Genomic DNA, 56181 nt, shown 5'->3' on the forward strand with positions numbered 1-56181 from the left:
CCCCGGCGCAGAACGACCCGGCCGCACGGGAATCGGCCCGCGTCTGACCGTCCCGTGTACCGGAGGGCCGCCCGTGCCGAGCACGGGCGGCCCTCCGGGCCGTTCGTCGGCGACGTCACCCACCAGGGTCGCCGCACCCGCCATGGTCACGGCATCCGACAGGAAACCCTCTCGGTGATCACCCATTGGCAGCGGTTCGCCGAGGACCATCCCCGTGCCGTGAACGCGATGGTCATCCTGGCGGTCTTCGCGCTCTCCGTGGTAGGCAGCGAATGGAGCAGTTCGAAGCCCTCCGACGAGCGGGTCGAGTGGTGGTCGGCCGTCCTCCTGGAAGGCGTCGCCTGTACCACCCTGTGGTGGCGGCGCAGTCACCCCCGTACGGTCGTCGCGGTGACCACCGCCTGCGTCAACATCGGCACCGTGGCGGGCCGTCCGATCACACCGCTGCTGCTCGGACCGGTGATGATCGCGCTGTACTGGCCGGCCATCCGTACCAGCCGGACGACCGCGCGCATCGGCCTCTTCGGTGTCTCGGCGCTGATGGTGTCCACGGCCGTCCTCGCCGACACCACGTCCTCGGCGCTCCGTGAACTCAATACCACCGTCGGCCTGTTGCACCATGCCAACACCCCCTACCACCCCCTGACACCGCAGCAAAGGATTCCCCCTACCTGGTCCGGTGGCTCCTGGGCCCGCTGGTCGCGGGCGGACCGGCAGCCGTCCCGCTCTGGTCGGTGAGCGTCACACCAGACGCCTGATCTCTCCGCGCACCCGGTAGAAGCCACCCACCGAGGAGTGCAGCGCGTCCACCACGTAGCGGGCGCCGGGCTGGCGTATCGCACGCGGGAACTGGACGTTCCAACTCGGCTCATAGCCCTCGGAGACCACGTGCACGCGCACTCGGCCTCCTTCCTGAGTGCACTCCACGACGACCCCGCTCCCCGGCGCGGGGACGGCGCTGACCGTGGCGACGGAGGCGGCGGTGGTCAGCGGTGCGTACGTCGGCAGGGCGGCCGCCAGTTTGATGTCCGCGGCGACCGGGACGGTGCCCGACTGGGCGGCGTTGATCGCGGCCTCGCTCGCGTCGATGCAGGCGAGCGAACCGTCCGTGGAGACGATGTACAGCCTTTCGTCGTGGTACTGCATGGACAGCGCCGAACCGCCGCCCGTGCCAAGCTTCCACAGCCGGGAGCCGTCGGCGGTGAAGCAGTAGACGGAGGAAGCGGAGTCGCCCGCGAAGACGTACCGCCCGCCGGGGGACGTGGCGCACGAGTACACCGCGGCGTCGCACGAGTAGGAGGCCTCGATCCGCCCGTCGGACTTGGCGAGCCGCTGAACGACCCGCCGCCCCGTCCCGGCGTAGACGGCGTTCTCCTCCTGCCATCCGAAGAGCACATTGCCGTTGGTCGCGGTGTGCCAGAGCTGGCTGATGCCGTCCGCCGCGTACGCCGTCACACCGCGGCTGTGCCCGTGGTACACGGCGTGGTCGTCGGCCCGAACCATCCACGCGTTGTCCCCGGACGAGTTGCGCGACCACTGGAGCTCGTCCTCGTGGTCGATGACCGTCAGACCGCCGTTGCGGTCGGAGACGTTCAGCACGCCCGCGTGAATGTCCAGCCAGAAGATGTCCACCTCGGCCGCTATCTCGTAGGCCGCGAACGGCACCTTCGAGGAGAGGTCGTACACCCGGCCGTCGTCACAGCCCGCGTAGATCCAGAAGTCGTCCGCCACCAGGCACTTCACACCGTCCGGCAGCGAGTAGTGCGCCAACACCTCACCGTCGTGGCTCAGGTTGTAGACGCTGCCGTGCTGGTTGCCCACCCAGCAGCGGTCCTCGTCGACATGGATGCCGAACGCCGAGGCGCCCGTACGGAACCGCCACAGCACCGGCGCCGTCGCCCGCGCCGTGGACGGGGCGGACGTCACCTGACGGCGCGTCACGGGCCGGGCCGCGCGCCGCCCCTGGACGGCGGGCGCGTACCCCTTGCGCACCTTCTCCGCTATCTTCTTCGCCGCCGCCGCGTTCGCCTTCTCGACGGTCGGAAACGCGGAGGTCTGACGCTGCCCGTCCACACCGATCCGTCCGTACCGCACGGAGACGGTGGTCCCCTCGACGGTCACCTCGTAGAACTTGTGGGCACCGCCGCTCTCCTGGGACAGCTCCAGATACGTCGTGTTCCCCGACTGTCGTGCCTGCGCAGCGGACACAGCACACCCCTCCCCAAAGGCCCGGTCGGCCGCTTCGGCCGTCTTCCAGTGACTCCAAACTAATGGCCACCACTGACAACGACGGTCCGGGCCAGGGTCCTTGCGCAGGCAAGGACGGATTCATGCCGCGCCGTACAGATCAAATGAGGCAGCGCTGACCATGAATCTGACCTTCGACAACGAGTGGCGCGCGACGGTGACGGACGATCCGCTGCGCATCACCCCCCGCTTCACAAGCGACTCTGTGGACGTGGGGCGGTACGTGGACGCGAAGGAACGTGAGCGGTTCCGCACGGACACCTTCGGCAGCCAGGAATGGCGGTGGGACAACCCGGACGTCCTCCGCTTCGAACCGGCCGACCGGAAGCTGGTCCGCCCGGCTGGGCTTCGCGCCCACGAGGTCCGGGACTTCCGGCTGGAGATGTGCGCGGTGCTGTAAACCGCACCCCTGGGGATGCCGTGCTGACCGGCCTGCGCGATCTCGACGTCCTCGACGAGCCGTTGGAGGCCCGCGTCGGCATCGCGCCCGATGTGGCGCTCCTCGTCCAGCACGGCACAGTCGCCGGGTGGAGCCTCACTGATCCCGCGCGCTACCTCACCATCGGATTCGCCGCCCCCGATGCCGACCCGCCGTCCGACGCCACCCGACGGCTGCTCACCGAGTGTCTGGATCTGGTCACCCAGCCGGTGATCCTCGACGTGGAGGACCGCGAGCCGACCGCCCTCGCCCGACTCCGTGCGGTGGACGAGGCCCTGCGCAACCAACGTGAGGTTCGACACCGGGCCGACGCCCTGCTCTCGCTCATCGCGAATCTGGTCGAGGACTACGGGAACCGGTGACGGTCAGCCGACGACCTCGAACGCGGCCTCGGCCCGCATGAGCCGTAGTGGCCGCAGCCTGCGCTGGCGTATCCGGGGTCAACGGGTCCGGTATTGACGTAGCGCTTGGGGGTTGGTGGAGGCCATGGGGGGCGCCGCTGGGGGGGCTTCGTGAGCGTCCTGGGTCAGTCGGCCCGGCTGTCCGTGCGGGGCAGGGTGGCCAGGACCGAGGCGTACATGCGTGCCTTGATGGTGCCGAGAGTGTCGCCGGCCTTGCTCAGCTGTGCCTCGGCGATCGTCATGGCCGTGGAGCGCACGGCGTCCTCGGCGACCGCTTGGTCGACGATGCCCACGGCGGCGGCATCCGACCCGCCGTAGCGGCGAGCAGTGACCATGGCCTCGTGCGCGGTCTGCGGCGCCAGGCGGGACCGGATCAGGGCGCACATGCCGGGAGTGAAGGGGATCTTGATGTCGGCCTCGGGCAGACACCAGAAGCCGCGGTCCGCGCGCATGACACGGAAGTCGTGCGCGAGGGAGAGCATCGCACCGGCGGCGAAGGTGTGCCCCTGCAGGGCGGCCACGGTGATCACCGGCAGAGACAGCACGCGGGCGAAGAGCTTGTGGACAGAGGTGGTGTAGCTCTCGTGCTGGTCGGGGTGGGCGCTCAGCCACTCCAGGTCCAGGCCGTTGGAGTAGAACTTGCCCGTCGCGGCGGTCACCAGGGCCCGTGGCCCTTCTGCCTTGTCCACCTCGTCCAGAGCGGTGTCGACGGCGGCGAGCCAGTCGGGGTGGAAGCGATTCTCGCCGTCTCCGAGATCGAGTACGAAGACGTTCTCCTGACGGTGGAGGGTAGGCATGCGCTGCTCCTGGGGGTAGTGCCGACCCCACGGCGAAGTCGGACTCGATGACTCCACCCTGCGCGCTTCCCGCGCGGGACGGAATTACCGAATCGCTTCCACCGGTATGACCGCAGCAGTCAAACCCATGCCCTCGGTCACCTGCTTGATTGTGCCAGGGTGCACGGGAGCTCTGGTTCGGCGGTATACGGGAGCTCTGGTTCGGCGGTATGGGGAGAGGTCGGCTTCGCCGACGGGCTGCAACACCCTCAGCCCGGACGCCGGCCTGATCCGGGGGTTTGCTCCGGCGTCAGAGTGAGGACCGCATCGACGAACGGCCACCGGCTGATCTTCGAGGTGTCGAAGCCCGAAGGAGATCAGCACGATGACCGCTCCAGACAAGGGTTGCCCCCTCCGGGGACTATCGTTCGCGCGAGTGGGACACCCGCGCGGGAGCGATTGAACTGGCCATCCCAAGCTGCGGCAGGGCGGTTACTTCCGTGGCAGCCTTCCTCGACGGCCGCAACGGCCTCGTCGCACGCCTGGCCAGGCAACTACTGGCCCGCTGTCGAGAGCTCACCACGATCGTCCGGGATCTGGAAGCCGAGGTCACCACCCTCATCAACCGACTGGTCCCGGCACTCTTGAGCCCCTCATTGAGGACGCTCCAGAGGTAGGCGAGGAGAGGCACAGGCAGGGCAGGTGCCGCCGCGGGCGTCGCGGCTTTCGGTGTGCGGTCATGGGTGCGAGGCGTCGGTGCCCACGGCAACGGCACCTCGCCGCCTCATCGTGCGGGGAGGTGCCGTCGGCTCTTCCTGCCGGCCCTGTCGGTCAGCTGGGTCTCGTGCCATCGCGGCGCTGGTGGCGCGTGACACCGGCCGCTTCGGGGCGCCGTGCTCGTCACGCGGCTTCCGCTTCCGGCCTGCCGGGGATCGCTCCCTCGGCGCGCAGCAGAACGATGTCGGCGGGAGCGAACCCCAGCTCGGCGAGGATCTCGCCGTTGTGCTCGCCCAGCTCCGGGGCCCGCTTGGCCGGGACCTTCGGCACCCCTCGGAGGCTGACCGGGTTGCTGACGGTGTACTCCAGCCCGCTGACCCCTTCCAGCGGTACGACAATGTCGTTCGCGCGCAGCTGCGGGTCCCGCGCGGCCTCTTCCGGTGTCTGGATGAGGCTGTAGGTGACGCGTTCCCGGGCCAGGGCGTCCTCCCAGTCGGCAAAGGGCCGGGAGCGGAACTCCGCGTCGAGCAGCTCGCTGAGCGCGGTGGCGTTCTTTGCGGCGCTCTCTCCGTCCATGAAACGGGGATCCTCGATCAGCTCGGGGCGTCCGATGGCCCGCGACAGTGCCGGCCAGTGCACGGCCGAGGTCGCCAGCATGATCCACCGGCCGTCCGCGGTCCGGTAGGGGTTGGTCAGCGCGTTCACCGGCGCGTTGCGGTCGTGCAGCTCGAACGGCGTGCCGCCGGCGAGGGCGCCGGCCACCAGTGTCCCCGTGGCCCAGACGCCCGCGGCGAGCAGCGACGTTCCGACATTGGCCCCTTGTCCCGTCCGCTCGCGGTGGTAGAGGGCGGTGACGATCGCCGCGTAGATGGCGACCGCCGTCGTGTAGTCGCCGCTGCCCCAGACCGGCACCGTCGGCGGGGCTCCCGCGTCCCGGGTGGAGGCCAGCAGTCCGCTGCGTGACCAGAAGGCGGTCAGGTCGAAGCCCGGCTGCCGGGCGTCGGGGCCGGCATCACCGAAGCCGGTGAGGTCCGCGTAGACGACCCGCGGGTTCCAGCCCGAGACCTCCTCGTAGCCGAGGTGCAGCTTCTCGCGCGTGCCGTGCGGGAAGTTGGTGATCACCACGTCGGCCCACTCGACGAGCCGCTTGAGGACCTCGGTGGTGGCCGGGGACTTCAGGTCGAGCACCATGCCCCGCTTGTTGCGGTTGGCGAGGTGCCAACCGTAGTTGGCCTCGGCCCGAGGGCTGGGCGGCACGAAGCTCAGCCGCCGCTGGGGGTCGCCCGTCCCCGGCGGCTCGATCTTGATGACGTCCGCTCCGAAGTCGGAGAGCATGGTTGCCGCGGCGGGCGCCGCGATGAAGGTCGACGCGTCGAGGACCTTCAGGCCGGTGAAGACGGATTCGGTGGTCATATGCGTCACCCCACGAAGGCGCTGTGGCCGGTGATGGACTTGCCGACGATGAGGGTCTGCATCTGGTGGGTTCCCTCGTAGGAGTAGAGGGCCTCGGCGTCGGAGAAGAATCGGGCGATGTCGTAGTCGAGGAGGATGCCGTTGCCGCCGAAGATCTCGCGGCTCCAGGCGACGACCTCCCGCATGCGGGCCGCGACGAACTCCTTGGCCAGCGCTGAGTGTTCATCGCGGAAGATGCCCTGGTCCTGCAGCCGGGCGAGCTGCACCAGCATGCCCCAGGAAGAGGTGATGTTGCCCAGGCCCTTCACCAGCAGGTCCTGCACCAGCTGGTACTTGGCGATCGGACGGCCGAAGGCGATGCGCTCCTTGGCGTAGTCCAGTGCGAGTTCGTAGGCGCCGATCATGACACCCAGGGCCTGCCAGGCCACCCCGCTGCGCGTCTGGCGCAGGACCTCGGCGACATCCCGGAAGCCCTTCATGTTCTGCAGCCGGTTCGCCTCCGGCACGCGGACATCGGTCAGGGTGATCTCGGCGTTCTGGACGATCCGCAGCGCGATCTTGCCCTCGATCTTCACCGGCTCGAAGCCCTGGGTGCCCTTCTCGACGACGAAGGCCTTGACCTTGTTGTTCTCCACGTCCCGCGCGAAGACCACCACGTAGTCGGCGAAGGTGGCGTTGCCGATCCACTTCTTGGCGCCGTTGAGGACCCAGGTGTCGCCCTCACGCCTTGCGGTGGTGCGCATGCCGCCGGAAACATCGGAGCCGCCGTCAGGTTCGGTCAGGGCGAACGCGCCGATCTTCTCCATCGTGGCCATGGCGGGCAGGAACCTGTCGCGCTGCTCCTGGTCGCCGCCGTAGTAGATGGAGTAGAAGCCCAACCCGTTGTGCACACCGAAGAAGGTGGCGCACGAGGCGTCGACGCGGCCCAGCTCCATGGCGAGTGTCCCGCTGAGCAGGTGGCTGACGGCCGGCTGGTGCTCGCCGTAGCCCTCGTAGGCCAGGGCGACCAGTCCGCTGCCGCGGAACTTCTCGATCAGTTCCTGAGGCAACTCGGCCTTGCTCCAAGCGTCGTTGACCAGCGGCTTGACCTCCTCACGCATGAACATGCGGGCCTTGAGAAGTATCTTGCGCTCCTCGTCCGGCAGTAGCGACTCGTACAGGTAGAAGTCGGCGGTGAGCTGGTCGTCCAGCTGAGCAACGGGGGCGGCGGCGGTGGTCATCTCAGTTCTCCTTCTCGTTCCGGTTCTTGTGCTGGTTCTGGTTCTGGTTCTCGTTCTGGCGGATGTCTTCCAGAGCGGACAGGACGGCGAGTTGCCGGCGGTCGCGGGCTTCGGCGAGGTCGGTGTACGGCGTGGAGGCGTATGCCTTCTCCACGGCTTGGACGACTCGCTCCTGGTCCTCGGGGTCCCGCGAGGGCTGACCGAGGGTCATCTGCTGCATGGACTTGCCGATGTGCTCGGTGATGTGGCGGTAGCCGCCGGGCCCGCCGCCCAGGTGCCCGCCGAGGAACGGACCGACCGTCGCCCAGCGGATGCCGAGCGAGTGGGTCACGACGGTGTCCAGGTCCTCGGGGGTCACCACGCCCTGCTGGACGAGGTGGACGGCCTCGCGGTTGAGCGCGCTCTGGAGGCGGTTGCCCACGAAGCCGGGCATCTCCCGGCGTTCGACGACGGGGGTGCGGCCGACGGCGGTGTAGAAGTCGACGGCCGCCTGCACGGCCTCCTCGCCGGTGCGTTCGCCGGGTACGACCTCGACGAGCGGCAGCAAGTGGGGCGGATTGAAGGGGTGTCCGATGAGGACACGGTCGGCGCCCTCGAGGTCCGTCGTGAAAGCGGTCGCCGGGATCGCCGACGACGAGCTCAGCAGCAGTGCGTGTCCGGGGGTCTCCCGGACCAGTTGGGCGAACAGCTCCTTCTTGAACTCGACGCGCTCGGGCCCGTTCTCCTGGACGATGTCCGCGTCCCGGACGGCTTCGGTGACGTCGGCCGCGAGGTGGACGCGGTCGGCGAGGCCTTCGGTGTCCAGGCCCTGGGTGGCCAGGTGCGGACCGAACGCGGCGAGCGCCTCGGCAACCGCCTCCGGCAGGTCAGGGCGGGGATCGCTGACACGGACGGTCAGACCGTGTGCGGCGAACAGCGCCGTCCAGGAAAGTCCGATGGTGCCCGCGCCGATCACCGCGGCGGTACGGAACGGGTGGGTCATCGCGCGTCTCCCTCGAGGTAGTCGAAGACCGGCTTGACCGGGGCGAGGGTCAGGTCGGTGAGGATGTGGCTGGCGGAGACGATCTCCAGGACGGGCAGGTCGGCCAGCGGAGCGAGGACGTGCTGGAACAACTGCAGCCTGGCCGGGCCGGCGTAGGCGGACTTGACGACCACGTCGGTGATCTCGGTGCGGACCAGCTCCAGGACGCGCGGGGCGCCGTCGTAGCCGGGGACGGCCTTGAGCATGAAGGTCGGCACCGTGATCTGCTCTTCGGCGTCGTGCGTGTCGAACGCGTGGTGCTTGTAGCCCATGGTCGCGGTGGCGACCCGCAGCGTGCCGTAGTCGAGGGTGCCGACCAGCACGTCGTTGTCGACGTACAGCCTCGGTGTGCCGAGAACCTTCGGGTAGGCGCTCACCTCGCGTCCGGCCGCGGTCGCCGGGAAGTTGTCGAGGTACATCGCGTGCAGGTACTCGCCCTGCTCGCCGTCGAAGCCGACCTGGATCGCCTGGCCGCCCTCGGTGTAGGGGCCGAACCCGGTGACGTCGTTCATCTTCATGATCTCGAACCGGACCAGGGGCTCCTCGATCCGCAGCGGCTCGGGAACGACGGCCCGCAGCGCCTCAGGGTCGGTGCGGTAGACGATATTGAGGTACTCGCGGTCGGTGAACCTGGCGGTGGAGCGAGGAAACGCCGGGCGGGTCAGCGGGGTGGTGGCCTGACGGCGTACGTCTTCGATCCTCATGTCACTTCCCCGTCCACTGCGGGGCACGGCGCTCGGCGAAGGCGGTCATGCCCTCGCGTGCGTCGGCCGAGGCCATCAGCGTCCCCATCGCCTTGCGTTGTACGTCGAACGCGTCCGACTCCGGCACGCCTTCGGCGGCCTTCACCACGCTCTTCACCGTGGCCAGCGCGAGCGGGGCGTTGGCAGCGAGCTTCTCGGCGAACTCGAGGGCGACGGCCACTGCCTCGCCCGGCGGGGTGACCCGGTTCGCCAGGCCCAGCTCTCCGGCACGGCCACCGCTCACCGGCTCACCGGTCAGCAGGAACTCCATCGCCAGGTGGTACGGGATGCGCTTGGGCAGACGGATCACGCCACCACCGCCGGCGATCAGACCGCGCTTGACCTCCGGCAGGCCGAACCGCGCGTCCTCGGCGGCGACGATCAGGTCGCAGGCCAGGGCCAGTTCGAACCCGCCTCCCATGGCGGGGCCCTCCACTGCGGCGATCAGCGGCTTCGTCAGTTCGGCTTCGGTCAGGCCGCCGAACCCGCGGCCCGGGATCGCGGGCGACTCGCCGATCAGGGCGGCCTTGAGGTCCATACCGGCGCTGAAGGTGCCACGCGCTCCGGTCAGGACACCGGACCGAAGCGCGGGGTCGGCCTCCAGTTGGTCCAGTGCCGCGGCGAGTCCCGCCGCGACCGCGGCGTTCACCGCGTTACGCGCCTGGGGGCGGTCGATCGTGATCAGCAAAGTAGAGCCCACCTGCTGGACACGCACTTCCTTGGTACTCATGACTGTGTTTCTCCTGATGCTTCGTTAGGGCTCAGCGGATTCAGCAGGTTGCTGCCAGCTCGGCGAGGACCTCCGCGGTGTCCTGGCCCGGCACGGGAGCCAGGCGGCGGATCGAGGCGGGGGTGGCGGAGAAACTCACCGGGATCCCGGTGGTGCGGACCGGACCCTCGGTCCGGTGCACGACGGTCTCGATCAGGTGGCCCTCGCGGACGTAGGGATCCTCGTGCGCGTGGTCCAGCTCCAGTACCGGTCCCATCGCGATGCTGTGCTTCGCGCATGTCTCGGCCCACGCGGCCGTCGTCAGGGCCGGGGCGCACTCGTCGACCAGGACTGAGAGGTCGTCGACGTCGACCGGGTCGACGACGGCCCCGTTGACCCGTGGGTCCGCGACAAGATCGGGACGGCCTGCGGCAGCGAAAAGGTCGCGGTAGTTCTGCGGCTTGGACGGAATCAGGGCGGCCACGCCGTCCTTGGTGCGTCGCGGTGTGTGGTGCTCCGCCAGCGACCGCAGGTAGCCGGTGGGTCCCGACGCCGGCTCGAACGTGTGCCCTGCGAGATGCTCGACCAGGTTGAAGGCGATCATCGTGTCGGTCATCGGGATCTCGATCCGCTGACCGTGGCCGGTTCTGTCCCGGTGCACCAGGGCGGCGAGCACGCTGTAGGCGATGGTCAGGCCGCAGACCTTGTCGGCGAGGATGGTCGGCAGGTAGAGCGGTTCGCCCAGCATGCGGTTGACGATGTCCACCAGCCCGGAGGCGGCCTGCACGGTCTCGTCGTAGGCGGCGATGTCGGCCCGGTCCGAGTCGCTGCGGAAACCCGCTGCCTGCGCGTAGACGAGGCCGGGGTTGGCGGCGGCGAGGTCTTCGTAGGTCAGGCCCAGTCGGGCGAGCGCGCGGGGTCGCATGTTGGTGATCAGCACATCGGCGGTGTGGATGAGCTTCACGGCCTGGGCGTGCTCGCTGTCGTCCTTCAGGTCGAGGGTCACGCTGCGCTTGTTGCGGTTGACGTTGAGGTGCAGCGGGGTCATGCCCGGGGTGTTGCGGTACTCACCCACCCGAAGGGAGTCCGTGGGGGATTCGATCTTGATGACATCGGCGCCCAGATCTCCGAGGATTCGGGCGGCGTACGGACCCATCACCACGGTCGCGAGGTCGATGACCCGCACGCCGGCGAGCGGCCCGGAGGTCTCTGTGTCCGCCATTTCGCGTCCTTTCATGCCTTGGTTGGCTATGACAACGAACGCTAGCCGCGAATAACGGATCACGGAATTATCGAGTTGCTAATATCGGTGTGACCACAGCGGTCACACCGATTTGGGTGGCCACTGGGGTGCGATTCGGGGAGTCCTGGCGGAGATCGCCTCAACCGTGAGAGGCGCAGATCCCCGGCGTTCGAGGGTTATTCCTGAGCGACGAGGGCGGAAACGGTGCCTCACGTGCGCAGGCCACTCGGTTCAGACGTGAAGCGGGGCGCCGAAGACCTCGCGGGCTGTTTCGACAAGTTCGTCGAGGTCGCCGCCGCGGGCCCGATCACGGCGCCAGATCAGGACGGTCTCCAGACGTGGCTCGAAATCTGTCAACGGCAGGACCTTCGTGTTCGCCTTCGCGTAGCCGTGCATAGGGCTTTCCGCGTCGATTATCGTGAAATAGAAGGCAATCCCGCTGGAAACAATTTCAGCAACTCCGCCGTACCCGGTATCGGTCAAGGTGATGCGTTTTTTGATACCCACCTCGGCCATTTCCCGGTCGAGCTGATCGAAATAGGCGAGGCCGATCTCCTTGGGCGGGACGACGAAACGAAGGTCGGCCAGTTCGGTCAGCGCCACGGAGTCCCGCCCGGCGAACCGATCGGCCGGTACCAACGCTCCCAGCCGCTCCGACAGGACGGAGAGCTGTTCCAGTGCCGGATCAGTGATCGGCAGATGCACCAGCGCGAACGGGAGTCTGCCCTCGTGCACACCGACGACCAGGGCCTTGGAGCTGCCGGGCCAGCGCAGGAGCTCGCACGTCTGGCTGACGCGCTCGGCGAGCGTGTCGACGAGCGACCTGAGTACGGGGTGCACCCCGGGCGGAATGCCCACGAACATGGTGCTGCGCTCGCTCCGGGTCACCTCGCGCAGCCGCCACGGAATGGAGTTGATCTCATCCAGTACGTTCCGGGCGATCGGCAGCAGCGCCTCCCCCGCGGGCGTGAGCGAGACGCGATGCGTGTCCCGCTCGAACAGCCGCTGGTCGAGCTCCCGCTCGAGGTCCCTGATCCGCTGACTCAGTGGCGAGGTGGCCATGTGCAGTCGGCGGGCCGCCGCGGAGAAGTTCAGCTCCTCGGCAACCGCCACGAAATATCGCAAATGCAACATCTCCACCCAGTCACGTTACCCCCTATCGCCAGTCCGTTTCCGGGAGTGGCACTTCGAGGCGGCGGTCCGTGCGGTGCGCGCTGTTTCCGGGCGCCGACTGCCGAACGGCTCAAGCCGTGAGGACCGGAAGAGGCAGGCGCCGTCGGCAACGACGGCAAAATCGACCTCTACACCCACATCAACAGCACCAGCGGAACCGCCGGACGCAACGCTGTATATGCGAGCGCACTGGAAAACAGGTCGTCCCGATCCGCCGCACCGCATGGGAACCGTAAGAGCTGCAGAGCTGCAGGTCAGAGGCCCTTTGCTGCAGGTTCAAGGATGGCCACGCACTCCACATGATGCGTCATCGGGAAGAGATCGAACGCCCGCAGCGTCCGCACCTTGTACCCACCGTCACGGAAGTACCCGAGGTCGCGGGCGAGCGCCGCCGGGTCGCAGGCGACGTACGCGATGCGGCGGGCGCCCAGGGAGGAGAGGTGTTCGACCGTCTTCTTGCCGGCGCCGGCGCGAGGCGGGTCGAGGACGATGAGGTCGACCTCGGTGATGCCGGTGCGCGGGAGGACCGACTCGACCTTGCCCTGTTCGATGCGGACCCGGTCGAAGGCGGTGAGGTTGTGCCGGGCGTCCTCGACCGCGCGCTTGCCCGACTCGATGCCGAGGACCGCGCCCTTGTCGCCGAGGCGGTCCGCGAGGGCGCCCGCGAAGAGGCCGACGCCGCAGTACAGGTCGAGCGCCATCTCGCCCTTGCGCGGCATCAGGCCCTGCATGACGGCCTTGACCAGGGTGTCGGCCGCCATCGGGTGGACCTGCCAGAAGCCGCCGCTGCCGACGCGGTAGGTACGGCCGTCGGCCCGCTCACGCACGAACGCGCGGCCGTGGACGCGGTGGATGCCGCCGTCGTGCTCCTCGACGCGCATCACGGAGACGGGCTTGTCGAGTTCCACGAGGGGCAGGCGGGCGCCGGGGCGGGGCTCAAGGATGACCATGCGGTCTTGGGAGCCGGTCGCGGCGATCGCGTCGACCGAGGCCATGCCGGACCAGTCGCGCTCCTCGATGCCGAGTTCGCTCACACCCGGCGCCGCGATCATGCAGTGCTCGATCGGCTCGACCTCGTGCGAGCGGTGCCGGCGCAGTCCGGCGTTGCCGTCCGCGTCCACGGCGTACTGGACGCGCGTACGCCAGGCCGGGACCTCGCCGGCGGGCAGCTTGTCGCCCTCGGCGGGCATCACCGTGCCGTCCCAGCCCGCCTCCTCGGGCGTGAGGCCCGCGAGCCGCTGCAGCTGCTCGGCGATGACCTCTCCCTTGAGGCGGCGCTGCGCGCCCGGCTTGGCGTGCTGCCAGTCGCAGCCGCCGCAGCGGCCGGGGCCGGCGTAGGGGCAGGGCGCCTCGACGCGGTCCTTGGACGCCGAGAGGATCGTCACCGCGTCCGCGCGCAGGAAGCGCGCGCCCTCCTCGCCCTCCGTGACACGCGCGACGACGCGCTCGCCGGGCAGGGCGTGCCGGACGAAGAGGACCTGGCCCTCGGCCGTACGGGCGATGCAGTGCCCGCCATGGGCCACGGGGCCGATCTCGACCTCGTACTCCTCCCCCACCAGCGATTTCTTCGGTTCTGCCTGCATGGCGGGGTGACTCCAGATGCGAAAGGGGATGAGGAAGGGGCCGCGGAACCGCGAACGGCCGGACAACAGCCCACCAGTCTACGTGGACGTTGCCCGGCCGCTCACCAACGAAGCCGTCAGCCCCCGCGGTCGCAGGGCGGTCAGCCCTTGGTGTTCGAGGACTCCTTCGGGCGCTCCTCCGCCGGACCCCGGCGCACCGCACCCGGCGCATTCCACTCCTGCCGCTTGCGGGCCCGGTTCCTCGCGGCCTCCGAGGACTCCAGCTGGTAGGGCACGGAGGTGACCATCACGCCGGGCGTGAACAGCAGCCGGCCCTTGAGCCGCAGCGCGCTCTGGTTGTGCAGCAGATGCTCGTACCAGTGGCCGACCACGTACTCGGGGATGATGACCGACACCGCATCGCGCGGGGACTCCCGGCGCAGGCCCTTCACGTACTCGATGACGGGCCGGGTGATCTCGCGGTACGGCGAGTCGAGGACCTTCAGCGGTACGTCGATGCCGCGCCGCTCCCACTCCTCCCGCAGGGCCTTGGTCTCGGCCGGGTCGACGTTGACGCTGAGCGCTTCGAGGGTGTCGGAGCGCATCAGCTTGGCGAAGGCGAGGGCACGCAGGGTCGGGCGGTGGATCTTGGAGATCAGGACCACCGAGTGGACCCGGGAGGGGCGGACGCTGTCGTCGGAGGGGCCCTCGGGTGCGGCGATCTCTTCCGCGACGCGGTCGTAGTGCTTACGGATCGCGCTCATCGTCGCGTAGAAGATCACCATGCCGAGCAGGGCGACCCAGGCGCCGTGCGTGAACTTGGTGACGAGGACGACGACCAGCACCAGGCCGGTGAAGAAGGCGCCGAAGGCGTTGATCGCGCGGGAGCGGATCATGTGGCTGCGTTTGGCCGGGTCCTTCTCGATGCTCAGGTGGCGGTTCCAGTGCCGGACCATCCCGGTCTGGCTGAGCGTGAAGGAGACGAAGACACCGACGATGTAGAGCTGGATCAGCCGGGTCGAGTCGGCGCCGTAGATGACGACCAGGAGTGTGGCGGCGCCCGCGAGCAGGACGATGCCGTTCGAGAAGGCGAGGCGGTCGCCGCGGGTGTGCAACTGGCGCGGCAGATAGCGGTCCTGGGCGAGGATCGAGCCGAGCAACGGGAAGCCGTTGTAGGCGGTGTTGGCCGCGAGGAACAGGACCAGCGCGGTGGCGGCGGCGAGCACGATGAACAGGAAGCTGCCCTTGCCGAAGACCGCCTCGGCGACCTGCGAGATCACCGGGTTCTGGACGTAACCGGAGCCGATCGGGACGCCGTTGTGGATCAGGTCGGTGGCCGGGTTCTCAGCCATCCGGACCTTGGTCGACATGGCCAGGGCGATGATGCCGCAGAACATGGTGACGGCGAGCAGGCCCATCGCCGCGAGAGTGCTCGCGGCGTTCTTCGACTTGGGCTTGCGGAAGGCGGGGACGCCGTTGGAGATCGCCTCGACGCCGGTCAGCGCCGCACAGCCGGAGGAGAAGGCACGCAGCAGCAGGAAGACGAGCGCGAAGCCCGCTAGCCCCTGGTGCTCGGCCTTGATGTGGTAGTCGGAGGTCGGCGCGCGCATGGTGTCGTTCAGGACGAGCCCGCGGAAGGCGCCCCACGCGATCATGATGAAGACGCCCGCGACGAAGACGTACGTCGGAATCGCGAAGAGCTTTCCGGACTCCTTGACTCCGCGCAGGTTCATCAACGTGAGCAGCACGATGACGACGACGGCGCACAGCACCTTGTGCTCGACCACGAAGGGGATCGCGGAGCCGAGGTTCTCGATGCCGGAGGAGATCGACACGGCGACGGTGAGGACGTAGTCGACGAGCAGCGCGCTGGCGACGGTGAGGCCGGCCCTGGGGCCGAGGTTGGTGTTGGCCACCTCGTAGTCGCCGCCACCACTGGGGTAGGCGTGCACGTTCTGCCGGTAGGAAGCGACCACCGTGAACATCAGCACGACGACCGCGAGCGCGATCCAGGGGCTGAAGTGGTAGGCCGACACGCCCGCGATGGAGAGGACCAGGAGCACTTCCCCGGGTGCGTAGGCCACGGAGGAGAGCGGGTCGGATGCGAAGACGGGGAGTGCGATGCGCTTCGGCAGGAGGGTTTCCCCGAGCCGGTCACTGCGCAGTGCGCGCCCGATCAAGATCCGTTTGGGCACGTCGGTCAGTTTGGACACGCAGAGGATCGTAAGCGTTCGAACGGGGGGTCGCCCACCCGCCGCTCGACATCTGCTCTCCGAGTGAAAACGGGGAGGGGCCCCGTTGCGGATTCCGTGGCCCCGCACATCCGCATGCCTATATGACAAAGCCCTCGTTCATCCCGCTATGCCCTTGTTTATCTCACCATGGAGGTTCCATGCACGTGACCGCTGAGCTCATCGGCGCCACCGCAGGACTCGTCGGCCTCGGAATCCTGACTCTTCTCAGCGTGCGCAGCTTCAATCGCCACTGATCCACGAGAACGCACAGGCGAACGTGCACAAGGGTGCCCCTGATCGACCGCGCGTGTGTAGCTTGGGCGGCGGTCTGAGACCCTGTTTAGCCTGAGCCGTAACCATTTACATTCGGAAGGACGGTCGTGCACATCGTCATCATGGGCTGCGGAAGAGTGGGTTCCGCTCTGGCCCAGACCCTGGAGCAACAGGGGCACACGGTCGCTGTGATCGATCAGGACCCCACCGCCTTCCGACGACTGGGCTCCGGCTTCGGCGGCCGTCGTGTCACCGGAGTCGGCTTCGACCAGGACACCCTGCGCGAAGCGGGCATCGAGGAGGCAGGCGCCTTCGCCGCCGTCTCCAGCGGTGACAACTCGAACATCATTGCCGCCCGGGTGGCCCGCGAGATGTTCGGCATCGAGAACGTCGCGGCGCGCATCTACGACCCGCGCCGCGCCGAGGTCTACCAGCGCCTGGGCATCCCGACCGTCGCCACCGTCCGTTGGACGGCCGATCAGATGCTGCGGCGGCTGCTCCCTTCGGGTGCCGAGCCCCTGTGGCGCGACCCCACCGGCGGGGTGCAGCTCGCCGAGGTGCACGCCTCCTCCGCCTGGGTCGGCCACAAGATCAGCCGTCTCCAGGACGAGACCGGAGTGCGTGTGGCCTTCCTCACGCGGCTGGGCGAGGCGATCCTGCCCACCTCGCAGACGGTGCTGCAGGAGGGCGACCTGGTGCACGTGATGATGCGCACGGACGACGTCGAGAAGGTCGAGGCGTCGTTCGCCGAGGGCCCCGAAGAGGAGAGCGGTCACTGATGAGGGTCGCCATTGCCGGTGCCGGTGCCGTCGGTCGCTCCATCGCGGGCGAGCTCCTGGAGAACGGGCACGAGATTCTGCTGATCGACAAGGCGCCGACCGCCATCTCGGTCGAGCGCGTCCCGCAGGCGGAGTGGCTGCTCGCCGACGCCTGCGAGATCACCTCGCTGGACGAGGCGGCGCTGCAGCGCTGCAACGTGGTCATCGCGGCCACCGGTGACGACAAGGTCAACCTGGTCGTCTCACTGCTCGCGAAGACGGAGTACGGCGTCCCGCGCGTCGTCGCCCGTGTGAACAACCCGAAGAACGAGTGGCTGTTCAACGAGGCCTGGGGCGTGGACGTGGCGGTCTCCACCCCGCGTCTGATGTCGGCCCTGGTCGAGGAGGCCGTGAGCGTCGGTGACCTGGTCCGGCTGCTGCGCTTCAGCCACGGCGACGCGAACCTGGTCGAGCTGACCCTCCCGCCGGAGTCGGCCCTGGCCGGCACGCAGGTCGGCGACGTGGAGTGGCCCGAGGACACCTCCCTGGTCACGATCATCCGCGGCACCCGCGTCCTCACGCCCTCCCAGGAGGACTCGCTGGAGGCGGGCGACGAACTTCTCTTCGTCGCCGCCCAGGCCCGCGAGGAACAGCTCGAGGACCTGCTCTCGGTCCGCCGCGACGACGCGACGAGCTAGTCGGCTCCGACAGCTCCGATACGACGTCGGGGGCGCCCGGAGATCTCCGGGCGCCCCCGACGTCGTACGGGGAACTGCGTGGTGCGGGAAGCTACGTCGTGCGGGAAACCGCTACGCGTCGCGGCGGTGACGGCCGGCCGTGGCCTCGTCGCCGGATTCGTTCCCGAGGGCGGCCTTGCGCTCCTTCTCGGCCTGCTCCTCCGCCTCCATCTCGGCGAACACGTCGATGGGGGCGGGGGCCTTGGCCAGGAACACCCAGGTCAGCCAGACGGCGAGGAGGAAGGGCGGGATCTTCAGCGCGATCAGGACCCAGCCCAGTTGCGCGGTGTTGGCCCACCAGTAGAGCGGGAAGAGGATCGCGCACTTGGCGAGCAGGATCAGGCCCCAGGCCCAACTGGCCTTCGCGTACGCCTTCTTGCGGCCGGGGTTGCGGGTGCGCCAGGAGAGGTTCTCCTTGAAGACCGGGCCGAGGATCAGACCGATCAGAGGCACGCCCGCGAGGGTCGTGACGATGTAGGCGATGGCCAGGCCGAGCGTGTAGAGCATGCCCGGCAGATAGAAGTCCTTGGCGTTGCCCGTCATCATCGCGAAGACCACGCCGAAGGCGACACCGAAGACGCCACTGAAGGCGTGCTTGACGGTGTCACGCATCGCGAGGCGGACCACGACCAGCAGCAGGGACACCCCGAGGGCGGCGATCGCCGACCAGTGCAGGTTCTTGTTGATCGTGAAGATGGTGACGAAGAGCAGGCCGGGCACCACCGTCTCGACCATGCCCCGCACGCCGCCGAACGCCTCGAAGAGTGCGGCCTCGGTCACCGCCCGCGCATCCTGCTGGGCGGCCTGGGCGTCTTCGGTCGGCTTGTCGAGCGACGTCACCGGCTACTCCCGTCCAAGGGGTCTGAGTTCGTACTTCGGATTGAACAGCACCCTACGGCCCCGGCTCATCGAGATCCGGCCCGAGGCGATCAACTTACGTCCCGGCTCTATGCCCACGATGGAGCGTCTGCCGAGCCAGACCACGTCCAGGGCGGCCGAACCGTCGAACAGCTCGGCCTCCAGGGCCGGGACTCCGGCCCGCGGGCGCAGAGTGACCGTGCGCAAGGTACCAGTAACCGTGACGATCTGTCGGTCGTGGCAGTCACCGATCCGCGTACAGCCCGCGGTCTCGGAGTCCTCGCGCAGCTCCTCGGACTCCAGGTCCTCCTGGGACGAGGAAAGCCGGCCGATCATGCGCCGGAACCGGCCCGCCGGCTTTTCGGAACGAGGAACAGCACTCATACCGAAAGCGTACCGGGGAGCACTGACGTCGGATGAACGAGTGCGCCCACCAGTGCTCTTTCGCGCAGGTGTGACTTCCTGCATCCCCACCCGCTCTGTACCCCTTCCCGCTGGGACTACTTCTCGAACCGGTATCCCATCCCCGGCTCCGTGATGAAGTGCCGAGGATGCGAGGGGTCCACCTCCAGCTTGCGGCGCAGCTGCGCCATGTAGACCCGCAGGTAGTTCGTCTCGGTGCCGTACGACGGTCCCCACACCTCCTGGAGCAGCTGTTTCTGGCTGACCAGGCGGCCGGTGTTGCGCACCAGCACCTCCAGCAGATGCCACTCCGTGGGGGTGAGCCGTACGTCGCGTCCCTCCCGGTTGACCTTCTTGGCGGCCAGGTCGACCGTGAAGTCCTCGGTGTCGACGACGACGTCGTCCTCGCCGCCCCCGGTCGGCTCCGCGCGGCGCACGGCGGCGCGCAGCCGGGCCAGCAGTTCGTCCATGCCGAAGGGCTTGGTGACGTAGTCGTCGGCGCCCGCGTCGAGCGCCTCGACCTTCTCGTCCGAGGAGTGCCGGGCCGAGAGCACCAGGATCGGCACCCGGGTCCAGCCGCGCAGCCCCTTGATCACCTCTACGCCGTCCATGTCGGGCAGCCCGAGGTCGAGAACGACGACATCGGGATGGCGGGCGGCGGCGAGCTGGAGCGCGCCGGCGCCGTCGGCGGCCGCGTCGACCTCGTAGTGCCGTGCCTTCAGGTTGATCACGAGGGCACGTACAATCTGCGGCTCGTCGTCGACCACGAGCACCCTGGTCATGAAGCCTGCCTTTCTGCTGTTGCTGTGGCCAGGTCGGGCAGCCTGTCCACCGCCCGCACCGTGAGCACCATGGTGAGTCCGCCGCCAGGCGTGTCCTCGGCGTTCAGTGTGCCGCCCATCGCCTCGGCGAAGCCGCGGGCGACCGCGAGGCCGAGGCCGACGCCCGCGCCGCGGGGAGCGTCGCCGTAGCGCTGGAAGGGCGCGAATATGCGGTCCTTGGCCTCGTCGGGGACTCCGGGGCCGCGGTCCACCACCCGTACCTCCACCCGGTTCGCCATGGCGCTCGCGGACACCAGGACCGGTTCGTCGGTGGGGCTGTACTTGACGGCGTTCTCGACGAGGTTGGCGACCGCGCGCTCCAGCAGACCGGGGTCGACGGCGACCATGGGCAGCGTCTCGGGGATGTCCAGCTCGGCACTGCCCTCGGGTACGCCGCCCAGTGCCATCGGGACCACCTCGTCGAGGTCGATCTCGCGGATCAGCGGGGTGACCGTGCCGGTCTGCAGGCGGGACATGTCGAGCAGGTTTCCCACGAGGTGGTCGAGCCGGTCGGCGCCCTCCTCGATCGCCTCCAGGAGTTCCGCCTGGTCCTCTTCCGACCAGGCCACGTCGTCGGAGCGCAGCGAGGACACGGCGGCCTTGATCGCGGCCAGCGGGGTCCGCAGGTCGTGGCTCACGGCGGCCAGCAGCGCGGTGCGGATGCGGTTGCCCTCGGCCAGCTCCTTGGCCTGGTCGGCCTCGTGCTGGAGGCGCTGGCGGTCCAGGACGACCGCGGCCTGGGCGGCGAAGGCGGCGAGCACCCGGCGGTCGGAGGCGGGCAGGACGCGTCCGGAGAGCGCGAGCGCCATGTGGTCGCCGACCGGCATGTCCACGTCCGCGTCCTCGGGCCGCTTCGGCGACTGGGGGCCCACGCTGCCCGCGCACGTCCACGGGTCGACGTCACCGGCCCGCTCCAGCAGGGCGACCGACTCCATGCCGAAGGTCTCCCGGACCCGTTCCAGCAGGGCCTCCAGGCTGGTCTCGCCGCGCAGCACGCTGCCCGCGAGGAAGGAGAGGATCTCCGACTCGGCGCGCAGCCGGGCCGCCTGGTGCGTACGCCGGGCGGCGAGGTCCACGACGGAGGCCACGGAGACGGCGACCCCGACGAAGATCGCGATGGCGACGATGTTCTTCGGGTCGGCGATCGTCAGCCGGTGCAGCGGCGGCGTGTAGTAGTAGTTCAGCAGCAGCGAGCCGAAGGCCGCCGAGGCGAGGGCCGGCAAGAGCCCGCCGAGCAGCGCCGCCGCGACCGTCACGGTCAGGAACAGCAGCATGTCGTTGGCGAGGCCGAGGTCGACGGTGTTCAGCAGGACGGCCAGCACCACCGGGCCGCCGACTCCGACCAGCCAGCCCCAGATGATCCGGGACCGGCCGAGCCGCGCGCCCCGGGCGACCGGCAGTCCGCGCCCCTTGGCGACCTCGCCGTGGGTGACGATGTGGACGTCGAGGTCGGGGCCCGACTCCCGGGCGACGGTGGCGCCGACGCCGGGCCCGAAGACGTACTGCCAGGTCTTGCGGCGCGAGGAGCCGAGCACGATCTGGGTGGCGTTCACCCCGCGCGCGAAGTCGAGCAGCGCGACCGGTATGTCTTCCCCGATGACGTGGTGGAAGGTGCCGCCCAGGTCCTCCACCAGCGTGCGCTGGACCGCCAGTTCCTTGGGCGAGGCGGAGGTCAGGCCGTCACTGCGGGCTATGTAGACGGCCATGACCTCGCCGCCCGCGCCCTTCTCCGCGAGCCGGGCGGCCCGGCGGATCAGTGTGCGTCCCTCCGGACCGCCGGTCAGCCCCACCACGATCCGCTCCCGCGAACCCCAGATCTTCGAGACCCGGTGCTCGCTGCGGTACTCGGTCAGGTACTCGTCGACCCGGTCGGCCACCCACAGCAGGGCGAGCTCGCGCAGCGCGGTCAGATTGCCGGGGCGGAAGTAGTTGGACAGGGCCGCGTCGACCTTGTCGGACTTGTAGATGTTGCCGTGCGCCATACGGCGACGCAGCGCCTGCGGCGACATGTCGACCAGCTCGATCTGGTCCGCCCGCCGTACGACCTCGTCCGGGACGGTCTCGCGCTGCCGTACGCCCGTGATGGACTCGACGACGTCGCCCAGTGACTCCAGGTGCTGGATGTTGACGGTCGAGACGACGTCGATCCCGGCGGCGAGGAGCTCCTCGACGTCCTGCCAGCGCTTGGCGTTGCGGGAGCCGGGGACATTGGTGTGCGCGAGTTCGTCCACCAGGGCGACGGCCGGGGCGCGCAGCAGTACGGCGTCCACGTCCATCTCGGTGAAGACGGAGCCGCGGTAGTCGAGCTGCTTGCGCGGAATCTGCTCCAGGCCGTGCAGCATCACCTCGGTGCGCGGCCGGTTGTGGTGCTCCACGAAGGCGACGACGCAGTCGGTGCCACGCTCCACCCGGCGGTGCGCCTCGGAGAGCATCGCGTACGTCTTGCCGACGCCCGGTGCCGCACCGAGGTAGATCCGAAGCTTGCCGCGTCCCATGGCCCCATTGTCTTCCTGTCACCGCTGTATACGCAGCGTCGACCTTACGGCCAACAATCTCGACAAATGGGGCGGGAAGTCGGTCGACGGCCGTCTTTGACGCAACCCTGATGCATCAGTTGACACAACCCGGATGCGCTGGTCGGCACGACCCTGATGTGCTGGTCCGGGCCCTGCTCGGCCCGACACACGGCTCAGTGCTCGACGATCCCTCCCTCGCACAGCTCCAGGACCCGATCGGCCGGGTCGAGCGGGATCGCCCTGGAGGGGGCGACCAGGGCCGTCACCTGTTCGCTGCGGACGAGCGTGTGCAGCAGCTCCATCAGGGCACGGCCGGTCCCCGCGTCGAGTCCCGCCGCGAACTCGTCGGCGACGAGGAGCACGGGGTCGCCCGCGAGGGCGCGCGCGATCGCCACGCGCTGTTGCTGCCCGCCCGTGAGCTCCCCGGGTCGGCGCGCCGCGTGGTCGGTGAGCCCGACGAGGGAGAGCAGCCGCGCGATCCGCTCCTCGCGCGCGTGCTCCGCGACCCCGCGCAGCCGCAGCGGCACACCGACGTTCTCGGCGACCGTGAGCAGCGGGATGAGTTCGAGGGGCTGGAAGACGAAGCCGATCCGGTCCCGGCGCAGCTCCAGCAGGCCGTCCTCGCCGAGCCCCTCCAGTGCGAGCCCGTCGACGGTGATCCGCCCCGCGTCCGGTTCGTCGAGCCCGCCGACCAGGTTGAGGAGTGTGGTCCTGCCGGACCCGGGGCTGCCGGTGAGGGCGACGAGTTCGCCGCGTGGCACGTCGAAGGAGACTCCGCGCAGCACTGGTACGACGGCGGCTCCACCGCCGTACCAGCGATGCACGTTCTCGACGCGCACCATGGTCTTCGTGGCGACCTCGACCTGGCTCATGTCCCTCCCCGGTCCGCCGGGCGATTGTCTCCCCCGCCGTTCGGGCGGCCCGGTGACGGCACCGGGGCGCCCGGCCGGAGAGGGCGTCAGTTGGGGTTGTCCCCGTCGGTGAGAGTCTCCCAGGCGACGAAGAGGTTGTTGCTGCCGGACGGCCGGTTCTGCTCGGTCAGCTTCTGGGTGTTGGTCATGGCGATGCCCAGGCGGTTGTGCAGGGCGTTGTAGCCGGTCTCGGTCACCGGACCCAGCCCGAGGGTGAGGGAACCACCGCACAGCCAGCTCGGCACCGCTTCGCCCAGCTGGTACTTCGACTGGAATCCGAGCGCCTGCCGCAGCCGCTCGCCGACGTCGGTGCCGTACAGGTCCTCGCCCTGGATCCGGCTGGTCTCGGCGATGTGCGAGATGGCCGAGATGCCGTAGCCGGTGTGCGTGAAGTCGCGGCAGGTCTCCTGAGTGAGCCCGGTGACGAAGGTGGACTGCCCCTGCCAGTAGTTGACGATCTTCGCGGTGGTGTCGAGGTTCTGGCTCGGCACGGTCTTGGGCAGGGCGCCGTCGGAGGAGAGGTAGATGTACGCGGCCGTACGGGTCCGGAACTTCGCGATGGCCTTGTCGTACGACGTCCGGTCCTCGAGGAAGACGGAGACGCCGACGGCGGCCTCCATCATCGACAGTTCCCAGTTCCCGTTGGAGTTGGAGCCGTTGATGACCTCGGGGAGGTAGACGGTGCGCAGCATGGTCGCGAAGCGGCCGGAGTTGGCCCAGGTGCCGGTGTAGGTGTACTTGATGAGCTCGGCGGCCTTCGGCCAGGAGGAGCCGGCCCAGCCGGTCTGCAGGGGCGCGTTGCTGTTGGTGTGCTCCTTGATCACGGCCGACCAGGCGTCCATCAGGGCGATCGACTTCTTCGCGTACCGGTCGTCGCGGGTGATGTACCAGGCGAGGGCGTCGGTGTACGCGGCTATCGCGTCCTCGCGCTCGTCCGTGCAGCCGTAGTTGGGGTTGGAGTAGGAGCCGCACTCCACGGTCGCGCGGGGCTTCGGGACGCGGTTCAGGTCGGCGTACTTGCTCGCCATCATCTGGTCGTACGCGGCCTTCCAGGGCTGGGCCCCGGCGTTGACCTTGGTGCGGGCGAAGTCCAGCTGGCTCTTGGAAACCGTGACTCCGGGGTGCGCGAAGGTGACGGGGGCGGCGTCGGCCTGTCGGGCTGCGGGCCAGACGAGGGCGCCCGCGACGAGGGCGGTGACGGTGGCGAGGAGTGCGGTACGGCGCATGGTGGGGGGCCATCCGTTCTCGTATGTGAACGATGAGCGCCTGCATGAACATAGGCGCTGGGCCGAGACCATAGGTACAGACCAACTGCCCGTCAAGGGATCGCGCACGAGGAAGGGCCGCACCCCGTCGAGGGGTGCGGCCCTTTGAATCCGTACGGTTGTTCTGCCCGCGGAGCGTTCCGCGAGCGGCGGCTAACGGACCTCGGTGATCTCCGGTCCGCGCTGCAGTTGTCCCATGCCTCCGGAGAAGCGGGAACCGCTCTGCTCCTCCTGCTGGACACCCTCGGGCACCATCTGCGCGTCGTTCGGCAGCTTCAGGACGATCGGGTCGCGCGGGGCCATCGGACCCTCGCCACGTACGACGACCGTGTCCCGGAAGATCTGCTCCAGCAGGCCCGCGGCCTGCGGCTGCACGGCGCCCTGCCCGGAGATCACTCCACGCAGGAACCAGCGGGGCCCGTCCACGCCGACGAACCGCACGACCTGGAAACCACCCGTGCCGTCCGGCAGCTGCACCGGCACCTGCGCCCGCAGCTCCCAGCCCAGCGGGCCCTCGACCTCGTCGATGACACCGCCCTGCTGGGTGATGCCGGTGGCGATCTCCTCGCGCACCTCGCCCCAGATGCCCTCACGCTTGGGGGCGGCGAAGGCCTGCAGCTGGATGGCGCTGTCCTTGAGGACGACGGTGGCCGCGACGATCGCGTCCCCCGCGACCTCGACCCGCAGCTCCATGCCGTCGACTCCGGGCACGAAGAGACCACCCAGGTCCACGCGGCCCTCGGCGGGGTCCCGCACCTCCGAGTCGTCCCAGGGTCCGTCGGGCCGCGGCTCCGGCTCGAGCCTCACGCGCTCCCGCTCCGCCTCGTCCGCCTCAGTGTCGACACTGTCGACGACCTGCTCGGCCTCGCCCGCCGCGTCCTCGGCGGCACTGCCCTTCTTGCGACGTCCGAACACGTCACTGTCCTTCCCGGTCGGATACGACCGAAGCGTATCGATTCCCACCCGTTGTGCCGCCCACGGCGGCATGACCGCCAGTGGACCCGAAGCCCCCTGCGGCCCGCGCCGAGTCGGGAAGTTCCGCGACCTCCTGGAAGCGGACCTTCTCGACCTGCTGGACGACCAGTTGAGCAATCCGGTCGAAGCGCTCGAACCGCACCGACTCGTGCGGGTCGAGATTCACCACGATCACCTTGATCTCCCCACGGTACCCGGCATCAACCGTCCCCGGGGCATTCACGAGGGCGACACCGCAGCGGGCGGCAAGCCCGGAACGCGGGTGCACGAAGGCCGCGTACCCCTCGGGCAGCGCGATGGACACACCCGTGGGCAGTACGGCGCGCTCGCCCGGCTTCAGTTCACGGCTCTCGGTGGTACGCAGATCGGCTCCCGCGTCACCGGGCTGCGCGTACTCGGGAAGCGGTACGTCCGGGTCGACGCGGCGGATCAGCACGGCGAGTTCTTGACGGGGCTCGCGGGTCACGGGTTCACCTCGAAGGCACGGACACGGCGGATCTGGTCCGGTTCGTTCATGGCGGCCCGGATCTCCTCCGGGCGGCCGTTGTCGATGAAGTGGTCGACCTTGACCTCGACGAAGAGGGCGTCCGCGCGAACGGCGACGGGCCCGTCGGGGCCACCGATCCGCCCGGTGGCGGTCGAGTAGATCTTGCGGCCGGCCACCGCCGTGACCTCGGCCTCCAGGTACAGCACCGTGTCCACGGGGACGGGCAGGACGAAGTCGGTCTCCAGGCGGCCGGTGACCGCGATGGTGCGCAGCAGCCAGTTCAGCGAGCCGAGCGTCTCATCGAGGGCGGTCGCGAGCACTCCGCCGTGGGCGAGGCCCGGGGCGCCCTGATGGGCGGGCCGTACCGTGAACTCCGCCGTGACGGTGACGCCCTCCCCCGCGCGGGCCTCCAGGTGCAGTCCGTGCGACTGCTCCCCACCACACCCGAAACACTGTTCGTAGTGGGCGCCGAGGAGCTCACCGGGGGCGGGCGCGTCGGGGTGCCGCACCGGCGCGACGGCGTCGGCGGGAGGCTTCAGAGCTGCGGAAGTACGACTCACAGCCGCAGACCTTACCCGCGCGTCCACCAAGTCTTCGCACCGTGCCAAGCTTGGCTTCATGCAGCTCTCCGCCTCCCCGTACGAAGAACGCCTCACCGCCCCCCGCAGCTGGTGGGCGATCTGCTTCCTGATCGGGATAGCGATGGCCCTGGTCTTCCTCCCCTTCGGCACGCTTCCGCTGCTGGGCGCGCTGGTCGGCGGCACCGCGGTCTCGGCGGTCGTGGCGAGCGCGTACGGGTCGATCCGCATCCGGGTCGTCGGTGACTCCCTGATCGCGGGCGAGGCAAAGATCCCGGTCGCGGCCCTGGGCGACGCGGAGATCATGGACCAGGAGGAGGCGCGCGCCTGGCGCACGTACAAGGCGGATCCGCGCGCCTTCATGCTCCTGCGCGCGTACATCCCCACGGCCCTCCGCGTCCAGGTCACCGACCCGGCCGACCCCACGCCGTACCTGTACCTGTCGACGAGGGAGCCGGAGCGCCTGATCGCGGCGCTCGATGCGGCTCGGGCCACGGCGTAGCCCGCTGCGAAGAAGGAGTCGCGCCCCGCACCACCACGGCGCGCGCCGGTGCGCCTTCGCGTAGCGGTTACGCACCGGCGCACACCGCTCCACGGGCAGTGCGCCTCCGCATCCGGTGCTCCCGGCCCACCACGAGCCGGTGACTCCCACGAACCGGTGAACCCCTGCCCCGCCGCTCGTCTCGACTCGGCGGGCGGCCGGTGCCGGGCGGGGCTCAGTGCCCCAGTTCCTTGGGGATCTCCCCGATCCGCAGGGGATCCGCCGGCTTCTCCAGGGGCGGCAGCTCCGCAAGCGCGTCCCACGGCACCTGGGACTTGCGCAGGTCCTTGCGGATACGCGCCGCCAGGCGTTTGGTGTCCCGGCGGTTCATGACCGCCCCCACCGCCGCGCCCACCATGAACGGCATCAGGTTCGGCAGATCCCGGACCATGCGTTTCATGATCTGCTGGCGCAGCTCACGCTTCATCTGGCCGCCCAACGCGGCGTTGATCGTCGACGGTTTGGTCACGTCGATCCCGCGCTCGGAGGACCAGGAGTTCAGATACCCGGTACTGCGCTGTTTGAGGTTGCCCGGCGGCCGCAGGCCGTAGACCTCGTGGAGCTCGGCGATCAGCTTCAGCTCGATCGCGGCGACGCCGGTGATCTCCGCGGCCAGCTCGGTCGGCATCGCGGGCGGCACCGGCAGCATCGCGGCGGCACCGATCCCGGCGCCCACCGTGGACGTCGCGTTGGCCGCACCCGCGACGAGCTTGTCCGCGAGCTGTTCGGGGGTGAGTCCCGGGAACTGCCTGCGGAGGGTCGCGAGGTCCCGCACGGGGACGCGCGGCGCGATGTCGATGATCCGGTCGGCGAGGTGGGCCAGGCCCGCCTTGGCCCTGTTGCCGCCCTTCTGGACGCCCTTTCTGACCCCGTCCCGAAGGCCGGCCGCACGGCGGCCGGTGGCGGGAACGGCGACGTCCGCCGGAACCGAACCGTCGGACGGTTCCGGATCGTCGGCCGGCTTCACCTCGCCGGCCCGCTCGAAGGCGCCTGTCGGCGCTGTGGCGGGCGCCCGCTCGAGCGAGGCTGATCCTGGTCGGGAAGAGCCCCGCTCGTCGTCACGCACGCCTTCAGGGCCGTCTGAGGGCCCTTCGTCCGCTGCCCGTGAAGGGAAGCGGCGCTTCCAAGGTGGGGTCGAGCCAGTCACGGCCGACCCTGCCTCAGTCGCAGTCGCGGCAGATCGGCTGACCGTTCTTCTCGCGGGCCAGCTGGCTGCGGTGGTGCACCAGGAAGCAGCTCATGCAAGTGAACTCGTCCTGCTGCTTGGGCAGCACCCGGACGGCCAGCTCCTCGTTCGAGAGGTCGGCTCCGGGCAGCTCCAGGCCTTCTGCGGCCTCGAACTCATCTACGTCGACCGACGACGTCGACTTGTCGTTCCGGCGAGCCTTCAGTTCTTCAAGGCTGTCCGAGTCGACGTCGTCGTCGGTCTTGCGTGGGGTGTCGTAATCCGTTGCCATGTCGCTCTCCCCCTCTGGGTGTCTGCGGTGTCTCAGCGCACGTAACGCGTGAGAGGCCGGACTTGTGCCCGACCTGAGGCGGAGATTTTGCCTCACATCAAGGTCTGTTACTCAATCGACACCCAACCGGACTCCTCATGAGTGATCGGCTTGGATGGCGATGCGGACCGTACACGGTCCGAAGGGCCCACTTCAAAGGCGTCCCACCGTGTACTTCCCGTGATCTAGACCCCCGAAAACCCGGATTTTCCCGGCTTTACGACAGCCTGCGTGACCACGGAGAGTAGATGGCCGGAAATTCGCCCTTGTGATCGATCACACACGAGTCTCCCGGATGGGCGACCAGAAAATTCCGCGCAAAGCGAACATCGCCGCGTGTCCGCGACATGTTCTCAGATCGGCAGGGTGACGCGCATCACGAGCCCACCCCCCTCGCGCGGCTCTGCCGCGATATGGCCCCCGTGTGCGCGGGCCACCGACCGGGCGATGGAAAGGCCGAGGCCCACGCCCTTGTCGCTGCCCGTGCGCTCCGTGCGCAGCCGCCTAAAAGGCTCAAAAAGATTGTCGATCTCGTACGCGGGAACCACCGGACCCGTGTTCGTGACCACCAGTACCGCCTGGCCGTGCTGAACCTGCGTCGTGACCTCGACCCAGCCGTCCTCCGGCACGTTGTACCGCACCGCGTTCTGGACGAGGTTCAGGGCGATCCGCTCCAGCAGGACGCCGTTGCCCTGGACGACCGCCGCGGCGCGCTCCCCGCGGATCGCCACGCCCTTGGCCGCGGCCTCGGCGTGCACCTGGTCGACGGCCTGTGTGGCGACCTCGGCGAGGTCCACGGGCTTGCGCTCGACGATCTGGTTGTCGCTGCGCGCGAGCAGCAGCAGGCCCTCGACGAGCTGCTCGCTGCGCTCGTTGGTGGCGAGCAGCGTCTTGCCGAGCTGCTGGAGCTCCACCGGGGCTCCGGGGTCGGACAGGTGCACTTCGAGGAGCGTGCGGTTGATCGCGAGCGGGGTGCGCAGTTCGTGCGAGGCGTTGCCGACGAACCGCTGCTGGGCGGTGAAGGCCCGCTGCAGCCGCTCCAGCATGTCGTCGAAGGTGTCCGCCAGCTCCTTCAGCTCGTCGTCGGGGCCGTCCAGCTCGATCCGCCGGGACAGGTCCGAGCCCGCCACCGCGCGCGCGGTGCGGGTGATCCGGCCGAGCGGCGACAGGACGCGGCCCGCCATCGCGTAGCCGAAGGCGAAGGCGATGATCGCGAGGCCGAGCAGGGCGAGCAGGGAGCGGCTGAGCAGGTTGTCCAGGGCGGACTGGCGCTGGACGTCGATGCAGTGGCTGATCGCGGCATTGAAGGCGTCCAGCGACAGGCCCGAGTTGACCGCGGGGCAGTTGTCGCTGGTGACCTTGATGTCGGTGCCGCCGGCGATCCTGAAGAGCGGCTCCGCGCCCGTGTTCAGGGCCTGCGCCGCGAGCAGATAGATGATCGACAGCAGCATGATGCCGGCGATCAGGAACATGCCGCCGTACAGCAGCGTGAGCCGTATGCGGATGGTCGGGCGCAGCCAGGGGAACGGAGGCTCCGCCCTTCTGGGGTCCCAGGTCGGCTTCGGAGGCGCCGTGGGGGGCGCGGGAGTCGTGGCCACCGCCGGTCAGATCCGGTAGCCGGAGCCGGGCACGGTGACGATGACCGGGGGCTCCCCGAGCTTGCGGCGCAGGGTCATGACGGTGACGCGGACGACATTGGTGAAGGGGTCCGTGTTCTCGTCCCAGGCCTTCTCCAGGAGCTGCTCGGCGGAGACGACGGCGCCCTCACTGCGCAACAGCACCTCCAGGACGGCGAACTCCTTGGGCGCGAGCTGGACCTCCTTGCCGTCGCGGAAGACCTCGCGCCGGTTGGGGTCGAGCTTGATCCCGGCGCGCTCCAGGACGGGCGGCAGCGGCACGCTCGTACGACGCCCGAGAGCACGCACGCGTGCCGTCAGCTCGCTGAACGCGAACGGCTTGGGGAGGTAGTCGTCGGCGCCGATCTCCAGGCCCTCGACACGGTCGCTGACGTCGCCGGAGGCGGTGAGCATCAGCACGCGCGTGGGCATGCCGAGCTCGACGATCTTGCGGCAGACGTCGTCGCCGTGCACGAGCGGGAGGTCGCGGTCGAGGACGACCACGTCGTAGTCGTTGACGCCGATGCGCTCCAGGGCGGCCGCACCGTCGTACACGACGTCGACGGCCATGGCCTCCCGGCGCAGTCCGGTGGCCACCGCATCGGCGAGCAGCTGCTCGTCCTCGACGACGAGTACGCGCACGTCGCTTGTCCTTCCTCTGTCCACCCGCGTAGCGCCTCTTCGGCACACGTGGGCAGGGGGGTCTGTCATGGGTATGGCCTCCATCCTGCCCTTTTCGGCCATAAACCGGCTGTAAGACGGGTGAGAGGCGACCGGTACGACGGTCTCGGGGCCCGGGAATACGAGATTTTCTCGTCGGGTTGAGGTTTCCACGGAAGGGAGCGGGGGGAGGACGGCTTTACACCCCGCGATCACGCTCTGCATGTGGCAAGCCACCTTGTGGTACGTCCAACCGCTTCCGCAGAGCGGGCGTGGGTGTCCGGCACCGTCGCCGCCCAGCCCGGGCAGCGCTGGGCACCCTCTGGAGACGTGATCGCCCCTTCCCAACGGCACACCCCCGTGCCACCGACCCACGACCCAGGACGAGGGGGCGCAGCATGGACGCATTCACCGCAGGACTTCTGCAGCGCATAAGGGCGACCGAGTCCGACCTGACGCGGGCTCGCGAAACAGGCGACGACTTCCTCGCGGAGGTCGAGCAGGCCGAGCTCGAGGACCTGCGCCGCCTTGCCGCCGAGCACGGTGTGGAGGTCGGCGCGTCGCGCGTCTGAGCAGTTCGTACGAGAGCGGGGCCCCGGCATCGATCCAGTGCCGGGGCCCCGCTCCGTTGTTGTGCGTACCGAATTCCGTAGCCGCTGTACGCACCGGGAACAGCGGGTGGTGCCGTACGTACCGGGAACGGTGGGTGTCCTCAGTCGTGCCAGGCGCCGAACTCCTCCAGAAGCCGCTGGAGAGGCTCGAAGACGCCCGGGGATGCCGCGACCGCCAGATCGCCCCCGGGGCGCTCTCCGGGGCGTCCACCGGTCAGGGCACCCGCCTCACGGGCGATCAGGTCACCCGCCGCGAGGTCCCAGGGATGCAGGCCGCGCTCGTAGTAGCCGTCGAGGCGGCCCGCGGCGACGTCGCACAGGTCGACGGCCGCCGAACCGCTGCGCCGGATGTCGCGCAGCAGGGGGATCAGCCGGTGGGCGACCTCGGCCTGGTGGACCTTGACCTCGGTCACGTAGTTGAAGCCGGTCGAGACCAGGGCCTGATCCAGGGGCGGCGACGGGCGGCAGGCCAGCCGGCGCTCGCCGACCCAGGCCCCGGTGGCCCGGGCACCCCTGCCGCGCACGGCGCTGTAGGTCTCGCCGCGCATCGGTGCCGCGACGACTCCGACGACGGTCTCGCCGTTCTGTTCGGCCGCGATGGACACCGCCCAGGTCGGCAGCCCGTAGAGGTAGTTCACCGTGCCGTCGAGCGGGTCGACGACCCAGCGGATACCGCTGGTGCCTTCGCTGGAGGCGCCCTCCTCGCCGAGGAAGCCGTCGTGGGGGCGGTGCTGGGAGATCAGGTCGGTGATCAGCTTCTCGGCGGCGATGTCCATCTCGGTGACGACGTCGATCGGGCTGGACTTGGTGGCGGCGACCCTGAGGTCCGCCGGGCGTCCGTCCCGCAGCAGCTCGCCCGCGCGGCGGGCGGCGTCGTGGGCGAGCTGGAGCAGTTCGGTGTGCAGGGGCTCGATCAAGGGGCTCCTCAGGCGTACGGGCTGTCGGCGCCCGCGGCGGCGGGCTTGGGGGCGCGGGCCGGGCAGCAGCCCACAGGGCACAGGCCGTGGCTCGCGCCGAGCGCGCCCAGGGCGCAGGGTGTCACCTGCAGCCCGTTCTCTGTCGCGGCGCGCTCCAGGACGAGGTCGCGGATCGCCGCGGCGAAGCGGGGGTCGGCGCCCACGGTGGCCGAGCGGCGCACGGGCAGCCCCAGCTCCTCCGCCTTGGCGGTCGCCTCCGTGTCGAGGTCGTACAGCACCTCCATATGGTCCGAGACGAACCCGATGGGGGCCATCACGACGGCCGGGACCCCGGCCCCGTGCAGCTCCTCCAGGTGGTCGCAGATGTCGGGCTCGAGCCACGGGATGCTCGGGGCGCCGGAGCGCGACTGGTACACGAGCTGCCAGGGGTGCTCGATCCCGGTCTCCTCGCGCACGGCGTCGGCGATCAGCTTCGCCACGTCCAGGTGCTGCTTGACGTAGGCGCCGCCGTCGCCGTGGTCCTCGGCCGGACCGGAGGTGTCGGCGGCGGCGGTGGGGATGGAGTGCGTGGTGAAGGCGAGGTGCGCGCCCGCCCGTACGTCCTCGGGGAGCTGGGCGAGGGACTTCAGGACGCCCTCGATCATGGGCTCGACGAAGCCGGGGTGGTTGAAGTAGTGCCGCAGCTTGTCGATCTTCGGCAGCTCCAGGCCCTCGGCCTCCAGGGCCGCCAGGGCGCCGGCGAGGTCCTCGCGGTACTGCCGGCAGCCCGAGTACGAGGCGTACGCGCTGGTGGCGAGGACGAGGACGCGGCGGCGACCGTCGGCGACCATCTCGCGCAAGGTGTCGGTGAGGTACGGCGCCCAGTTGCGGTTGCCCCAGTACACGGGCAGGTCCAGGCCGTGGTCCGCGAAGTCCTTGCGGAGGGCGTCGAGCAGGGCACGGTTCTGCTCGTTGATCGGGCTGACCCCGCCGAACAGGAAGTAGTGCTGCCCCACTTCCTTCAGCCGTTCCTTGGGGATGCCTCTCCCCCGCGTCACGTTCTCCAGGAACGGAACCACGTCGTCCGGGCCTTCGGGGCCGCCGAACGAGAGCAGGAGCAGGGCGTCGTAGGGGGTCGCATCGAGCACATCTGGCATGTGTCCGATCCTGCCATCCGTCGCTGACAGCCGGACAACAGCCACATGACACACATGACAAGCGGAATCGGGGAGCATGCGAGGGAGTGCATTAGGGTCCCCTAACCCGTAAGCTGTATCGGCCATCTACACGCCTTACCGGAGTCCGACCGCACGCGGTGACCGTGCGGCCGGGCCGAGCCCACCGGAGACCCTTCGTGCCCAGCCCGTACCGCGCCCTGTTCGCCGCCCCCGGCTCCAAGGGCTTCTCCGCCGCGGGTTTCCTCGGCCGGATGCCCCTGTCGATGATGGGCATCGGCGTGGTGACGATGATCTCCCAGCTCACCGGGCGGTACGGGCTCGCGGGCGCGCTGTCGGCGACCATGGCGCTCGCGGCCGCGGCGATGGGCCCACAGGTCTCCCGGATGGTGGACCGGCACGGCCAGCGGCGGGTGCTGCGCCCCGTCACCCTGTTCGCGCTCGCGGCGGCCGCCGGGCTGCTGCTGGCCGCGCGCTTCGAGTGGCCGGACTGGGTGCTGTTCGTCTGCGCGGCCGGGATCGGCTGTGTCCCGAGCATCGGCGCGATGATCCGGGCCCGCTGGGCGGCCCTCTACGGAGGCACCCCGCAGTTGCACACCGCGTACTCGTTCGAGTCCGTGGTGGACGAGATCTGCTTCATCTTCGGGCCGATCTTCTCCATCGGCCTGTCCACGGTGTGGTTCCCGGAAGCCGGGCCCCTGCTCGCCGCCTGCTTCCTGGCGGTGGGCGTCTTCTGGCTGACCTCCCAGCGCGCGACCGAGCCCGTGCCACACCCGCGTGAGCACCACACCAGCGGTTCGGCGCTGCGCGCGGCCGGACTCCAGGTCCTGGTGGCCACGTTCGTGGCGACCGGAGCGATCTTCGGGGCCGTGGACGTGGTCACCGTGGCCTTCGCGGAGGAGCAGGGTCACAAGGGCGCCGCGAGCGTGGTTCTGGCCCTCTATGCGGCGGGTTCCTGCACGGCGGGAGCCGTGTTCGGACTGCTGCACTTCAAGGGGACGCCCGAACGTCGGTGGCTGCTGGGCATATGCGCCATGGCCGTGAGTATGATCCCCCTGCTACTGGTCGGAAACTTGCCGTTTCTGGCCGTGGCGCTGTTCGTTGCGGGCCTGTCCATCGCTCCCACGATGATCACGACGATGTCCCTCATCGAACAGCACGTACCACGCGCGAAACTGACCGAGGGCATGACCTGGGTGAGCACCGGACTCGCGGTCGGGGTCGCGCTCGGCTCCTCCGTGGCCGGCTGGGTGATCGACGCCGCCGGTGCGAAGGCCGGGTACGGGGTTCCGGCGGTGTCCGGAGCCGTCGCGGTCGCGGTCGGATTCCTCGGGTATCGCCGGCTGAGCAGGCCGGTTCCGCAGCGGGAGGGGACCCATGAGCACCACAGTGAGCGGGAAGAGCGGCACGTGGCGTAACTGGGCGGGGAACGTCACCGCCCGTCCCGTACGGGAGGTCGCCCCCGCTTCGGTCGAGGAGCTCTCCGCGGCCGTACGCAAGGCGGCAGACGATGGTCTGAGGGTCAAAGCCGTCGGCACCGGGCACTCCTTCACCGCCGCCGCCGCGACCGACGGCGTGTTGATCCGCCCTCAACTGTTGACCGGCATCCGCAAGATCGACCGCGAGGCCGGGACCGTCACCGTCGAGGCGGGCACCCCGCTCAAGCGTCTCAATGTGGCTCTCGCGCGCGAGGGGCTGTCGCTCACGAACATGGGCGACATCATGGAGCAGACGGTCTCGGGCGCGACCAGCACCGGAACGCACGGCACGGGCCGCGACTCGGCCTCGATCGCCGCGCAGATCAAGGGACTTGAGCTGGTCACCGCGGACGGTTCGGTCCTCACCTGCTCCGAGGAGGAGAATCCCGATGTCTTCGCGGCGGCCCGGGTGGGCATCGGCGCCTTGGGGATCGTCACCGCGATCACCTTCTCCGTAGAACCCATTTTTCTGCTCACGGCCCGCGAGGAGCCGATGACCTTCGACAAGGTCACCGCCGACTTCGACGAACTCTTCACCGAGAACGAGCACTTCGAGTTCTACTGGTTCCCGCACACCGGCAACTGCAACACCAAGCGCAACAACCGCAGCGCCGGCCCCGAGAAGCCGATCGGGCAGATCGGCGGCTGGATCGAGGACGAGTTCCTCTCCAACGGGGTCTTCCAGGTGGCCAATCTGGTCGGCCGCGCCGCGCCCGTCACCATCCCGACGATCGCCAAGATCTCCAGCCGGGCGCTGTCCGCGCGGACCTACACCGACATTCCCTACAAGGTCTTCACTTCACCGCGCCGGGTGCGCTTCGTGGAGATGGAGTACGCCGTTCCGCGCGAGGCGCTCGTCGAGACGCTGCGCGAGCTGAAGACGATGGTCGACCGCTCGTCCCTGCGGGTCAGCTTCCCCGTCGAGGTGCGCACGGCCCCCGCGGACGACATCGCGCTCTCCACGGCGTCCGGGCAGGAGAGCGCCTACATCGCCGTCCACATGTTCAGGGGTACGCCCTATCAGGCGTACTTCACCGCGGCCGAGCGGATCTTCACGGCGCACGAGGGCCGCCCGCACTGGGGCAAGGTGCACACCCGCGACGCGGAGTACTTCTCGAAGGTGTATCCGCGCTTCGGCGAGTTCACGGCGCTGCGGGACCGTCTTGACCCGGATCGCCGCTTTGGGAACGACTACTTGCGTCGGGTGCTGGGCTCGTAGGCGAACCGTCCGTGGGCGCCGGGGTGTCGGCCGGCGCCTGCGAAGCGGCACTGGAACTCGGCGTCGGCGTAGGGGATGTGGCACGGCCGTCACCCCGAGTGGCGCCGGTGCCGGAGCCGTCTTCGGTGCCGGAAGTGCTGTCGGTGGCCGACGGCTCCCTCGACGAGGACCCGCTCGAAGGCGTCGTACCGGGCCTCAGGTTGGAGCCGGAGCCGCTGCCCTTGAGGGCGTCACCGACGGTGGTGCTCGTGCCGTCGCCGCTGAAGCTCTGCCCCGACACCAGCTCGTACGTCGTGATCCCCGCCATCGTGACGCCGAAGACGAGCGCCGCCGCGACCACCGGCCGCTTCCAGCTCCTGACCCGGGCGCGATAGACGGTGCCTTCGGTGAACGCCCCTGGTACCGGAGCCTGCTCGGGCCTCGGCTTCGCCTGGACCGTGACATCGCGGAGCTGTTCGCCGGTGCGCTTGAAGAAGTGCTGGAAGACGGTGCCTCCACAGGTGGCGATCGCGCTGACCACTCCGGCGCCCAGGATCGTCCCGTACACCCCGAAGTAGGAGGCGAGTTTGGCCGCCACCACCGCGGCCACGGCGCTGCCCGCCACTTGCGGAAGACTCAGGTCAACCCGCTTCCTCCTCGGTGCCCCCTCCTTCGCTCCCGGTTCCTCGCCCGTATCCGACTTCTCACGCATCCCCGGACCTTGCCTGCCTTTCCCGTACTTCTCTACCGCTTGCACGAGAAAGGGACGGACGGGCGAAACGTTTAGTTCCGTTTCTGGCGATTACGTGAAGTACAACACGTTTCAAGGTCACGAATACGGCACAGTGGACGGCCAACTACCACCCCTCACTAGAAGTTGGGCGGCGTGCCGATCCACGCACATGGCCCGAATGGAGTACTGTTGCGAGCCCTGGGTCCGGACTCCCGCCAGGGTGTCCGGGGCCTGACAGGACCGCCGGGAGGGGGCTCGTTGCACAGGGTGATGGAGTTCGTCACTTAGCGTTGCGAATAGGTAACCGTGCCATAACGGCGACCCCGGGCCCGTGCCCGACACGCCGGGCAACTCGGCAAGGTTGTGGCAGGCTGCACCCGGGCAGGCCACACTCGACTAGCGGAAGCAGCGACGCACGTGACGTCGGCAGGCACCACCCGGGAGGTCCCCATGCCCGAACTGCGTGTCGTGGCCGTCTCTAACGACGGCACACGGCTGGTGCTGAAGGCTGCGGACAGCACGGAGTACACGCTTCCGATTGACGAGCGTCTGCGCGCCGCTGTTCGCGGCGACCGTCCCCGCCTCGGCCAGATCGAGATCGAGGTGGAGAGCCATCTCCGCCCCCGAGACATCCAGGCGCGGATACGTGCCGGCGCCTCCGCGGAGGAAGTCGCCCAGCTCGCGGGAATTCCCGTCGACCGGGTGCGTCGCTTCGAGGGCCCCGTGCTCGCCGAGCGTGCCTTCATGGCCGAGCGGGCCCGGAAGACTCCTGTCCGCCGCCCCGGTGAGAACGCCGGACCCCAGCTCGGTGAGGCCGTCCAGGAACGGCTGCTGATCCGGGGCGCCGAGAAGGACACCGTCCAGTGGGACTCGTGGCGTCGTGACGACGGCACGTGGGAAGTGCTGTTGGTCTACCGGGTCGCGGGCGAGCCGCACTCGGCGAGTTGGACGTACGACCCGCCCCGGCGGCTCGTCCAGGCCGTCGACGACGAGGCGCGCTCGCTGATCGGCGAGTCCGACGACCTCGCGGCGCCCGAACCGAGCTTCCCGTTCGTCCCACGCATCGCACGGCTGCCGCGCGACCGCCCGCTGGACCGTGCCCTGGACCGGCAGATGGAGCGCCCGAGCCTGCCCGGGCCCTCCCCCGAGCCGATCGAGGAGAGCGTGAGCGACCGCGACTCGCTCACCAGCCTCCTGGAAGCGGTGCCCAGCTTCCGGGGCGACATGGTGGTGCCCGAGCGACCCGCCGCCGCGGAGCTCCCGGCGACGGAGGAGCCACCCACCGAGCCCGAGGCGGAGGAGCCCCCGGCCCCCGCGGCCTCGGCCGGCGCCGGATCCGCCTACGCGGACGTGCTCATGCCCCGCTCGGTCGGCAGCCACCGCGACCGTCTCGTCGGCGCGACCGACCGCCAGGCCGAGGCCGACGGCGTCCGCCCGGGCCGCAGAGCGGCGGTCCCGAGCTGGGACGAGATCGTCTTCGGGACGCGACGAAAGAAGCAGGACTAGTCAGTTGTACGACATCGGGGCCCGCGCCACGCTGGAGCGGGCCCCTTTGCCGTTGCTCGGGGGCGGGGCCCACCGCGACTCGCCGTTACTGGGGGTCGGGGCCCACCGCGACCGGACGGCCGCGGTCCCTCGACCACTCCGACCAGGAACCCACGTACAGCGCGGCCGGGATGCCCGCGACGGCGAGTGCCAGTACCTCGTGAGCGGCGGACACGCCCGAACCGCAGTAGACGCCGACCTCCGAAGTGCCGGTCACGCCGAGGGACTTGAAGCGCTCCGCGAGCTCGCCCGATGGCCGGAACTCGCCGGTTTCCGTGACGTTCTCCGTGGTCGGCGCCGAGACCGCGCCCGGGATGTGCCCGCCCACGGGGTCGATCGGCTCGACCTCGCCCCGATAGCGCTCCCCGGCCCGGGCGTCGAGCAGCAGCCCCGTACGGGCGAGCGCGGCGGCCCCGTCCGCGTCCAGCAGCGGCCGAGCGCCCGCGACCGGCTCGAAGGTTCCGGGGGCGGGCTCGGGGACCTCCGAAGACACCGGCCCGCTCCAGGCGGCCAGCCCGCCGTCCAGCACGCGCACCGACGGATGCCCCGTCCAGCCCAGCAGCCACCAGGCCCGCGCAGCGGCCCACCCCACGCCACCGTCGTACACGACGACATCCCGGTCCGCCGACACCCCGGCGGCCCGCATCGCCTCGCCGAAGGCCTCCAGGTCGGGCAGCGGATGGCGGCCGCCCTCGCCCGGCTCCCCGGCCAGTTCGGCATCCAGGTCGACGAAGACCGCGCCGGGGATGTGCCCTGCCGCGTAGGCGGCCCGGCCGTCGAAGGGGGCGGCCCCGGCGGCCGTCGCCATGGAGAGCTGCCAGCGGATGTCGAGCACGACCGGCGGGTTCGGTCCCACCAGGTCACTCGCGAGTTCGGATGCGGAGATGATGGCGTTCATGGCCACCATCCTTGCGTACGGGGTGGCCCCGGCGTCCAGGTCCGGCTACTCTGCTCGGCCGGACAGGTCCGATCACCAGGCGTACTGGATCGGGCACATGCTGTACAGCCGATGGACACTCCCCGGCAATCGCGCGGAAACGGATGGGAAACGGCTCATCGGGCATTCTCCGGCAGTGGACCACTACACGATGACGCCGCCGGGGCGCGCAGGGTGACGGGTGGTGCGAGCATCGGCACGGGGCGTACACGCGCGCGATTGCGGTACGCGTGTTGGTAGGCGGAAGGTGAACGGCCACCGCGAGGGGCCGAGAAGAGAGTGACGATGACGGAGGCACGGGAGCCGGCCGGCCCGAACGGCACCACGAACGCTCGACACGCGCCCGGCGTGCCCTGCTGGGTGAGCCTGATGGTGCACGGGTTGGCCACGACCCAGGAGTTCTACGGAGAGCTGTTCGGCTGGGAGTTCCAGCCGGGCCCACGGCAGCTCGGCCCGTATGCGCGGGCCCTGCTCGACGGCCACGAGGTGGCGGGAATCGGACAGATGCCACCCGACCGGCATCTGCCGATCGCCTGGACGCCGTACTTCGCCTCGGAGGACGTGAACCACACCGCCGAGTCGGTACGGCACTGCGGCGGCACCGTGGGCGTGGGTCCCCTGGACGCCGGAGAGGCCGGGCGGCTGCTGATCGCCTCGGACCCCACGGGCGCCGTCTTCGGGGTCTGGCAGGCGGCGGCGCATCTGGGAACGGCGCTCCACGGGGTGCACGGCACCCCCGCCTGGATCGAGTTGGTGACCCGCGACACCGAGAGCGTCGTCAAGTTCTATCAGGGGGTCTTCGGACACGAGCCGGAGCCGGTCGTCTCGGCCGACTTCGACTACATGACCCTGCACATCGACGGCCGCCCGGTGGCAGGCATGCACGGCGTCGGCCACGGCCTGCCCCGCGACCGCGGCCCGCACTGGCTGACGTACTTCGAGGTCGCGGACGTGGACGAGGCCGTCGCCCAGGTCACCGACCTCGGCGGACACCTCCTCAAGGCGGCCCACGACTCGCCCTACGGACGGGTGGCCACGGTGGCGGACCCGGAGGGCGCGGTGTTCTCGGTGATCCGCACCGAGCGATGACGCACGCAGCGCGCTGAGAGTCAGGCGGAGGCGATCGGCAGTACGTCGGGCGAGAGGGCGCCCGCGCGGGCCGTCGCCGCCGTCATCCGGCGCCGGTGGTGTCGACGGCACAGAACCTCGTAGCCGATGTCCTCCGCCTGATTGACGTCGCCTACGACCACCTGGGCGCCCTCGATGACCATTTCGCCGCCTATCGTGCGGGCGTTGTGGGTGGCACGGGCGCCGCACCAGCACAGGGCCTCGACCTGGAGGACCTCGACCCGGTCAGCGAGTTCGACGAGGCGCTGGGAGCCGGGGAAGAGCTTGGAGCGGAAGTCGGTGGTGATGCCGAACGCGAAGACGTCGATCCCCAGGTCGTCGACCGTCCGGGCCAGTTGGTCGATCTGGCCGGGGGCCAGGAACTGCGCCTCGTCCGCGATCACGTAGTCCGCCCGGCCGCCCTGGGAGAGGTGGTCGACGAGGTACGCGTAGAGGTCCTGGTCGTCCGCGACCTCCACGGCGTCCGTGACCAGGCCGAGGCGCGAGGAGAGCTTGCCCTCCCCCGCGCGGTCGTCGCGCGTGAAGATCATGCCCTGCAGGCCCCGGGCCGAGCGGTTGTGCTCGATCTGGAGAGCCAGCGTCGACTTCCCGCAGTCCATCGTTCCGGAGAAGAACACCAGCTCGGGCATGGGGAGTTGAGCACCTTTCGGCAAGAAGGGAGGCGGGCGGAGGAGAGACGGGCGGGCAGGGGTCAGGTACGTACTTCCAGGAGCGGAACGTGCTGCTCCACCGGTGCCATCGAACCGTGGTTGCCGACCATCGCCGACTCCTTCGGCTCCCGCTCGGTCGCGACGATCAGGACGTCGTCGCAGGCCGCCGCCACGACGTCGCCGATCCGGGCGTACACCCGTTCGTCGACCTGCGGCCCGAACCAGCCCGCCGCGATCGCCTCGTCGCGTGAAGCCACCCAGAACTGCTCGCCGAGGACCTCGCGCCAGCAGGTCAGGACGTCCGCCTCGGCCCCCGGGACGGCGTACACATGCCGGGCCCGGGCCTCGCCGCCCAGCAGGGCGACTCCCGCGCGCAGCTCCCAGTCCTCGTCGAAGTCGATGCGGTGCTGCTCGTCGAAGGGGATGTCGATCATGCCGTGGTCGGCGGTGATGTACAGCGCCGCGCGCGGGGGCAGTTGCTCCGCGAGGCGCTGGACCAGGCGGTCGACGTACATCAACTGACCGCGCCAGGGGTCGGAGTCGACGCCGAAGCGGTGGCCCTTGCCGTCCACCTCGGCGTAGTAGGTGTACACCAACGAGCGGTCACCGGCAGCCAGTTGTTCGGCCGCGAGGTCCATGCGCTCCTCGCCGGACAGCCGCCCGTGGAACGTTCCGCCGCTCAGGGCGATCTTCGTGAGCGGGGTGTTCTGGAAGGTCGGGGACGAGACCTGGGCCGTGTGCACGCCCGCCGCGTCCGCGAGCTGGAAGACGGTGGGGTACGGCTGCCAGGCGCGGGGTTCCGTCCAGGGACTCCAGCGCAGCTGGTTCATCAGCTCGCCGGTCCTCGGGTTGCGCACGGTGTAGCCGGGCAGGCCGTGCGCGCCGGGCGGCAGGCCCGTGCCGACGGAGGCCAGGGAACTCGCGGTGGTCGCCGGGTAGCCGGCGGTGATCGGGCGGCCGGTGCCGCCGCGCGAGCTGCCGAGGAGGGAGCTCATGAAGGGGGCCTCGTCCGGGTGCGCCTTCAGTTGCTCCCAGCCGAGGCCGTCGATCAGGAAGACGCAGTTCCGGTCGGCCTCGGTCAGTTCCGGTATGGCGGTGGTCATGCCAGGGACGCCCATGCCGGCGGCGAGCGTGGGCAGCAGATCGGCGAGCGAGCCCGCGCCGTACTCGGGGACGGGCGCGGAATCGATGGCCAGCGGTTCCGGGTGGTCCCAGGTGGGCAGCGCCATCAGCGGGTGATGTCCGCGGTCGCCTCGGAGAGGGACTGCGCGAAGGCGAGGGCCTGGCGCACCGTCTCCGGGCCGTCCCCGGCCTCGCTGACGCGCAGGCTCAGGTCGTCCGCCGTCGAGTTGCCCGTGTAGCCGTGGTCCGCCTCGCAGTTGGGGTCGCCGCAGGCCGCGGGCTCCAGGTCGATGCGGGAGACCGCGCCCCAGCCGATGGTCAGGACGACCTCGCGGGGCAGCGCGCCCGGCGTGTACGACTCGGGGTTGGCGACGACCCGGCTGACGACGACCGACGAGATCCGGCCGAGCTTCACGGACTCGGTCGAGGTGGTGGCGTACGGCGTCGGTGAGGTCGTGTCCGCGTTCTGCTCGTCGGTGTGGCTCACGATGAAGCGGTTGCCGGTGAGGACGAGCACGGTCACGTGCCGGCGCACCTCGTTGGCGTCGAACGTCGTCTCCTGGTGGACCAGGTACGACCGGATGGTGTCGCCGCCGATCGCGGCCTCCACCGCCTCGGCCACGAGGGCCGGGTAGTAGCCGCTGCGCTCGATCGCCGCTCGCAGCCCCTGGGTCGTCGTACTGGTCTTGGCCATGACGTCCATCCTACGGTGGCCCACTGACTGCGAGGCACCGCTCGCGGGTGTCTGTCGTGGACGGATCAGAACGAATCGTCGACGGCGGCGGGCGCCGGTACGGCTCGGACGACGGGTCGGCACGGTACGGGCCACCGGACCGGCGGGGCTCAGACGACGGGAAGCGTGCGGGGGCCGAGGTCGTCGCGGGCGGGGGCGCGGGCCAGCCGCACGGTGGCGCCGAGCACGCTCAGGCCGCGCGGGGCGACCACCACCGGCTCCAGGGAGACGGCGACGACCTCCGGGTGGTCGTCGACCAGCCGCGAGACGCGCAGCATCAGCTCTTCGAGGGCCAAGGTGTCGACCGGCGCCGAGCCACGCCAGCCGAACAGGAGCGGCGCCGTCCGGATCGACCGGACCAGCGAGCTCGCGTCCCGGTCGGTGACCGGTACCAGCCGGTGTGCCGTGTCCCCGAGCAGCTCCGACGCGGCTCCGGCCAGGCCGAACGAGAGCACCGCTCCGGCCGCCGGGTCAATGACGGCGCGTACGACTGTGTCGACCCCGCGCGGCGCCATGCCCTGCACGACCGGGCGCAGCACTTCCGGCGTTCCGAAGAGGTCGGTCAACTCCGTGTACGCCCTCCTCAGTTGCGTCTCGTCCGTCAGGTCCAGGCGTACGCCGCCCAGGTCGGCGCGGTGTCTCAGGTGCGGTGCGGTGGTCTTGAGGGCCACGGGGTAACCGAGGGTGCGCGCGGCCGCCGCGGCCTCGTCGGGTGTCGGCGCGGGCAGTGCCCGGTGTACGTCGATGCCGTACCGCCCGAGCAGCACGCAGGCGTCCTCGGGGGCGAGCGTCAGGCCCGAGCCCCGGGAGAGCAGGTCGTCGATCTGCTCGGCGGCGCCCTTCTCGTCGATGTCCTCGTACTCGGGGACCTTGCCGGGGTCCGCCACCTCGCGCCGCCACTGGGCGTACTTCACGGCCTCGCCGAGGGCGCGGACGGCGCGCTCGGCGGCGGGGTAGGCGGGGATGAGCCGGGGGCTCGCCTCCGAGGGGCCGCTGACCGTGGTGGCCGGGCGTTCGGCGGGACGGGGTGCCTGGCTCGCGCCGGGTGCGGTGGACGCCGCCTGTGGTGCGGTGCTGGCCGCCGCCGACAGGGCCTCCGCGAGCCCGCCGAGCTCGACGTGCACCACGAGCACCGGCTTCGCCGGGGCCGAGGCCGAGGCCGATCGCAGGGCCTCCGCCAGGGCCGTGTCCTGGGCCGACGTCTCCCCCACCGCCGGAATGGCGGTCACCACCACGGCGTCGCACCTGTCATCGGCGAGGGCTTTCGTCAGCGCCCGGTGAAAGTCCTCCGCCGAGGCCGCCGTGGTCAGATCCAGCGGAGGAAGCGGTCGCAGTCCTTCGGCGAGGCACGCGTCGAAGGTCAGCAGCCCCAGGGACTCCGAGTTGCCGAGGATCGCCACCCGGGGGCCGGCCGGGAGCGGCTGGCGGGCCAGCAGAAGCCCGGCGTCGACCAGCTCGGTGATCGTGTCGACCCGGATCACCCCGGCCTGCCGCAGCAGCGCGGACACGGTGGCATGCGGCAGCCGGGTGGCCCGTACGGCATGCCCCTGGGGAGCGGCGGCGTGCCGCGCGCCCTGGACCACGACCAGCGGCTTGGCGGCCGCCGTCCGCCGGGCGAGCCGGGTGAACTTGCGCGGGTTGCCGATGGATTCGAGGTACATCAGGGCTACGTCGGTGTCCGGGTCGTCGTACCAGTACTGGAGTACGTCGTTGCCGGACACGTCCGCCCGGTTCCCGGAGGAGACGAAGGTGGACACTCCGGTCACACCGGTGACGCCGCCGCCGCGCCGGTGCAGCCGGGAGAGCAGCGCGATCCCGATCGCGCCGGACTGGGCGAACAGACCTATCCGCCCGGGGCGCGGCATCTCGGGCGCGAGCGAGGCGTTGAGGCGCACCTCGGGTGAGGTGTTGATCACCCCGAAGGCGTTCGGTCCGATGATGCGCATCCCGTACGTGCGCGCCTGGCGGACGAGTGCGCGCTGGCGCTCGCGTCCGGCGGGGCCGCTCTCGGCGTACCCGGCGGAGACGACCACGAGGCCCTGCACCCCGTGCTCGCCGCACTCCGCGACGACTTCGGGGACGTACGGCGCGGGCACGGCGACGACCGCGAGGTCGACGGGCTCGGCGATGTCGCGGACGGAGCGGTGGGCCGGGACGCCGCCGAGCTCCTTCTCCTGGAGTGCCTTGTTCACGGCGTACAGCCGCCCGGTGAACCCGGCCTCGCGCAGGTTGTCGAGGACGCTGCGTCCCACCCCGCCGGGGGTGCGGCCCGCTCCGATGACGGCGACCGAGCCGGGCGCGAGCAGTCGCTGTACGGACCGCGCCTCGGCGCGCTGCTCCCGCGCACGCTGCACGGCGAGCGAGCGGTCGGTGGGTTCGAGGTCGAACTCCAGGCGTACGACGCCGTCCTCGAAGTGCCGCTTCTGCTGGTACCCGGCGTCCGTGAACACCTTGATCATCTTGGTGTTCGCGGGCAGTACCTCGGCGGCGAAACGGCGGATGTCGCGCTCTCTGGCGACGGCCGCGATGTGCTCCAGGAGGGCCGAGGCGACGCCGCGCCCCTGGTGGGCGTCCTGCACGAGGAAGGCGACCTCGGCCTCGTCCGCGGGTAGCGAGGCGGGCCGACCATCAGCATTAATACGGTCATAGCGTACGGTGGCGATGAACTCGCCGCCGACCGTGGCCGCGAGTCCCACCCTGTCCACAAAGTCGTGGTGCGTGAAGCGGTGGACATCCTTGGCGGACAGGCGCGGGTAGGGCGCGAAGAAGCGGTAGTACTTCGACTCGTCCGAGACCTGCTCGTAGAAGCTCACCAGCCGCTCGGCGTCGTCGACGGTGATGGGCCTGATGCGGGCGGTGCCGCCGTCGCGCAGCACCACGTCGGCCTCCCAGTGGGAGGGGTACTCGTGCCGGTCCGACGAGGTCTGCATGGGCCCCAGAGTACGGCTCGCGTCCGACAACGGCGCGAGGCAGGCTGGGGGCACCGAAGTCGGATCCAGGCCGGGATCCGACGCGGAGTTCGGGACGGGAACAACACCCCGCCCGGACTCGCTTCACGTTGTGGAACACTGGTCTAGACAACCCTGAACACCTGAAGGGCAGCATCACATGGCTGAGCGCCGCGTCAACGTCGGCTGGGCCGAGGGCCTCCACGCCCGTCCCGCCTCCATCTTCGTCCGGGCGGCCACGGCCTCCGGTATCCCCGTGACGATCGCCAAGGCGGAGGGCAACCCCGTCAACGCGGCCTCCATGCTGGCGGTCCTCGGCCTGGGCGCCCAGGGCGGCGAGGAGATCGTCCTCGCCTCCGACGCCGAGGGCGCGGACGCCGCGCTCGACCGGCTGGCGAAGCTGGTGGCGGAGGGTCTCGAGGAGCTCCCCGAGACCGTCTGAAAGAGCCCTCGATCGGGGTTCCTCAATTGATGGCGGGAGTGGTCTTCGCACCAAGAGACCCCGCCCCGCACGCATTCGAAGGGCTCGCCCGAAAACATCGGGCGGGCCCTTCGCTTTTCCCCATTGCGGGCAGCAGAAATAATCCCCCTCGAATTACCCCTCTTTGTATACGGTGCCGGTGTTAATGACGCACGCCCGTCATGTTTACGGGACGTTGCGAAGTCCTCACACGCTCCGGACGATCTCCCCCGCCGGGAAAACGCAGCCGGTGCGCGACCGTCGCACGCTCGGCGTGCAGCGCCGTTACGGCCCGCGCCCGCTCGCTGTCGCCGCGCGCCACCGCGTCCACGATCCCGCCGTGCTCCGCCCAGGACTCCGCCGGATTGGCCGGCGCCTCGACCGCGTACATCCAGGCGATCTTGTGCCGCAACTGGGCCAGCGTGGAGGTCAACGCGGGGCTCCCGGAGGCCTGCGCGAGGGTCTCGTGGAACCAGCCGCCGAGCGAGCGCAGATCCTCGCTGTTCCCCCTCCTGGCCCGCTCCTGCCCCAGTCTGACCAGACCTCGAAGCACCTTGAGATGCGCCTCGGTACGCCGCTGCGCGGCCCTCGCGGCGCCCAGCGGCTCCAGGAGCATGCGCATCTCGAGCAGGTCCGCGGCCTCCTGCTCGGTGGGCTCCGCGACGCACGCGCCCGCGTGCCGACGGGTGACGACGAAGCCCTCGGCCTCCAGCGTGCGCAGGGCCTCGCGCACGGGGACCCGCGAGACGCCGTAGCGTCGCGCGAGCAGTTCCTCGGTGAGCCGGCTGCCGCGCTCGTAGACACCCGCGACGATGTCGTCACGGATCGCCGTGCATACCGAGTGCGCGGGAATGCGCATGACCGGACCTCCGCCTTAATCCCCGCGAAACGCGGTCGATTGACGCTTGTTCAGCGACTCTATTGCAGAGAACCGGAATTTCCGATGGCGGGCCGGAATCCATGGATATTTTTTGGACAGACAGCCGTTCGAAACGACGAAGCCCCGACTGGGGGAGCCGGGGCTTCGGAAGTGTTGACGCCGGTCGTCAGGCGTTCGGGGTGTGCGAGCGTCAGACGTTCACGCCGTGCGAGTGGAGGTAGGCGACCGGGTCCATGTCGGAGCCGTACTCCGCCGTCGTACGGGCCTCGAAGTGGAGGTGCGGCCCGGTGGTGTTCCCGGTGGAGCCGGAGAGGCCGATCTGCTGGCCCGGGGTGACCGTCTGACCCACGGAGACACCGATGGACGACAGGTGGCCGTACATCGTGTAGGTGCCGTCGTGCATCTTCAGGACGATCTGGTTGCCGTACGCGCCACCCCAGCCGGCCGTGACGACCGTGCCGGAGCCGACCGCGTGGACCGAGGTCCCGGAGGCAGCGTGGAAGTCGACGCCCGTGTGACTGCCGGAGGACCAGAGGCTGCCGCCGGTCTTGTAGCCGGTGGAGATGTACGAGCCGGTGATCGGCAGGACGAAGGTGTTGAGGCGCTTGCGCTCGGCGGCGCGGGCGGCACGCTCCTTGGCCTCGCGCTCCTTCTTCGCCTCCTCGGCGGCCTTCTTGCGTGCGGCTTCTTCGGCCTTCTTGCGCGCGGCGGCCTCGTCGGCGGCGCGCTGCTGGGCGGCGGCCTGCGCGTCGATCTGGGCGGCGACGTCGTCGCCGAGGGTGACGGCCTGGGTCAGCCCGGTCTGCTCGACGGAGGCGTCCGCGGCGAGTGCCGGGGCGGCCAGGGTTCCGATGACACCGGTGGTGGTGAGCGCGGCGACGCCGACGGCGTTCGTGGTGGAGCGCTTCACGCGGCTCGGACGGCGGTGTTTCCCGGGGCCACAGGTGAACGCCATGTAGGGGCTGATCCTTTCCTTCCCTCTCGCCTACCGGGTTAGCTGACGGGTTCGGAGCAGGAAGGTCTCCTACGGACTCCCTCCAGGGAGGGCGTCCGATTCACCCCAGGGACTACGTGTGGGTCCCCGGCTCCCCTGGCTCGCGCCGTACGGGGACTCGGCGATGACTGTCCGGTGCCGCGGGCGCGGCGCACTGCCTGACGAACAGCCGCACCGACGCTAGACGGGGCGTCTTTCAATCAACAAACGGATCACGGCTTTTGTAGTGCATGCCACAGGGCAGACGGGCAACCTCCCTACCAATACGGACATCTTGGGGGTGAAGTCCGAGCGAGAACCCGAGCGAAAACCCGATCAAAAAGGGGCCCGGGCGACTCTGCAGTCACCCGGGCCCCACGGAGTCACGCTCCGTTGAACCTCTACTCCGCCGGAACGACGGTCACTTCACCGATTCCGAGGGCCTTGACAGGCTCCTGGATCTGCGCGGCGTCGCCGACGAGGACGGTCACCAGACGGTCCACCGGGAAGGCGCTCACGGCGGCCGCGGTAGCCTCCACGGTGCCGGTCGCGGCGAGCTGCTGGTACAGCGTCGCCTGGTAGTCGTCCGGCAGGTACTGCTCGACCTGGTCCGCGAGCGTGCCCGCGACGGCCGCCGCGGTCTCGAACTTGAGGGGCGCCACCCCCACCAGGTTCTGTACGGCGATGTCACGCTCGGCGTCCGTCAGGCCCTCCGCGGCGAGGGTGCGCAGCACCTTCCAGAGGTCGTCGAGGGCCGGGCCGGTGTTCGGGGTGTCCACGGAGCCGCTGATGGCGAGCATCGCGATACCGGTTCCGTCCGGCGCGGCGCGCAGGACCTGGCCGAATGCCCGCACACCGTAGGTGTAGCCCTTTTCCTCGCGCAGGACGCGGTCCAGGCGCGAGGTGAGGGTGCCGCCGAGGCAGTACGTGCCGAGCACCTGGGCGGGCCACACACGGTCGTGCCGGTCGGCGCCGACGCGGCCGATGAGCAGCTGCGTCTGGACCGCGCCGGGGCGGTCCACGATGATCACGCGGCCGGTGTCGTCGGCGGCCACCGACGGCACGGGGCGCGGCTCGGCGGACGAACCGGTCCAGTCGCCGAGCGTCTCGGCGAGCAGCGCGTCGAGGTCGACGCCGGTCAGGTCGCCGACGATCACGGCGGCGGACGTGGCGGGACGTACGTGCTTGTCGAAGAAGGCGCGTACGGCCGCCGAGTCGATCTTCTGAACGGTCTCCTCGGTGCCCTGGCGCGGGCGCGACATGCGCGAGGTCGCCGGGAACAGCTCCTTGGAGAGCTCCTTGGCGGCACGCCGGGCCGGGTTGGCCGTCTCGTGCGGGATCTCGTCGAGCCGGTTGCGCACCAGCCGCTCGACCTCGCTGTCCGCGAACGCCGGTGCCCTCAGGGCGTCGGCGAGCAGCCCGAGCGCCTTGGGCAGGCGCGAGACGGGCACTTCGAGCGACAGCCGTACGCCGGGGTGGTCGGCGTGCGCGTCGAGGGTGGCGCCGCAGCGCTCCAGCTCGGCGGCGAACTCCTCGGCGGAGAGCTTGTCGGTGCCCTCGGAGAAGGCGCGCGCCATGATCGTGGCGACGCCGTCGAGGCCCGCGGGCTCGGCCTCCAGCGGCGCGGCGAGCAGCACCTCGACGGCGACGACCTGCTGGCCGGGGCGGTGGCAGCGCAGCACGGTCAGGCCGTTGTCCAGCGTGCCGCGCTCGGGCGCCGGGAAGGCCCAGGGCTTGGGCCGGCCCGCCTGGGGCTGCGGGTGGAAGTCCATGGTGGCGAGCTCGGTCACTTCGCCGCCTCCTCGTCCTCTTCGGTGGTGTCGGCAGCGACCGGCTCGTACACGAGCACCGCGCGGTTGTCGGGGCGCAGGCGGGCCTTTGCGACCTCCTGGACCTCCTCGGCCGTGATGTCCAGGACGCGCTGTACGGCCGTCAGGGCTAGCTGCGGGTCGCCGAACAGGACGGCGTACCGGCACAGTTCGTCGGCGCGGCCCGCGACCGTGCCCAGCCGGTCCAGCCACTCGCGCTCCAACTGGGCCTGGGCGCGCTCCATCTCCTCGTCCGTGGGGCCCTCCTCGGCGAACCGGGCGAGCTCCGCGTCGACGGCGGACTCGATCACCGGGACCTCGACGTCACCGGACGTCTTCACGTCCAGCCAGCCCAGGGAGGGCGCTCCGGCGAGCCGCAGCAGGCCGAACCCGGCCGCGACGGCGGTGCGGTCGCGGCGTACGAGCCGGTTGTAGAGCCGGGACGACTCGCCGCCGCCGAGGATGGTGAGCGCCACGTCGGCCGCGTCGGCCGCGCGCGTGCCGTCCTCCGGGAGCCGGTAGGCGGCCATCAGGGCGCGCGCCGGGACTTCCTCCTCGACGACCTCGCGCAGCTGCTCGCCGATGACCGCGGGCAGCGAGCCATCGCGCGGGGCGGGCTTGCCGTCGTGCCCGGGGATGGAGCCGAAGTACTTCTCGATCCAGGCGAGCGTCTGCTCCGGGTCGATGTCCCCGACCACGGAGAGCACCGCGTTGTTCGGCGCGTAGTAGGTGCGGAAGAAGGCGCGGGCGTCCTCCAGGGTCGCCGCGTCCAGGTCCGCCATCGACCCGATCGGGGTGTGGTGGTACGGGTGGCCCTCGGGGTAGGCGAGCCCGGTCAGCTTCTCGAAAGCGGTGCCGTAGGGCACGTTGTCGTAGCGCTGCCGCCGCTCGTTCTTGACGACGTCCCGCTGGTTCTCCATGGACTCGTCGTCGAGCGCGGCGAGCAGCGAGCCCATGCGGTCGGCCTCCAGCCAGAGGGCGAGCTCCAGCTGGTGGGTGGGCATCGTCTCGAAGTAGTTTGTGCGCTCGAAACTGGTCGTTCCGTTGAGGGAGCCGCCCGCGCCCTGCACCAGTTCGAAGTGGCCGTTGCCCTTCACCTGGCCGGAGCCCTGGAACATCAGGTGCTCGAAAAGGTGAGCAAGGCCGGTACGACCCTTGACCTCGTGCCGTGAGCCGACGTCGTACCAGAGGCACACCGCCGCGACCGGGGTCAGATGGTCCTCGGAGAGCACCACGCGCAGGCCGTTGGCCAGGCGGTGCTCGGTCGCTGTCAGGCCGCCGGAGCCTGCCTCAGCTGTGGCCGTGTGACCCATGGGCATGTACGTCCCTTCGATCGCGGAAACTGCAGAATTCCTGCCGGTCCTGCCACTGTATGCAAGCGCGCCGACAGGTGGCGAAGTTCCCGCACCTCGTACGCCGAGAGCGAGAATTCCTGAGGTGGGAGGCCGGACTTCCGTTCGCCGTGAGCGAGCGGAACGGGGCCCGGTGGAGCCTCTATGGACGGGTCGCGGTCGGCGTTGTCAGTGCGGCGGTCCACAATGGTGCGCGTCAGAACCCGTTCATGCCCCGGCAGAGACTGTGAAGGAGCCGCAGCAGCGATGGCCCGCCGCAGCACGAAGACCCCGCCGCCCGACGACTCGTACGAGGAGAAGATCCTCGACATCGACGTCGTGGACGAGATGCAGGGCTCCTTCCTCGAATACGCGTACTCGGTCATCTATTCGCGAGCCCTGCCGGACGCCCGTGACGGCCTCAAGCCCGTGCACCGCCGCATCGTGTACCAGATGAACGAGATGGGGCTGCGCCCCGACCGCGGCTATGTGAAGTGCGCCCGCGTCGTCGGCGAGGTCATGGGTAAGCTCCACCCGCACGGCGACGCGTCGATCTACGACGCGCTGGTGCGCCTGGCCCAGCCGTTCTCCATGCGCCTGCCGCTGGTCGACGGCCACGGCAACTTCGGCTCGCTCGGCAATGACGACCCGCCGGCCGCCATGCGTTACACCGAGTGCCGGATGGCCGACGCCACGTCACTGATGACCGAGTCCATCGACGAGGACACAGTCGATTTCGCGCCGAACTACGACGGCCAGGAGCAGGAGCCCGACGTCCTCCCGGCGGCGTACCCGAACCTGCTGGTCAACGGCTCGTCCGGAATCGCCGTCGGTATGGCGACGAACATGCCGCCGCACAACCTCGGCGAGGTCATCGCGGCCGCCCGCCACCTGATCCGCTATCCGGGCGCCGACCTGGACACGCTGATGAAGTACGTGCCGGGCCCCGACCTGCCCACGGGCGGCCGGATCGTCGGCCTGACCGGGATCAGGGACGCCTACGAGTCGGGCCGCGGCACCTTCAAGATCCGCGCCACGGTGTCGGTGGAGGACGTCACGGCGCGCCGCAAGGGCCTCGTCGTCACCGAACTGCCCTTCACCGTCGGCCCGGAGAAGGTGATCAGCAAGATCAAGGACCTCGTCAACGCCAAGAAGCTCCAGGGCATCGCCGACGTCAAGGACCTCACCGACCGCTCGCACGGACTGCGCCTGGTCATCGAGATCAAGAACGGCTTCGTGCCGGAAGCGGTCCTGGAACAGCTCTACAAGCTGACGCCGATGGAGGAGTCCTTCGGCATCAACAACGTGGCGTTGGTGGACGGTCAGCCGCTCACCCTCGGCCTCAAGGAGCTCCTCGAGGTCTATCTCGACCACCGCTTCAACGTCGTGCGCCGCCGCAGTGAGTTCCGCCGCGGCAAGAAGCGCGACCGGCTCCACCTGGTCGAGGGCCTCCTCGTCGCCCTCCTGGACATCGACGAGGTCATCCGCCTCATCCGCTCCAGCGACAACTCGGCGCAGGCGAAGGAGCGCCTGATCGAGCACTTCTCCCTCTCCGAGATCCAGACGCAGTACATCCTGGACACGCCGCTGCGCCGCCTGACCAGGTTCGACCGCATCGAGCTGGAGTCGGAGCGCGACCGGCTCAACGGCGAGATCGACGAGCTGACCGGCATCCTCGACTCGGACTCCGAGCTGCGCAAGCTGGTCTCCGGAGAACTGGCCGCGGTCGCCAAGAAGTTCGGCACCGACCGGCGCACGGTGCTTCTGGAGTCCGCGGGCACCCCCGCCGCGACGGTCTCGCTCCAGGTGGCCGACGACCCGTGCCGGGTGCTGCTGTCCTCGACGGGCCTGCTGGCCCGTACGGCCAACGGCGCCCCCTTCGGGGAGGCCGAGGACGCCAAGCGCACCAAGCACGACCTGATCGTTTCCGCGGTGCCTGCGACGGCGCTCGGCGAGATCGGGGCGGTCACGTCCTCGGGCCGCCTGCTCCGGCTGAACGTGATCGACCTGCCGCAGCTGCCGGAGACGGCGTCGGCGCCCAACCTCTCCGGAGGCGCGCCGATCACGGAGTTCCTGTCCTCCCTGGAGCCGGACGAGACGGTGGTCTGTCTGACGACGCTCGACGAGTCCTCGCCCGGCCTGGCGATCGGCACCGAACAGGGCGTCGTGAAGCGTGTGGTCCCCGACTACCCCTCGAACAAGGAGGAGTTGGAGGTCATCACCCTCAAGGACGGCGACCGGATCGTCGGCGCGGTCGAACTGCGCACCGGCGAGGAGGACCTGGTCTTCATCACCGACGACGCCCAGCTGCTGCGCTACCAGGCCTCGCAGGTCCGCCCGCAGGGCCGGGCGGCGGGCGGCATGACGGGCATCAAGCTCACCGAGGGCGCGAAGGTGATCTCCTTCACCGCGGTCGACCCGGCGGTGGACGCGGTGGTCTTCACGGTGGCGGGCTCGCGCGGCACACTGGACGACTCCGTCCAGACCACGGCCAAGCTGACGCCCTTCGACCAGTACCCGCGCAAGGGCCGCGCCACGGGTGGCGTGCGCTGCCAGCGGTTCCTGAAGGGCGAGGACTGCCTCTCGCTGGCCTGGGCGGGCGCGCTTCCGGCTCGGGCCGCGCAGAAGAACGGCACACCGGCCGAGCTGCCGGAGATCGACCCGCGCCGTGACGGCTCGGGAGTGTCGCTGGCGAAGACGGTGTCGGTGGTGGCGGGCCCGGTGTAGATCAACCGGTCTCTTCGAGACCGTCGGGCTCCTCGTCCTGTACGTGGCTGTCCTGCTCGTAGCGGTCTTGTACGTGGCTGTCCTGTACGTAGCGGAGGACGCCCCACATGCTGTGTTCGTCGGCGTGTGGGGCGTCCTCTTCGCACGCCTCCAACTCCTTGGCCAGAGCCGCGGTGTCGATGCCGGAGCCGATCAGCACGAGTTGGGTGAGACGCGGCTCGGCCAAGGCCCAGGGCTCCGGGTAGAAGCGCAGAAACCGCCCGACGGCATGCACGGCGTACCGGTTGTCCCGGTCCTGGACGCCGAAATCGACGTAGCCCTTGACGCGGTAGAGCCCCTCGGGCCTGCTGTCGAGGAAGTCCATCAACTCCCGGGGACCGAGCGGCACTTCGGAGCTGAAGGAGAGGGATTCGTAGGCGGAGTGCAGGTGGTCGTGGTGCCCCTGGGAACCGCTCTCGTCGTGCCGGTGGAGGTCGTCGAAGGACAGCTGCCCGATGCGCTCCTCGCTCGGCCTGCAGTCGAAGAGGAACTCGGGATCGACGCGGCCGTAGGTGGCGGGCACGACGGCGGCCCGGTCGACAAGCCCGCGTACGGTGCGCAGCACGCGCTCGCCGTCCTCGGCTCGGTCGATCTTGTTGACGACGACGAGGTCGGCGAGGGCGAGATGCCGGTCGATCTCGGGATGCTTCTCGCGCGTACCGTCGAACTCGGCCGCGTCGACCACCTCGACGAGCCCGCCGTAGACGATCCGCGGATGCTCACTGGCCAGCACCATCCGCACGAGCTCCTGGGGTTCGGCGAGGCCGCTCGCCTCGATGACGATGACGTCGATACGGGCCGAGGGCCTGGTCAACCGCCCGAGGTACTCGTCCAGCTCGCTGGCGTCGACGGCGCAGCACAGGCATCCGTTCCCCAGCGAGACGGTGGAGTCCCCCAGCGCCCCGGCCACGGCCATCGCATCGATCTCGATCGCCCCGAAGTCGTTGACGACGGCGCCGATGCGGCTGCCTCCGCTGCGGTGCAGGAGGTGGTTGAGCAGAGTGGTCTTGCCTGAGCCGAGGAAGCCGGCGAGGACGACGACCGGGATCTGCCGGGCGGAAGCTCCGTCGCCGTGGTCCTGGTCGCCGTGGACCTGGTCACCGGAGGCCTGATCGATCGGGACCTGCTGCGGGCTGGGCTGGCTCAACGGGCGACCTCTTTCACACCGACGCGTGCTCCGGCTCATGAACCGGCTCTTGGACGAGGACGGCTCGTGGACCGGCGCTCGTACGGGTAATGGCTGCCGACCAAGGATACGAGCGGGGGGAATCCCCGCGAAGTGAACGATTGTTAGCGGCGCTCGCGGGGCACACGTTGGGCATGGCGCCGGGAAACGCGACCCGCACTTCCCTCCGTGCGCCTCCTCTCCGCCTCCCCGCCGATCAGAGCCGCTCGGCAAAACTGGGAGACGGCAAGCGCGCCGCCCACCGCTCGCCGGTCCGCTCCCTGTCGCCCCACAACCGACGACCGGCGGAACGGTCGCCTGATTCGGGGGTTGACATGGCCACACAGAATTCCGCGATGCGGAGGCTTGGCTCAGGTACCTGGGCCAAGCTCGCCCTCGCAGCCAACGCCGTCGCGGAACGCAGCTCACGGCAGCGCAGGCGCGCCGTGCTCACCGAGCAGCACCGGCTTCATTTCGATCTGTTGTGCAAGGCCATGGACGATCCCGCCCTCGCCGCCGTCCTGAACACGTACGAGACGGAGATCAGCTCCGAGGAGCAGCGGCAGTACCTCTTCGCCAACGCGCTCTACATCAACGCCCTGTATTTCCACCGGATCGGGGCTCTGACGCGTGCGGAGCTGCACGGTCACTTCCGCATCATGTGTCAGAACCAGATCTTCCGGGCGTACTGGGTGGCGACGGAACACCACCGCAAGAGCCTGCCCGACTCCTCCAAAGAGGCCGAACTGGGCCGGATGATGGACAGCCTGATCCAGGATCAGACTGATTCCGACACCGACGAATGGTGGGTCGTGGGGGAGCCGGACGAAGAGACGCCCTGACCCCTGGTGC

At 69.9% G+C, this 56181-nt stretch carries 52 protein-coding genes and 1 riboswitch; of the genes, 15 read left to right on the forward strand and 37 right to left on the reverse strand.

Features of this window, described 5'->3' with window-relative positions; genetic code table 11:
* Positions 1 to 738 (forward strand): DUF7134 domain-containing protein (locus tag ACZ7M3_RS49260; protein ID WP_472072889.1); only part of this gene is annotated, 738 nt, incomplete at its 5' end.
* Between the two features lie 3 nt (positions 739 to 741).
* Here ACZ7M3_RS49260 and ACZ7M3_RS49265 read toward each other — a convergent pair.
* A complete protein-coding gene (locus ACZ7M3_RS49265) occupies positions 742 to 2208 on the reverse strand; it encodes a WGR domain-containing protein (protein ID WP_472072891.1) in 1467 nt (488 codons plus the stop codon).
* 160 nt (positions 2209 to 2368) lie between these two features.
* Between ACZ7M3_RS49265 and ACZ7M3_RS49270 the strand changes: the two genes are divergently transcribed.
* Together ACZ7M3_RS49270 and ACZ7M3_RS49275 are read left to right on the forward strand one after the other, a co-directional pair.
* Positions 2369 to 2647: a hypothetical protein gene (locus ACZ7M3_RS49270; protein WP_472072893.1), complete on the forward strand. Its 279-nt coding sequence runs from the start codon at positions 2369 to 2371 to the stop codon at positions 2645 to 2647.
* Positions 2632 to 3048, forward strand: a complete 417-nt coding sequence (locus ACZ7M3_RS49275; RefSeq protein WP_472072895.1) for a hypothetical protein — start codon at positions 2632 to 2634, stop codon at positions 3046 to 3048. Before ACZ7M3_RS49270 ends, ACZ7M3_RS49275 begins: the two co-directional genes overlap by 16 nt.
* A 164-nt stretch (positions 3049 to 3212) precedes the next feature.
* On the opposite strand, the gene ACZ7M3_RS49280 is transcribed toward ACZ7M3_RS49275, so the two are convergent.
* Positions 3213 to 3884: an enoyl-CoA hydratase-related protein gene (locus tag ACZ7M3_RS49280; protein ID WP_472072897.1), complete on the reverse strand. Its 672-nt coding sequence runs from the start codon at positions 3882 to 3884 to the stop codon at positions 3213 to 3215.
* Between the two features lie 479 nt (positions 3885 to 4363).
* Here ACZ7M3_RS49280 and ACZ7M3_RS49285 point away from each other — a divergent pair, with 479 nt between their 5' ends.
* A complete protein-coding gene (locus ACZ7M3_RS49285) occupies positions 4364 to 4540 on the forward strand; it encodes a hypothetical protein (RefSeq protein WP_472072899.1) in 177 nt (58 codons plus the stop codon).
* Positions 4541 to 4763: 223 nt separating this feature from the next.
* Here ACZ7M3_RS49285 and ACZ7M3_RS49290 read toward each other — a convergent pair whose 3' ends face one another.
* The 9 genes from ACZ7M3_RS49290 to ACZ7M3_RS49330 form a co-directional block, all read right to left on the reverse strand.
* Positions 4764 to 5993: a CaiB/BaiF CoA transferase family protein gene (locus tag ACZ7M3_RS49290; RefSeq protein ID WP_472072901.1), complete on the reverse strand. Its 1230-nt coding sequence runs from the start codon at positions 5991 to 5993 to the stop codon at positions 4764 to 4766.
* A 5-nt stretch (positions 5994 to 5998) separates the two neighbouring features.
* Positions 5999 to 7213, reverse strand: a complete 1215-nt coding sequence (locus tag ACZ7M3_RS49295; protein WP_472072903.1) for an acyl-CoA dehydrogenase family protein — start codon at positions 7211 to 7213, stop codon at positions 5999 to 6001.
* Position 7214: 1 nt separating this feature from the next.
* The gene (locus tag ACZ7M3_RS49300; protein ID WP_472072905.1) at positions 7215 to 8195 is read right to left on the reverse strand and encodes a 3-hydroxyacyl-CoA dehydrogenase NAD-binding domain-containing protein; all 981 of its coding nucleotides are present in this window, start codon (positions 8193 to 8195) and stop codon (positions 7215 to 7217) included.
* Positions 8192 to 8938, reverse strand: a complete 747-nt coding sequence (locus tag ACZ7M3_RS49305) for an acetoacetate decarboxylase (protein ID WP_472072907.1) — start codon at positions 8936 to 8938, stop codon at positions 8192 to 8194. Before ACZ7M3_RS49305 ends, ACZ7M3_RS49300 begins: the two co-directional genes overlap by 4 nt.
* Position 8939: 1 nt before the next feature.
* A complete protein-coding gene (locus ACZ7M3_RS49310; RefSeq protein WP_472072909.1) occupies positions 8940 to 9707 on the reverse strand; it encodes a crotonase/enoyl-CoA hydratase family protein in 768 nt (255 codons plus the stop codon).
* A gap of 40 nt (positions 9708 to 9747) precedes the next feature.
* Complete coding sequence (locus ACZ7M3_RS49315) at positions 9748 to 10908, reverse strand: CaiB/BaiF CoA transferase family protein (protein WP_472072911.1); 1161 nt, start codon at positions 10906 to 10908, stop codon at positions 9748 to 9750.
* Between the two features lie 252 nt (positions 10909 to 11160).
* Complete coding sequence (locus ACZ7M3_RS49320) at positions 11161 to 12063, reverse strand: LysR family transcriptional regulator (RefSeq protein ID WP_472072965.1); 903 nt, start codon at positions 12061 to 12063, stop codon at positions 11161 to 11163.
* Positions 12064 to 12356: 293 nt separating this feature from the next.
* Complete coding sequence (locus ACZ7M3_RS49325; protein ID WP_351316219.1) at positions 12357 to 13685, reverse strand: class I SAM-dependent RNA methyltransferase; 1329 nt, start codon at positions 13683 to 13685, stop codon at positions 12357 to 12359.
* 140 nt (positions 13686 to 13825) lie between these two features.
* Positions 13826 to 15877 carry an APC family permease gene (locus ACZ7M3_RS49330; RefSeq protein ID WP_472072913.1) on the reverse strand — a complete coding sequence of 684 codons (2052 nt, stop codon included), beginning with the start codon at positions 15875 to 15877 and terminating at the stop codon, positions 13826 to 13828.
* A gap of 401 nt (positions 15878 to 16278) precedes the next feature.
* Here ACZ7M3_RS49330 and ACZ7M3_RS49335 point away from each other — a divergent pair, with 401 nt between their 5' ends.
* Positions 16279 to 16950 (forward strand): potassium channel family protein, encoded by a 672-nt coding sequence (locus ACZ7M3_RS49335; RefSeq protein ID WP_095852170.1) that lies wholly within the window; start codon positions 16279 to 16281, stop codon positions 16948 to 16950.
* Positions 16950 to 17627, forward strand: coding sequence for a potassium channel family protein (locus ACZ7M3_RS49340; RefSeq protein ID WP_054237132.1), 678 nt, complete (start codon positions 16950 to 16952; stop codon positions 17625 to 17627). Before ACZ7M3_RS49335 ends, ACZ7M3_RS49340 begins: the two co-directional genes overlap by 1 nt.
* 111 nt (positions 17628 to 17738) lie before the next feature.
* Here the strand turns inward: ACZ7M3_RS49340 and ACZ7M3_RS49345 are convergent, their stop codons facing one another.
* From ACZ7M3_RS49345 to ACZ7M3_RS49385, 9 genes are all read right to left on the reverse strand, one after another.
* Positions 17739 to 18506, reverse strand: a complete 768-nt coding sequence (locus tag ACZ7M3_RS49345) for a DUF3159 domain-containing protein (protein WP_095852171.1) — start codon at positions 18504 to 18506, stop codon at positions 17739 to 17741.
* A 3-nt stretch (positions 18507 to 18509) separates the two neighbouring features.
* Positions 18510 to 18908 carry an OB-fold nucleic acid binding domain-containing protein gene (locus ACZ7M3_RS49350; RefSeq protein ID WP_095852172.1) on the reverse strand — a complete coding sequence of 133 codons (399 nt, stop codon included), beginning with the start codon at positions 18906 to 18908 and terminating at the stop codon, positions 18510 to 18512.
* A gap of 116 nt (positions 18909 to 19024) precedes the next feature.
* Positions 19025 to 19708, reverse strand: coding sequence for a response regulator (locus ACZ7M3_RS49355; RefSeq protein ID WP_054237129.1), 684 nt, complete (start codon positions 19706 to 19708; stop codon positions 19025 to 19027).
* The gene (locus ACZ7M3_RS49360; protein WP_382003576.1) at positions 19705 to 22242 is read right to left on the reverse strand and encodes an ATP-binding protein; all 2538 of its coding nucleotides are present in this window, start codon (positions 22240 to 22242) and stop codon (positions 19705 to 19707) included. The genes ACZ7M3_RS49355 and ACZ7M3_RS49360 overlap by 4 nt, the downstream gene beginning before the upstream one ends.
* A 194-nt stretch (positions 22243 to 22436) precedes the next feature.
* Positions 22437 to 23135, reverse strand: coding sequence for an ABC transporter ATP-binding protein (locus ACZ7M3_RS49365; RefSeq protein WP_472072917.1), 699 nt, complete (start codon positions 23133 to 23135; stop codon positions 22437 to 22439).
* 86 nt (positions 23136 to 23221) lie between these two features.
* Positions 23222 to 24400 (reverse strand): alginate lyase family protein, encoded by a 1179-nt coding sequence (locus ACZ7M3_RS49370; RefSeq protein ID WP_472072919.1) that lies wholly within the window; start codon positions 24398 to 24400, stop codon positions 23222 to 23224.
* Between the two features lie 192 nt (positions 24401 to 24592).
* Entirely contained in the window at positions 24593 to 25354 is a 762-nt protein-coding gene (locus tag ACZ7M3_RS49375) for a DUF3710 domain-containing protein (protein WP_054229932.1), read from the reverse strand.
* A gap of 1 nt (position 25355) precedes the next feature.
* Positions 25356 to 25880 carry a dUTP diphosphatase gene (gene dut / locus ACZ7M3_RS49380; protein ID WP_095852176.1) on the reverse strand — a complete coding sequence of 175 codons (525 nt, stop codon included), beginning with the start codon at positions 25878 to 25880 and terminating at the stop codon, positions 25356 to 25358.
* Positions 25877 to 26461, reverse strand: a complete 585-nt coding sequence (locus tag ACZ7M3_RS49385; protein WP_351699664.1) for a PaaI family thioesterase — start codon at positions 26459 to 26461, stop codon at positions 25877 to 25879. Before ACZ7M3_RS49385 ends, dut begins: the two co-directional genes overlap by 4 nt.
* Before the next feature lie 58 nt (positions 26462 to 26519).
* Here ACZ7M3_RS49385 and ACZ7M3_RS49390 point away from each other — a divergent pair, with 58 nt between their 5' ends.
* The gene (locus ACZ7M3_RS49390) at positions 26520 to 26981 is read left to right on the forward strand and encodes a DUF3093 domain-containing protein (protein ID WP_054229929.1); all 462 of its coding nucleotides are present in this window, start codon (positions 26520 to 26522) and stop codon (positions 26979 to 26981) included.
* A 214-nt stretch (positions 26982 to 27195) separates the two neighbouring features.
* Here the strand turns inward: ACZ7M3_RS49390 and ACZ7M3_RS49395 are convergent, their stop codons facing one another.
* The 4 genes from ACZ7M3_RS49395 to ACZ7M3_RS49410 all read right to left on the reverse strand — a co-directional run bounded on the left by ACZ7M3_RS49395 (position 27196) and on the right by ACZ7M3_RS49410 (position 30774).
* Complete coding sequence (locus tag ACZ7M3_RS49395) at positions 27196 to 28167, reverse strand: hypothetical protein (protein WP_472072922.1); 972 nt, start codon at positions 28165 to 28167, stop codon at positions 27196 to 27198.
* A gap of 13 nt (positions 28168 to 28180) precedes the next feature.
* Positions 28181 to 28477: a DUF4193 domain-containing protein gene (locus ACZ7M3_RS49400; RefSeq protein WP_003997302.1), complete on the reverse strand. Its 297-nt coding sequence runs from the start codon at positions 28475 to 28477 to the stop codon at positions 28181 to 28183.
* Between the two features lie 392 nt (positions 28478 to 28869).
* The gene (locus tag ACZ7M3_RS49405) at positions 28870 to 30114 is read right to left on the reverse strand and encodes a sensor histidine kinase (protein WP_351312705.1); all 1245 of its coding nucleotides are present in this window, start codon (positions 30112 to 30114) and stop codon (positions 28870 to 28872) included.
* A gap of 6 nt (positions 30115 to 30120) precedes the next feature.
* Positions 30121 to 30774 carry a response regulator transcription factor gene (locus ACZ7M3_RS49410; RefSeq protein WP_010983842.1) on the reverse strand — a complete coding sequence of 218 codons (654 nt, stop codon included), beginning with the start codon at positions 30772 to 30774 and terminating at the stop codon, positions 30121 to 30123.
* Between the two features lie 416 nt (positions 30775 to 31190).
* Between ACZ7M3_RS49410 and ACZ7M3_RS49415 the strand changes: the two genes are divergently transcribed.
* Entirely contained in the window at positions 31191 to 31364 is a 174-nt protein-coding gene (locus tag ACZ7M3_RS49415) for a hypothetical protein (protein WP_165854003.1), read from the forward strand.
* A gap of 140 nt (positions 31365 to 31504) precedes the next feature.
* Here ACZ7M3_RS49415 and ACZ7M3_RS49420 read toward each other — a convergent pair whose 3' ends face one another.
* Together ACZ7M3_RS49420 and ACZ7M3_RS49425 are read right to left on the reverse strand one after the other, a co-directional pair.
* The gene (locus ACZ7M3_RS49420; protein ID WP_472072925.1) at positions 31505 to 32320 is read right to left on the reverse strand and encodes an inositol monophosphatase family protein; all 816 of its coding nucleotides are present in this window, start codon (positions 32318 to 32320) and stop codon (positions 31505 to 31507) included.
* 8 nt (positions 32321 to 32328) lie between these two features.
* Positions 32329 to 33456, reverse strand: coding sequence for a ferrochelatase (locus ACZ7M3_RS49425; RefSeq protein WP_472072927.1), 1128 nt, complete (start codon positions 33454 to 33456; stop codon positions 32329 to 32331).
* Between the two features lie 197 nt (positions 33457 to 33653).
* Between ACZ7M3_RS49425 and ACZ7M3_RS49430 the strand changes: the two genes are divergently transcribed.
* Together ACZ7M3_RS49430 and ACZ7M3_RS49435 are read left to right on the forward strand one after the other, a co-directional pair.
* On the forward strand, positions 33654 to 34892 hold the full coding sequence (locus tag ACZ7M3_RS49430) for an MFS transporter (RefSeq protein ID WP_472072929.1): 1239 nt from the start codon (positions 33654 to 33656) through the stop codon (positions 34890 to 34892).
* The gene (locus ACZ7M3_RS49435; protein ID WP_472072931.1) at positions 34852 to 36171 is read left to right on the forward strand and encodes a D-arabinono-1,4-lactone oxidase; all 1320 of its coding nucleotides are present in this window, start codon (positions 34852 to 34854) and stop codon (positions 36169 to 36171) included. The genes ACZ7M3_RS49430 and ACZ7M3_RS49435 overlap by 41 nt, the downstream gene beginning before the upstream one ends.
* Here ACZ7M3_RS49435 and ACZ7M3_RS49440 read toward each other — a convergent pair.
* Positions 36095 to 36862: a hypothetical protein gene (locus ACZ7M3_RS49440; RefSeq protein WP_472072933.1), complete on the reverse strand. Its 768-nt coding sequence runs from the start codon at positions 36860 to 36862 to the stop codon at positions 36095 to 36097. The two genes, ACZ7M3_RS49435 and ACZ7M3_RS49440, sit on opposite strands and share 77 nt — an antisense overlap.
* A 438-nt stretch (positions 36863 to 37300) precedes the next feature.
* Here ACZ7M3_RS49440 and sepH point away from each other — a divergent pair, with 438 nt between their 5' ends.
* Positions 37301 to 38389: a septation protein SepH gene (sepH, locus tag ACZ7M3_RS49445; RefSeq protein ID WP_351312692.1), complete on the forward strand. Its 1089-nt coding sequence runs from the start codon at positions 37301 to 37303 to the stop codon at positions 38387 to 38389.
* Positions 38390 to 38474: 85 nt separating this feature from the next.
* On the opposite strand, the gene ACZ7M3_RS49450 is transcribed toward sepH, so the two are convergent.
* The gene (locus tag ACZ7M3_RS49450) at positions 38475 to 39326 is read right to left on the reverse strand and encodes a sulfurtransferase (protein ID WP_355424599.1); all 852 of its coding nucleotides are present in this window, start codon (positions 39324 to 39326) and stop codon (positions 38475 to 38477) included.
* A 324-nt stretch (positions 39327 to 39650) separates the two neighbouring features.
* Here ACZ7M3_RS49450 and ACZ7M3_RS49455 point away from each other — a divergent pair, with 324 nt between their 5' ends.
* Positions 39651 to 40454: a VOC family protein gene (locus tag ACZ7M3_RS49455; protein WP_472072935.1), complete on the forward strand. Its 804-nt coding sequence runs from the start codon at positions 39651 to 39653 to the stop codon at positions 40452 to 40454.
* A 20-nt stretch (positions 40455 to 40474) separates the two neighbouring features.
* Here the strand turns inward: ACZ7M3_RS49455 and ACZ7M3_RS49460 are convergent, their stop codons facing one another.
* The 4 genes from ACZ7M3_RS49460 to ACZ7M3_RS49475 all read right to left on the reverse strand — a co-directional run bounded on the left by ACZ7M3_RS49460 (position 40475) and on the right by ACZ7M3_RS49475 (position 45928).
* Positions 40475 to 41122, reverse strand: a complete 648-nt coding sequence (locus tag ACZ7M3_RS49460; RefSeq protein WP_472072937.1) for a thymidine kinase — start codon at positions 41120 to 41122, stop codon at positions 40475 to 40477.
* A gap of 62 nt (positions 41123 to 41184) precedes the next feature.
* The gene (locus ACZ7M3_RS49465; protein WP_054229917.1) at positions 41185 to 42372 is read right to left on the reverse strand and encodes an alkaline phosphatase family protein; all 1188 of its coding nucleotides are present in this window, start codon (positions 42370 to 42372) and stop codon (positions 41185 to 41187) included.
* Positions 42372 to 42959 carry a DUF5998 family protein gene (locus ACZ7M3_RS49470; RefSeq protein WP_179436417.1) on the reverse strand — a complete coding sequence of 196 codons (588 nt, stop codon included), beginning with the start codon at positions 42957 to 42959 and terminating at the stop codon, positions 42372 to 42374. Before ACZ7M3_RS49470 ends, ACZ7M3_RS49465 begins: the two co-directional genes overlap by 1 nt.
* A gap of 149 nt (positions 42960 to 43108) precedes the next feature.
* Entirely contained in the window at positions 43109 to 45928 is a 2820-nt protein-coding gene (locus ACZ7M3_RS49475) for a bifunctional acetate--CoA ligase family protein/GNAT family N-acetyltransferase (RefSeq protein WP_472072939.1), read from the reverse strand.
* Between the two features lie 178 nt (positions 45929 to 46106).
* Here ACZ7M3_RS49475 and ACZ7M3_RS49480 point away from each other — a divergent pair, with 178 nt between their 5' ends.
* Positions 46107 to 46388: an HPr family phosphocarrier protein gene (locus ACZ7M3_RS49480; protein WP_054229914.1), complete on the forward strand. Its 282-nt coding sequence runs from the start codon at positions 46107 to 46109 to the stop codon at positions 46386 to 46388.
* A 181-nt stretch (positions 46389 to 46569) separates the two neighbouring features.
* Here ACZ7M3_RS49480 and ACZ7M3_RS49485 read toward each other — a convergent pair whose 3' ends face one another.
* From ACZ7M3_RS49485 to ACZ7M3_RS49500, 4 genes are all read right to left on the reverse strand, one after another.
* Complete coding sequence (locus tag ACZ7M3_RS49485) at positions 46570 to 47265, reverse strand: GntR family transcriptional regulator (RefSeq protein ID WP_472072941.1); 696 nt, start codon at positions 47263 to 47265, stop codon at positions 46570 to 46572.
* 211 nt (positions 47266 to 47476) lie between these two features.
* A complete protein-coding gene (locus ACZ7M3_RS49490; protein ID WP_472072943.1) occupies positions 47477 to 48241 on the reverse strand; it encodes a M23 family metallopeptidase in 765 nt (254 codons plus the stop codon).
* Positions 48242 to 48253: 12 nt separating this feature from the next.
* Positions 48254 to 48414, reverse strand: a riboswitch (cyclic di-AMP (ydaO/yuaA leader).
* 246 nt (positions 48415 to 48660) lie between these two features.
* Positions 48661 to 50049, reverse strand: coding sequence for a M16 family metallopeptidase (locus ACZ7M3_RS49495; RefSeq protein ID WP_452970589.1), 1389 nt, complete (start codon positions 50047 to 50049; stop codon positions 48661 to 48663).
* Positions 50046 to 51386 (reverse strand): M16 family metallopeptidase, encoded by a 1341-nt coding sequence (locus tag ACZ7M3_RS49500; RefSeq protein ID WP_472072945.1) that lies wholly within the window; start codon positions 51384 to 51386, stop codon positions 50046 to 50048. The genes ACZ7M3_RS49495 and ACZ7M3_RS49500 overlap by 4 nt, the downstream gene beginning before the upstream one ends.
* A 279-nt stretch (positions 51387 to 51665) precedes the next feature.
* Here ACZ7M3_RS49500 and ACZ7M3_RS49505 point away from each other — a divergent pair, with 279 nt between their 5' ends.
* A complete protein-coding gene (locus ACZ7M3_RS49505) occupies positions 51666 to 54125 on the forward strand; it encodes a DNA gyrase/topoisomerase IV subunit A (protein WP_472072947.1) in 2460 nt (819 codons plus the stop codon).
* Between the two features lies 1 nt (position 54126).
* Here ACZ7M3_RS49505 and ACZ7M3_RS49510 read toward each other — a convergent pair whose 3' ends face one another.
* Positions 54127 to 55212 (reverse strand): CobW family GTP-binding protein, encoded by a 1086-nt coding sequence (locus tag ACZ7M3_RS49510; protein WP_472072967.1) that lies wholly within the window; start codon positions 55210 to 55212, stop codon positions 54127 to 54129.
* Positions 55213 to 55664: 452 nt separating this feature from the next.
* Between ACZ7M3_RS49510 and ACZ7M3_RS49515 the strand changes: the two genes are divergently transcribed.
* Positions 55665 to 56171: a DUF6082 family protein gene (locus ACZ7M3_RS49515; RefSeq protein WP_472072949.1), complete on the forward strand. Its 507-nt coding sequence runs from the start codon at positions 55665 to 55667 to the stop codon at positions 56169 to 56171.
* The last annotated feature ends 10 nt before the right edge of the window (positions 56172 to 56181 follow it).

The organism is Streptomyces sp. NPDC111656 (assembly GCF_055656965.1).

What these genes read in the sequence shown, in the direction of transcription:
- ACZ7M3_RS49270 (WP_472072893.1), top strand. Translation starts at nt 2,369, where the DNA reads ATGAATCTGACCTTCGACAACGAGTGGCGCGCGACGGTGACGGACGAT.
- ACZ7M3_RS49280 (WP_472072897.1), bottom strand. Translation starts at nt 3,884, where the DNA reads ATGCCTACCCTCCACCGTCAGGAGAACGTCTTCGTACTCGATCTCGGA.
- ACZ7M3_RS49290 (WP_472072901.1), bottom strand. Translation starts at nt 5,993, where the DNA reads ATGACCACCGAATCCGTCTTCACCGGCCTGAAGGTCCTCGACGCGTCG.
- ACZ7M3_RS49295 (WP_472072903.1), bottom strand. Translation starts at nt 7,213, where the DNA reads ATGACCACCGCCGCCGCCCCCGTTGCTCAGCTGGACGACCAGCTCACC.
- ACZ7M3_RS49300 (WP_472072905.1), bottom strand. Translation starts at nt 8,195, where the DNA reads ATGACCCACCCGTTCCGTACCGCCGCGGTGATCGGCGCGGGCACCATC.
- ACZ7M3_RS49305 (WP_472072907.1), bottom strand. Translation starts at nt 8,938, where the DNA reads ATGAGGATCGAAGACGTACGCCGTCAGGCCACCACCCCGCTGACCCGC.
- ACZ7M3_RS49310 (WP_472072909.1), bottom strand. Translation starts at nt 9,707, where the DNA reads ATGAGTACCAAGGAAGTGCGTGTCCAGCAGGTGGGCTCTACTTTGCTG.
- ACZ7M3_RS49315 (WP_472072911.1), bottom strand. Translation starts at nt 10,908, where the DNA reads ATGGCGGACACAGAGACCTCCGGGCCGCTCGCCGGCGTGCGGGTCATC.
- ACZ7M3_RS49320 (WP_472072965.1), bottom strand. Translation starts at nt 12,063, where the DNA reads ATGTTGCATTTGCGATATTTCGTGGCGGTTGCCGAGGAGCTGAACTTC.
- ACZ7M3_RS49325 (WP_351316219.1), bottom strand. Translation starts at nt 13,685, where the DNA reads ATGCAGGCAGAACCGAAGAAATCGCTGGTGGGGGAGGAGTACGAGGTC.
- ACZ7M3_RS49340 (WP_054237132.1), top strand. Translation starts at nt 16,950, where the DNA reads ATGAGGGTCGCCATTGCCGGTGCCGGTGCCGTCGGTCGCTCCATCGCG.
- ACZ7M3_RS49350 (WP_095852172.1), bottom strand. Translation starts at nt 18,908, where the DNA reads ATGAGTGCTGTTCCTCGTTCCGAAAAGCCGGCGGGCCGGTTCCGGCGC.
- ACZ7M3_RS49355 (WP_054237129.1), bottom strand. Translation starts at nt 19,708, where the DNA reads ATGACCAGGGTGCTCGTGGTCGACGACGAGCCGCAGATTGTACGTGCC.
- ACZ7M3_RS49360 (WP_382003576.1), bottom strand. Translation starts at nt 22,242, where the DNA reads ATGGGACGCGGCAAGCTTCGGATCTACCTCGGTGCGGCACCGGGCGTC.
- ACZ7M3_RS49365 (WP_472072917.1), bottom strand. Translation starts at nt 23,135, where the DNA reads ATGAGCCAGGTCGAGGTCGCCACGAAGACCATGGTGCGCGTCGAGAAC.
- ACZ7M3_RS49370 (WP_472072919.1), bottom strand. Translation starts at nt 24,400, where the DNA reads ATGCGCCGTACCGCACTCCTCGCCACCGTCACCGCCCTCGTCGCGGGC.
- ACZ7M3_RS49390 (WP_054229929.1), top strand. Translation starts at nt 26,520, where the DNA reads ATGCAGCTCTCCGCCTCCCCGTACGAAGAACGCCTCACCGCCCCCCGC.
- ACZ7M3_RS49400 (WP_003997302.1), bottom strand. Translation starts at nt 28,477, where the DNA reads ATGGCAACGGATTACGACACCCCACGCAAGACCGACGACGACGTCGAC.
- ACZ7M3_RS49415 (WP_165854003.1), top strand. Translation starts at nt 31,191, where the DNA reads ATGGACGCATTCACCGCAGGACTTCTGCAGCGCATAAGGGCGACCGAG.
- ACZ7M3_RS49425 (WP_472072927.1), bottom strand. Translation starts at nt 33,456, where the DNA reads ATGCCAGATGTGCTCGATGCGACCCCCTACGACGCCCTGCTCCTGCTC.
- ACZ7M3_RS49435 (WP_472072931.1), top strand. Translation starts at nt 34,852, where the DNA reads ATGAGCACCACAGTGAGCGGGAAGAGCGGCACGTGGCGTAACTGGGCG.
- ACZ7M3_RS49440 (WP_472072933.1), bottom strand. Translation starts at nt 36,862, where the DNA reads ATGCGTGAGAAGTCGGATACGGGCGAGGAACCGGGAGCGAAGGAGGGG.
- ACZ7M3_RS49450 (WP_355424599.1), bottom strand. Translation starts at nt 39,326, where the DNA reads ATGAACGCCATCATCTCCGCATCCGAACTCGCGAGTGACCTGGTGGGA.
- ACZ7M3_RS49455 (WP_472072935.1), top strand. Translation starts at nt 39,651, where the DNA reads ATGACGGAGGCACGGGAGCCGGCCGGCCCGAACGGCACCACGAACGCT.
- ACZ7M3_RS49460 (WP_472072937.1), bottom strand. Translation starts at nt 41,122, where the DNA reads ATGCCCGAGCTGGTGTTCTTCTCCGGAACGATGGACTGCGGGAAGTCG.
- ACZ7M3_RS49465 (WP_054229917.1), bottom strand. Translation starts at nt 42,372, where the DNA reads ATGGCGCTGCCCACCTGGGACCACCCGGAACCGCTGGCCATCGATTCC.
- ACZ7M3_RS49470 (WP_179436417.1), bottom strand. Translation starts at nt 42,959, where the DNA reads ATGGCCAAGACCAGTACGACGACCCAGGGGCTGCGAGCGGCGATCGAG.
- ACZ7M3_RS49475 (WP_472072939.1), bottom strand. Translation starts at nt 45,928, where the DNA reads ATGCAGACCTCGTCGGACCGGCACGAGTACCCCTCCCACTGGGAGGCC.
- ACZ7M3_RS49480 (WP_054229914.1), top strand. Translation starts at nt 46,107, where the DNA reads ATGGCTGAGCGCCGCGTCAACGTCGGCTGGGCCGAGGGCCTCCACGCC.
- ACZ7M3_RS49485 (WP_472072941.1), bottom strand. Translation starts at nt 47,265, where the DNA reads ATGCGCATTCCCGCGCACTCGGTATGCACGGCGATCCGTGACGACATC.
- ACZ7M3_RS49490 (WP_472072943.1), bottom strand. Translation starts at nt 48,241, where the DNA reads ATGGCGTTCACCTGTGGCCCCGGGAAACACCGCCGTCCGAGCCGCGTG.
- ACZ7M3_RS49500 (WP_472072945.1), bottom strand. Translation starts at nt 51,386, where the DNA reads ATGCCCATGGGTCACACGGCCACAGCTGAGGCAGGCTCCGGCGGCCTG.
- ACZ7M3_RS49505 (WP_472072947.1), top strand. Translation starts at nt 51,666, where the DNA reads ATGGCCCGCCGCAGCACGAAGACCCCGCCGCCCGACGACTCGTACGAG.
- ACZ7M3_RS49515 (WP_472072949.1), top strand. Translation starts at nt 55,665, where the DNA reads ATGGCCACACAGAATTCCGCGATGCGGAGGCTTGGCTCAGGTACCTGG.